This window comes from Streptomyces sp. NPDC111606 (assembly GCF_055656945.1).
Genome location: NZ_JBVKBY010000001.1, coordinates 845,455 through 903,125, shown reverse-complemented (window position 1 = coordinate 903,125; position 57,671 = coordinate 845,455). Strand labels below are relative to the sequence as shown.

The 57,671-nt window shown below is 72.0% G+C and carries 44 protein-coding genes, 3 tRNA genes and 1 pseudogene (2 of these 48 only partly in view); 16 read left to right on the top strand and 32 right to left on the bottom strand.

The window, feature by feature from the left end; genetic code table 11:
* The 3 genes from ACZ7M7_RS04165 to ACZ7M7_RS04155 all read right to left on the bottom strand — a co-directional run.
* Positions 1-1,306 carry the 5' portion of a molybdopterin oxidoreductase family protein gene (locus tag ACZ7M7_RS04165; protein WP_472112594.1) on the bottom strand. The gene continues 893 nt to the left of window position 1, outside the view, so the window shows 1,306 of its 2,199 coding nt (coding positions 1-1,306); the start codon lies at positions 1,304-1,306; its stop codon lies beyond the left edge, outside the window.
* 201 nt (positions 1,307-1,507) lie between these two features.
* The gene (locus tag ACZ7M7_RS04160) at positions 1,508-1,804 is read right to left on the bottom strand and encodes a hypothetical protein (protein ID WP_383595498.1); all 297 of its coding nucleotides are present in this window, start codon (positions 1,802-1,804) and stop codon (positions 1,508-1,510) included.
* Positions 1,805-1,979: 175 nt separating this feature from the next.
* Positions 1,980-2,666, bottom strand: coding sequence for a SanA/YdcF family protein (locus ACZ7M7_RS04155; protein WP_472112590.1), 687 nt, complete (start codon positions 2,664-2,666; stop codon positions 1,980-1,982).
* Between the two features lie 222 nt (positions 2,667-2,888).
* On the opposite strand from ACZ7M7_RS04155, the gene ACZ7M7_RS04150 reads away from it, so the two are divergent.
* From ACZ7M7_RS04150 to ACZ7M7_RS04130, 5 genes are all read left to right on the top strand, one after another.
* Complete coding sequence (locus tag ACZ7M7_RS04150; protein ID WP_472112587.1) at positions 2,889-3,761, top strand: sirohydrochlorin chelatase; 873 nt, start codon at positions 2,889-2,891, stop codon at positions 3,759-3,761.
* Between the two features lie 176 nt (positions 3,762-3,937).
* Complete coding sequence (locus ACZ7M7_RS04145; protein ID WP_472112584.1) at positions 3,938-5,191, top strand: deoxyguanosinetriphosphate triphosphohydrolase; 1,254 nt, start codon at positions 3,938-3,940, stop codon at positions 5,189-5,191.
* A gap of 171 nt (positions 5,192-5,362) precedes the next feature.
* Complete coding sequence (locus tag ACZ7M7_RS04140) at positions 5,363-6,628, top strand: NAD(P)/FAD-dependent oxidoreductase (protein WP_472112581.1); 1,266 nt, start codon at positions 5,363-5,365, stop codon at positions 6,626-6,628.
* Positions 6,629-6,735: 107 nt separating this feature from the next.
* Entirely contained in the window at positions 6,736-8,637 is a 1,902-nt protein-coding gene (gene dnaG / locus ACZ7M7_RS04135; protein ID WP_472112578.1) for a DNA primase, read from the top strand.
* 114 nt (positions 8,638-8,751) lie between these two features.
* Positions 8,752-10,065 carry an RNA polymerase sigma factor gene (locus ACZ7M7_RS04130; RefSeq protein ID WP_472112575.1) on the top strand — a complete coding sequence of 438 codons (1,314 nt, stop codon included), beginning with the start codon at positions 8,752-8,754 and terminating at the stop codon, positions 10,063-10,065.
* 154 nt (positions 10,066-10,219) lie between these two features.
* On the opposite strand, the gene ACZ7M7_RS04125 is transcribed toward ACZ7M7_RS04130, so the two are convergent.
* The 4 genes from ACZ7M7_RS04125 to ACZ7M7_RS04110 form a co-directional block, all read right to left on the bottom strand.
* The gene (locus tag ACZ7M7_RS04125) at positions 10,220-12,148 is read right to left on the bottom strand and encodes an ABC transporter ATP-binding protein (protein ID WP_383624464.1); all 1,929 of its coding nucleotides are present in this window, start codon (positions 12,146-12,148) and stop codon (positions 10,220-10,222) included.
* Entirely contained in the window at positions 12,148-13,881 is a 1,734-nt protein-coding gene (locus ACZ7M7_RS04120; protein WP_383595521.1) for an ABC transporter ATP-binding protein, read from the bottom strand. Before ACZ7M7_RS04120 ends, ACZ7M7_RS04125 begins: the two co-directional genes overlap by 1 nt.
* Before the next feature lie 171 nt (positions 13,882-14,052).
* Positions 14,053-15,507, bottom strand: a complete 1,455-nt coding sequence (locus ACZ7M7_RS04115; RefSeq protein WP_369270864.1) for a xylulokinase — start codon at positions 15,505-15,507, stop codon at positions 14,053-14,055.
* Between the two features lie 201 nt (positions 15,508-15,708).
* Positions 15,709-16,017, bottom strand: coding sequence for a YtxH domain-containing protein (locus ACZ7M7_RS04110; protein WP_328881859.1), 309 nt, complete (start codon positions 16,015-16,017; stop codon positions 15,709-15,711).
* A gap of 156 nt (positions 16,018-16,173) precedes the next feature.
* Between ACZ7M7_RS04110 and ACZ7M7_RS04105 the strand changes: the two genes are divergently transcribed.
* From ACZ7M7_RS04105 to ACZ7M7_RS04095, 3 genes are all read left to right on the top strand, one after another.
* A tRNA-Asn gene (locus tag ACZ7M7_RS04105) sits at positions 16,174-16,246 on the top strand.
* Between the two features lie 5 nt (positions 16,247-16,251).
* A tRNA-Asn gene (locus tag ACZ7M7_RS04100) sits at positions 16,252-16,324 on the top strand.
* A 178-nt stretch (positions 16,325-16,502) separates the two neighbouring features.
* A tRNA-Ile gene (locus tag ACZ7M7_RS04095) sits at positions 16,503-16,579 on the top strand.
* 46 nt (positions 16,580-16,625) lie between these two features.
* Here ACZ7M7_RS04095 and ACZ7M7_RS04090 read toward each other — a convergent pair.
* The 5 genes from ACZ7M7_RS04090 to ACZ7M7_RS04070 all read right to left on the bottom strand — a co-directional run bounded on the left by ACZ7M7_RS04090 (position 16,626) and on the right by ACZ7M7_RS04070 (position 22,431).
* Positions 16,626-18,365 carry a VanW family protein gene (locus ACZ7M7_RS04090; protein ID WP_472112571.1) on the bottom strand — a complete coding sequence of 580 codons (1,740 nt, stop codon included), beginning with the start codon at positions 18,363-18,365 and terminating at the stop codon, positions 16,626-16,628.
* A gap of 609 nt (positions 18,366-18,974) precedes the next feature.
* Positions 18,975-19,370 (bottom strand): universal stress protein, encoded by a 396-nt coding sequence (locus tag ACZ7M7_RS04085; protein WP_383595527.1) that lies wholly within the window; start codon positions 19,368-19,370, stop codon positions 18,975-18,977.
* Positions 19,371-19,419: 49 nt separating this feature from the next.
* On the bottom strand, positions 19,420-20,925 hold the full coding sequence (locus ACZ7M7_RS04080; RefSeq protein ID WP_383595530.1) for a tripartite tricarboxylate transporter permease: 1,506 nt from the start codon (positions 20,923-20,925) through the stop codon (positions 19,420-19,422).
* 7 nt (positions 20,926-20,932) lie between these two features.
* The gene (locus ACZ7M7_RS04075; protein WP_472112567.1) at positions 20,933-21,472 is read right to left on the bottom strand and encodes a tripartite tricarboxylate transporter TctB family protein; all 540 of its coding nucleotides are present in this window, start codon (positions 21,470-21,472) and stop codon (positions 20,933-20,935) included.
* On the bottom strand, positions 21,469-22,431 hold the full coding sequence (locus tag ACZ7M7_RS04070; protein ID WP_472113913.1) for a Bug family tripartite tricarboxylate transporter substrate binding protein: 963 nt from the start codon (positions 22,429-22,431) through the stop codon (positions 21,469-21,471). Before ACZ7M7_RS04070 ends, ACZ7M7_RS04075 begins: the two co-directional genes overlap by 4 nt.
* Before the next feature lie 145 nt (positions 22,432-22,576).
* Here ACZ7M7_RS04070 and ACZ7M7_RS04065 point away from each other — a divergent pair, with 145 nt between their 5' ends.
* A complete protein-coding gene (locus ACZ7M7_RS04065; RefSeq protein ID WP_383624456.1) occupies positions 22,577-24,268 on the top strand; it encodes a sensor histidine kinase in 1,692 nt (563 codons plus the stop codon).
* The gene (locus ACZ7M7_RS04060) at positions 24,265-24,969 is read left to right on the top strand and encodes a response regulator (protein ID WP_472112564.1); all 705 of its coding nucleotides are present in this window, start codon (positions 24,265-24,267) and stop codon (positions 24,967-24,969) included. The genes ACZ7M7_RS04065 and ACZ7M7_RS04060 overlap by 4 nt, the downstream gene beginning before the upstream one ends.
* Here ACZ7M7_RS04060 and ACZ7M7_RS04055 read toward each other — a convergent pair.
* From ACZ7M7_RS04055 to ACZ7M7_RS04020, 8 genes are all read right to left on the bottom strand, one after another.
* Positions 24,966-25,262: a DUF1876 domain-containing protein gene (locus ACZ7M7_RS04055; RefSeq protein ID WP_383595541.1), complete on the bottom strand. Its 297-nt coding sequence runs from the start codon at positions 25,260-25,262 to the stop codon at positions 24,966-24,968. The two genes, ACZ7M7_RS04060 and ACZ7M7_RS04055, sit on opposite strands and share 4 nt — an antisense overlap.
* A 356-nt stretch (positions 25,263-25,618) precedes the next feature.
* Positions 25,619-26,653 (bottom strand): rod shape-determining protein, encoded by a 1,035-nt coding sequence (mreB, locus tag ACZ7M7_RS04050; protein WP_383595544.1) that lies wholly within the window; start codon positions 26,651-26,653, stop codon positions 25,619-25,621.
* A gap of 170 nt (positions 26,654-26,823) precedes the next feature.
* Complete coding sequence (locus ACZ7M7_RS04045; protein WP_472112561.1) at positions 26,824-31,458, bottom strand: SAV_2336 N-terminal domain-related protein; 4,635 nt, start codon at positions 31,456-31,458, stop codon at positions 26,824-26,826.
* 100 nt (positions 31,459-31,558) lie between these two features.
* Positions 31,559-32,575 (bottom strand): AAA family ATPase, encoded by a 1,017-nt coding sequence (locus tag ACZ7M7_RS04040; RefSeq protein ID WP_472112558.1) that lies wholly within the window; start codon positions 32,573-32,575, stop codon positions 31,559-31,561.
* Between the two features lie 35 nt (positions 32,576-32,610).
* A complete protein-coding gene (locus tag ACZ7M7_RS04035) occupies positions 32,611-34,494 on the bottom strand; it encodes a VMAP-C domain-containing protein (protein ID WP_472112555.1) in 1,884 nt (627 codons plus the stop codon).
* A gap of 66 nt (positions 34,495-34,560) precedes the next feature.
* The gene (locus tag ACZ7M7_RS04030; RefSeq protein WP_472112553.1) at positions 34,561-35,901 is read right to left on the bottom strand and encodes a carboxyl transferase domain-containing protein; all 1,341 of its coding nucleotides are present in this window, start codon (positions 35,899-35,901) and stop codon (positions 34,561-34,563) included.
* On the bottom strand, positions 35,894-37,339 hold the full coding sequence (locus ACZ7M7_RS04025; RefSeq protein ID WP_472112550.1) for an acyl-CoA synthetase: 1,446 nt from the start codon (positions 37,337-37,339) through the stop codon (positions 35,894-35,896). The genes ACZ7M7_RS04030 and ACZ7M7_RS04025 overlap by 8 nt, the downstream gene beginning before the upstream one ends.
* Before the next feature lie 73 nt (positions 37,340-37,412).
* Positions 37,413-38,822, bottom strand: coding sequence for an SLC13 family permease (locus tag ACZ7M7_RS04020; protein WP_472112546.1), 1,410 nt, complete (start codon positions 38,820-38,822; stop codon positions 37,413-37,415).
* Between the two features lie 203 nt (positions 38,823-39,025).
* Here ACZ7M7_RS04020 and ACZ7M7_RS04015 point away from each other — a divergent pair, with 203 nt between their 5' ends.
* On the top strand, positions 39,026-39,736 hold the full coding sequence (locus tag ACZ7M7_RS04015; RefSeq protein ID WP_427841209.1) for a FadR/GntR family transcriptional regulator: 711 nt from the start codon (positions 39,026-39,028) through the stop codon (positions 39,734-39,736).
* A 10-nt stretch (positions 39,737-39,746) separates the two neighbouring features.
* On the opposite strand, the pseudogene ACZ7M7_RS04010 reads toward ACZ7M7_RS04015, so the two are convergent.
* A pseudogene (locus tag ACZ7M7_RS04010) lies at positions 39,747-40,809 on the bottom strand (MerR family transcriptional regulator).
* A gap of 180 nt (positions 40,810-40,989) precedes the next feature.
* On the opposite strand from ACZ7M7_RS04010, the gene ACZ7M7_RS04005 reads away from it, so the two are divergent.
* Positions 40,990-41,871 carry an ATP-grasp domain-containing protein gene (locus ACZ7M7_RS04005; protein WP_472113910.1) on the top strand — a complete coding sequence of 294 codons (882 nt, stop codon included), beginning with the start codon at positions 40,990-40,992 and terminating at the stop codon, positions 41,869-41,871.
* Here ACZ7M7_RS04005 and ACZ7M7_RS04000 read toward each other — a convergent pair.
* The 10 genes from ACZ7M7_RS04000 to pgfA form a co-directional block, all read right to left on the bottom strand.
* Positions 41,868-42,467 carry a hypothetical protein gene (locus ACZ7M7_RS04000; RefSeq protein ID WP_383595589.1) on the bottom strand — a complete coding sequence of 200 codons (600 nt, stop codon included), beginning with the start codon at positions 42,465-42,467 and terminating at the stop codon, positions 41,868-41,870. The two genes, ACZ7M7_RS04005 and ACZ7M7_RS04000, sit on opposite strands and share 4 nt — an antisense overlap.
* Positions 42,433-43,236: an FkbM family methyltransferase gene (locus ACZ7M7_RS03995; protein WP_383624423.1), complete on the bottom strand. Its 804-nt coding sequence runs from the start codon at positions 43,234-43,236 to the stop codon at positions 42,433-42,435. Before ACZ7M7_RS03995 ends, ACZ7M7_RS04000 begins: the two co-directional genes overlap by 35 nt.
* Positions 43,233-43,472, bottom strand: coding sequence for a Trm112 family protein (locus ACZ7M7_RS03990; RefSeq protein WP_472112543.1), 240 nt, complete (start codon positions 43,470-43,472; stop codon positions 43,233-43,235). Before ACZ7M7_RS03990 ends, ACZ7M7_RS03995 begins: the two co-directional genes overlap by 4 nt.
* Positions 43,469-44,395 (bottom strand): hypothetical protein, encoded by a 927-nt coding sequence (locus ACZ7M7_RS03985; RefSeq protein WP_383597581.1) that lies wholly within the window; start codon positions 44,393-44,395, stop codon positions 43,469-43,471. Before ACZ7M7_RS03985 ends, ACZ7M7_RS03990 begins: the two co-directional genes overlap by 4 nt.
* Before the next feature lie 25 nt (positions 44,396-44,420).
* Complete coding sequence (locus tag ACZ7M7_RS03980) at positions 44,421-45,176, bottom strand: class I SAM-dependent methyltransferase (protein ID WP_383595598.1); 756 nt, start codon at positions 45,174-45,176, stop codon at positions 44,421-44,423.
* Entirely contained in the window at positions 45,173-46,591 is a 1,419-nt protein-coding gene (locus ACZ7M7_RS03975; RefSeq protein ID WP_472112540.1) for a condensation protein, read from the bottom strand. Before ACZ7M7_RS03975 ends, ACZ7M7_RS03980 begins: the two co-directional genes overlap by 4 nt.
* A complete protein-coding gene (locus ACZ7M7_RS03970; RefSeq protein WP_472112537.1) occupies positions 46,588-51,063 on the bottom strand; it encodes an alpha-(1->3)-arabinofuranosyltransferase domain-containing protein in 4,476 nt (1,491 codons plus the stop codon). The genes ACZ7M7_RS03975 and ACZ7M7_RS03970 overlap by 4 nt, the downstream gene beginning before the upstream one ends.
* Positions 51,060-51,878 (bottom strand): class I SAM-dependent methyltransferase, encoded by an 819-nt coding sequence (locus ACZ7M7_RS03965; RefSeq protein ID WP_383597584.1) that lies wholly within the window; start codon positions 51,876-51,878, stop codon positions 51,060-51,062. Before ACZ7M7_RS03965 ends, ACZ7M7_RS03970 begins: the two co-directional genes overlap by 4 nt.
* 28 nt (positions 51,879-51,906) lie before the next feature.
* A complete protein-coding gene (locus ACZ7M7_RS03960) occupies positions 51,907-53,115 on the bottom strand; it encodes a glycosyltransferase family 4 protein (RefSeq protein ID WP_451166995.1) in 1,209 nt (402 codons plus the stop codon).
* Between the two features lie 217 nt (positions 53,116-53,332).
* Positions 53,333-54,319, bottom strand: coding sequence for a cell envelope lipid trafficking protein PgfA (gene pgfA, locus ACZ7M7_RS03955; RefSeq protein ID WP_472112533.1), 987 nt, complete (start codon positions 54,317-54,319; stop codon positions 53,333-53,335).
* A 201-nt stretch (positions 54,320-54,520) separates the two neighbouring features.
* Here pgfA and ACZ7M7_RS03950 point away from each other — a divergent pair, with 201 nt between their 5' ends.
* Both ACZ7M7_RS03950 and ACZ7M7_RS03945 read left to right on the top strand, forming a co-directional pair.
* Positions 54,521-54,673 carry a hypothetical protein gene (locus ACZ7M7_RS03950; RefSeq protein ID WP_167348315.1) on the top strand — a complete coding sequence of 51 codons (153 nt, stop codon included), beginning with the start codon at positions 54,521-54,523 and terminating at the stop codon, positions 54,671-54,673.
* 11 nt (positions 54,674-54,684) lie between these two features.
* Positions 54,685-55,959: a PucR-like N-terminal domain-containing protein gene (locus ACZ7M7_RS03945; protein ID WP_472113903.1), complete on the top strand. Its 1,275-nt coding sequence runs from the start codon at positions 54,685-54,687 to the stop codon at positions 55,957-55,959.
* A gap of 27 nt (positions 55,960-55,986) precedes the next feature.
* On the opposite strand, the gene ACZ7M7_RS03940 is transcribed toward ACZ7M7_RS03945, so the two are convergent.
* On the bottom strand, positions 55,987-56,547 hold the full coding sequence (locus tag ACZ7M7_RS03940) for a DUF2269 family protein (RefSeq protein ID WP_472112529.1): 561 nt from the start codon (positions 56,545-56,547) through the stop codon (positions 55,987-55,989).
* Positions 56,548-56,748: 201 nt separating this feature from the next.
* On the opposite strand from ACZ7M7_RS03940, the gene ACZ7M7_RS03935 reads away from it, so the two are divergent.
* Both ACZ7M7_RS03935 and ACZ7M7_RS03930 read left to right on the top strand, forming a co-directional pair.
* The gene (locus ACZ7M7_RS03935) at positions 56,749-57,231 is read left to right on the top strand and encodes a hypothetical protein (RefSeq protein ID WP_472112526.1); all 483 of its coding nucleotides are present in this window, start codon (positions 56,749-56,751) and stop codon (positions 57,229-57,231) included.
* A gap of 155 nt (positions 57,232-57,386) precedes the next feature.
* On the top strand, positions 57,387-57,671 hold the beginning of the coding sequence (locus ACZ7M7_RS03930; RefSeq protein ID WP_383595618.1) for an IclR family transcriptional regulator. 489 nt of this gene lie beyond the right edge of the window; 285 of the gene's 774 nt are visible here — the first part of the coding sequence; it begins with the start codon at positions 57,387-57,389; the stop codon falls past the right edge of the window.

Here is a 57,671-nt window from a genome sequence, read left to right as displayed (position 1 = left end):
CGAGGGCCGCCGTCTCCGACAGCACCACGTCGCACACCGCAAGGAAGTCAAGGGACTTGATCCGGTCCTCGACATGCGCGGCTCGCGGCGCCGACACCACCGGGTTGGAGCCCATCAGCAGCAGCGACCTGATGTCCGTGCCGAGCGCGTCCAACAGCTCGTACGCGCTGCGCCCCGGCCCGGGCAGGCTGTCCGGGTCGACGCCCCACACCTCGGCGACATGCCGCCGAGCCGCCGGGTCGTCCAGCTTGCGGTAGCCGGGCAACTGGTCGGCCTTCTGACCGTGCTCGCGCCCGCCCTGCCCGTTGCCCTGCCCGGTGAGACAGCCGTACCCGGACAGCGGCCTGCCCGCCCGTCCCGTCGCCAGGCACAGGTTGATCCACGCGCCCACGGTGTCCGTGCCCTTGGACTGCTGCTCGGGTCCGCGCGCGGTGAGCACCATCGCGTGCTCCGGCTCGCAGAACAGCCGTACGGCTTGCCGGAGTTCAGGAACGGACACCCCCGTGATCCGCTCCACGTACTCCGGCCAGTGCGCCATCGCCGCGGCCCGCGCGTCCTCCCAGCCGGCCGTGCGCTCCTGGACGTACTCCTCGTCCACCCGTCCCTCGGCGACGACCAGGTGCAGCAGCCCGAGGGCCAGCGCGAGGTCGGTGCCGGGGCGGGGTGCCAGGTGCAGGTCGGCCTGCTCGGCGGTCTTCGTGCGGCGCGGGTCGATGACGATGAGCGTGCCGCCGTTCTCGCGCAGCTCGTTGAAGAAGCGGAGCGAGGGCGGCATCGTCTCCGCGAGGTTGGAGCCGACGAGGATGACGCAGCCGGTGCGCGGGATGTCCTCCAGCGGGAACGGCAGCCCCCGGTCCAGGCCGAACGCCTTGATCCCGGCCGCGGCCGCCGACGACATGCAGAAGCGGCCGTTGTAGTCGATCTGCGAGGTGCCGAGCACGATCCGCGCGAACTTGCCGAGGCTGTAGGCCTTCTCGTTCGTCAGACCGCCGCCGCCGAAGACGCCGCACGCGTCCGGGCCATGTTCCGTACGCGTGCGGGCCAGGCCCTCCGCGACGCGGTCCAGCGCCTCGTCCCAGGTGGCCGGCACGAGCGTGCCGCCCGACCGCACCAGCGGCGAGGTCAGGCGGACGCTCGATTCCAGCACCGCGGGCGCCGTACGGCCCTTGCCGCACAGCGCCCCCTTGTTCACCGGGAAGTCCGGCCGCTCGACCACCGCGACACCCCCGCCCTGCAGAGGCGTGAGGTTCATACCGCACTGCAGGGCGCAGTACGGGCAGTGCGTGGGCGTCGCGGAGTTCGGCATGTCGTTCAGCGTGCTTCGGGCGTGTTACGTGCGGCACGGCTCCCTGTTACGCGCCCGGGACGGTGACCTCTTCGCCCGCGTCGGGGCGCCGTGAGGGGTGCCGTTCCTGCCGACACGGCCGCGCATGCCGAAGGGCGGGAGCAGGCATGGGCCCTGCTCCCGCCCGGTCAGGGACGGTCCTTGGTCAGAGGACGCCCTTGGTCAGCACTCGTAGGCGTAGTACGGAGTGTCGCCGGGCTCCAGACCGATCCTTGCGATCGCGCCCGGACCGATCTGGATGCACGGCGGGTCGAACCCGTCGACCTCGACGGTCGCGTAGATCGTGTACCCGCACTCGTTCCAGATGTCCGCCCAGCCGTAGCCGTAGTCGACGACGTGGGCGCAGCCCGGCTCCCTCGCGTCAGCGGCCTCGGCCGCGGTGGCGGTTCCCGCGGCGGTAGCCCCGGTGAGCAGTGCCACCACGGCAGCCGTGGCGAACAGCGAGCGAAGACGAGTCATCACGTGTCCTTTCCCCCAGGTCGCGGCGGGCGGTCCGATCCGCCCCCGCACTGCTATGGAAACTATGGGTAGTTGACCGACTACGGATAGCTTCCGCCTGGCTCTTCACGCGGTTGGCTGGCGTGCGCGCGTCAAAACCTGCGCGTAAGAGCGTGCGCCGCCCCGCCCGGGCGCCTCACCGCTCCGCCGCCAACGCGTTCGCCACCCCCGCCTCCCGCCGCCCGAGGAACCGGGGGTCCGGCTCGAACACGGCGTCCAGGGCCGCCTTGCCGGCCGCGAAGATCTCCCGCGAGCCGCCGTAGTACCAGGTGGCATCGTGCTTGGCGTCGACCCCGACGCCGTACGACGTCACCCCCGCCTCCTGGCACAGCGCGACCGCCCGCCGGATGTGGAAGCCCTGGCTGATCAGCACCGCCTCGTCGACGCCGAAGATCTTCTTCGCGCGGACGCAGGAGTCCCAGGTGTCGAAGCCGGCGTAGTCGCTGACGATGCGGGAGCCGGGCACGCCGTGCCGGGTCAGATACGTCCGCATGGCGTCGGGTTCGTCGTAGTCCTTGCGGCTGTTGTCGCCGGTGACGAGGACGACCTCGACGCGCCCGTCGCGGTACAGCTCGGCCGCCGCGTCGAGCCGGTGCGCGAGGTAGGGGGACGGCTCGCCCTCCCACAGGCCGGCGCCGAAGACGACGGCGACATCGGTGCGCGGCACGTCGGCCGTGGTGTGCAGCCGGTCGCCGGTCACGACGTACATCCAGGTGGCCGGAAGCAGCCCCAGCACGCACGCCGACATCACGGCCTGCACCAGCCGCCGCTGCCCGGCGCGGGTGCGCGGCAGACGTGGTCCTCGCAGCTTCGGTCGGCGCATGTGATGGTCCCTCCCCGGTCGGCGAACCGCCTGTCCTCGACACTCAGGGACGTCCTGTCAGCCCCCGCGGTTCACTCCGGGCGACGTGACCAGCTTCACTCCGGCTGCGAAACCGCAGGTCACCCCACCTCACACACCCCGTACCCCCCGCGGTGAACCCGGTGTAAAAACCCGTCATTCCCGCGCAACGGGGAGGCAACGTCCCGCCGCCACCATCGGTTCATGACGGCGTCGAACCCGCTTCACGACGAGTCCACGACGGTCCACCTCGACAGTACGGCGCACATCATGAACCGGATCAGCAGCCAGCTCGCCAGCCAGCTCAGCCTCGTCTCGCTCGACGGCAGACGGCGCCCCGAACCGCCAGCGCTCGTCGTCGTGGCCCACGGCAGCCGCGACCCGCGCGCCCTGAGCACCGTACGCGCGCTTCTCGACAAGGTCCGTGCCCTGCGCCCCGGCCTGCCGGTCCACCTCGGCCACATCGAGCTGAACGAGCCGCTGCTCCCCGACACCCTCGCCGCCCTCGGCACCCGCGAGGCGATCCTCGTCCCCCTTCTCCTCAGCCGCGGCTACCACGTCAAGCGGGACATCCCCGAGATGGCCGCCGAAGCCGACGTCCACGCGCGCGTGGCCCCCGCACTGGGCCCGCACCCCCTGCTGGTCGAGGCCCTGTACGCCCGCCTCGTCGAGGCCGGCTGGCGCAACCGCATGGACGAGCCGACCCGCCGCGCGAGCGCGGTCGTGCTGGCCGCGGCAGGCTCCCGCGACCCCGAGTCCAAGGTCGACACGGCCCGCACGGCCCACCTCCTGGCCAACCGCCTGGGCGTCCCGGTGATCCCGGCCTACGCGACGACGGCGACACCGACCGTCCCGGAGGCCATCACCGCCCTGGCGGCCCGGGGCCGCACGAGAGTGGCGGTGGCCTCGTACTTCACAGCCCCCGGCCGCTTCGCGACAGAGTGCGCCCAGGCGGCCCCATGGATCGCCTCGGCCCCCTTGGGCACCCACCCGGCGATGGCCCGTCTCCTCCTCCACCGCTACGACAGCACTGCCGCAACGCCGCTGACGACAACACCGGAACTGGCGTCGGCTTAGAGCGCAGGGCCGGGCGACGCCTTGCCTTTAAGGGGCGCGGGGCGTATCGATATGCGGCTCCGCCGCGTGGGCGCGACAAGCCCCCACAACCCGCACTCGCAAACGAACCGAACCCGGCAGACGAGTAGGCGCAACACTGCCCTCCGTTTGTCAGTGTCTGCCCGTACTGTCGGTGCATGTACTACGACGAGTCGGCAGTCGAACGCTGGGCAGCCGAGCCCGACAAACGACCGGGCCGCACGGCCTTCCAACGCGACCGTGCCCGAGTACTCCACTCCGCGGCCCTGAGAAGACTCGCCGGCAAGACACAGGTAGTCACCCCAGGAACCCACAGCCAGGCCTGGGACCCCAGCCCCCGCACCCGCCTGACCCACTCCCTTGAGTGCGCCCAGGTCGGCCGAGAGCTCGGCGCAGCGCTCGGCTGCGACCCCGACCTCGTGGAAGCGGCCTGCCTCTCCCACGACCTCGGCCACCCCCCTTTCGGCCACAACGGCGAAGTGGCACTGAACGAATTCGCCGAGGACTGCGGCGGTTTCGAGGGCAACGCCCAGTCCCTGAGGCTCCTCACCCGCATCGAACCCAAGCGGTTCACGCCGGAGGGCTCCGTGGGCCTCAACCTCACCCGCGCCACCCTCGACGCCGCCACCAAGTACCCCTGGCCGCGCGGCGCCCACCCGACCGACCCGAAGTCCTCGAAGTTCGGCGTCTACGAGGACGACCGCCCCGTCTTCGACTGGGTCCGCAAGGACGCCCCCGGCACCCGCATCACCTTCGAGGCCCAGGTCATGGACTGGTCCGACGACGTGGCGTACTCGGTGCACGACGTCGAGGACGGCCTGCACGCCGGCCACATCGACCCCAACTGCCTGCACGCCGAGCCGGAGCGGCAGGCGATCTTCGAGGTCGCCATCGGGCGGTACGTCCCCGAGGCCACCGACCCGGCCGAGCTGGCCGCCGCCCTCGACCGGCTCCAGGAAGAACCGTGGTGGCCGCACGGCTACGACGGTTCGGCCGTCGCCCAGGCCCGCCTGAAGGACGCCACCAGCCAGCTCATCGGCCGGTTCTGCCTGGCCGCCGAGAGCGCCACGCGCACCGCGTACGGCGCCGGCCGGCTCTCCCGCTACGCCGCCGAACTCGTCGTACCGCACGAGACCCGCCTGGAGTGCGCGGTCCTCAAGGCCGTCGCCGACCGGTACGTCATGCAGCGCGCCGAGCAGGAGCGGCTGCGCGCCCACCAGCGCATCGTCGTCGCGGAACTGGCCGAGGCGCTCACCGCCCGCGCGCCCGACGGGCTGGACCCGCAGTTCCGGGCCCTGTTCGACGAAGCCGAGGACGACCGCGCCCGCAAGCGCGTGATCGTCGACCAGATCGCCTCCCTGACGGACGCGTCGGCCCGCACCCTGCACACACGGCTCACGCAGCGGGCCTGAAGGGGCCCGGGACACAGGGCGGTGCGCTCACCCGAGCGGTGCGGGTGAGGCACCTGTGGCGAACGGGCACTCGAAAGTGACCCTGCGTGGCCTGATCGGGTCACCCCCTCTTCCCGCATCACGCTGCGTGCGGGACGCTCATGTGGCGGCACCCTTACGAGGAGGCATCAAGTGGTCGACGCGGATCAGACATTCGTCATCGTCGGAGGCGGACTCGCCGGCGCGAAGGCGGCCGAGACGCTCCGAGCGGAGGGCTTCACCGGGCGGGTGATACTGATCTGCGACGAGCGCGACCACCCGTACGAGCGGCCGCCGCTGTCCAAGGGCTACCTCCTAGGCAAGGAGGAGCGCGACAGCGTCTTCGTGCACGAACCCGCCTGGTACGCGCGCAACGACATCGAGCTGCACCTCGGCCAGACCGTCGACGCGATCGACCGTACGGCGAAGACGGTGCGGTTCGGCGAGGACGGCACCGTCGTCCACTACGACAAGCTCCTGCTGGCCACCGGCGCCGAGCCGCGCCGCCTGGACATTCCGGGCACGGACCTGACCGGCGTCCACCACCTGCGCCGGCTCGCGCACGCCGAGCGCCTCAAGGGCGTCCTGATTTCCCTCGGCCGGGACAACGGGCACATCGTGATCGCCGGCGCCGGGTGGATCGGCCTGGAGGTCGCGGCGGCGGCCCGCGAGTACGGCGCCGAGGTCACCGTGATCGAGCCGGAGCCGACGCCGCTGCACGGGGTGCTCGGCCCCGAGCTGGGCGGGCTCTTCGGCGAGCTGCACCGTGAGCGCGGGGTGCGCTTCCACTTCGGGCGGCGGCTGACGGAGATCGTCGGGCAGGACGGCATGGTGCTGGCCGTCCGCACGGACGACGGCGAGGAGCACCCCGCGCACGACGTCCTGGCGGCCATCGGCGCCGCCCCGCGCACCTCGCTGGCGGAGTCGGCCGGACTGGAGATCGCCCACCGTGCCTACGGCCGCGGCGTCGTGGTCGACGAGCGGCTGCGCACCTCCGACCCGGACGTCTACGCGGCCGGCGACGTCGCCTCCTTCCCGCACGCCCTCTTCGACACCCGGCTGCGCGTGGAGCACTGGGCCAACGCGCTCAACGGCGGCCCGGCGGCGGCGCGCGCGATGCTCGGCCGCGACGTCACCTACGACCGCGTGCCCTACTTCTTCTCCGACCAGTACGACTTGGGGATGGAGTACAGCGGATGGGCGCCGCCGGGGTCGTACGACGAGGTGGTGATCCGCGGGGACGCCGGGAAGCGGGAGTTCATCGCGTTCTGGGTGAAGGACGGCCGGGTGCTGGCCGGGATGAACGTGAACGTGTGGGACGTCACAGACCCCATTCAGCAGCTGATCCGCTCGAAGGCACAGGTGAACACGGACGCCCTGGCGGACCCGCACATTCCACTCGACAGCCTCGCACCGTAGGTGTCAGTCCACCACCGTGCTGCAATTCCCGGGGGCCAACCCCCGGACCCCCGGCCGGAGACCCGACTCGCCCGAGGAGTGTCAGTTCTGCCCCGTAGAATCACCCTGTGGCAGGACGGATCAATGACGAGGACGTGAAGGCGGTACGGGACGCGGTCCCGATCGACGCCGTGGTGTCCGAGTACCTCCAGCTGCGCAACGCCGGGGGCGGGAACCTCAAGGGGCTGTGCCCCTTCCATGACGAGAAGTCGCCGTCCTTCCAGGTCAGCCCGAGCAAGGGGTTCTTCCACTGCTTCGGCTGCCAGGAGGGCGGCGACACCATCACGTTCGTGATGAAGGTCGACCACCTCTCCTTCTCCGAGGCGGTCGAGCGGCTCGCCGGCCAGGCCGGCATCACCCTGCGCTACGAGGAGGGCGGGTACAACCCGTCGCACCAGCGCGGTGAGCGGATCCGCCTGGTCGAGGCCCACAAGGTCGCCGCCGACTGGTATGCCGAGCAGCTGGCGAGCGGCCCCGAGGCCGACACCGGCCGGATCTTCCTCGCCGAGCGCGGCTTCGACCAGGCCGCCGCCGTCCACTTCGGCGTCGGCTACAGCCCCCAGGGCTGGGACCACCTGACCCGCTATCTGCGCGGCAAGGGCTTCACCGACAAGGAACTGCTCCTGTCCGGGCTGTCGCAGGAGGGCCGCCGCGGCCCCATCGACCGCTTCCGGGGCCGCCTGATGTGGCCGATCCGCGACATCGGCGGCGACGTGGTCGGCTTCGGCGCCCGCAAGCTGTACGAGGCGGACAACGGACCCAAGTACCTCAACACCCCCGACACGGCGATCTACAAGAAGTCCAACGTCCTCTACGGCATCGACCTCGCCAAGAAGGACATCGCGAAGTCGAGCCGCGCGGTCGTCGTCGAGGGCTACACGGACGTCATGGCCTGCCACCTCGCCGGCGTCACCACCGCCATCGCCACCTGCGGTACGGCCTTCGGCGGCGACCACATCAAGATCCTGCGCCGACTGCTCATGGACAACGGCTCGGCCCGCGTCATCTTCACCTTCGACGGCGACGCGGCCGGCCAGAAGGCGGCCCTGCGCGCCTTCGAGGACGACCAGAAGTTCGCGGCGGAGACGTACATCGCCATCGCGCCGGACGGCATGGACCCCTGCGAACTGCGCCTGGCGAAGGGCGACGACGCGGTCGCCGACCTGGCCGAACCGCGCACCCCGCTCTTCGAGTTCGCGCTGCGCCAGATCGTCCTGCGCTACGACCTCGACACCCCGGCGGGCCGAGCCGCCGCGCTGGACGAGGCGGCCCCGATCGTCGCCCGCATCAAGAACAGCGGCGCCCAGCACGAGGTGGCCGTCCAGCTCGCCGGCCTGCTCGGCATCCTGGACACCCAGTTCGTCGTCAAGCGGGTGGCACAGCTGGCGCGTTGGGCACGCGACCGGGGCGGCCGCGGCCCGGCCCCGCAGTCCCGCGACTCCCGTCAGTACGACGCCGCCCCCGGCCCTCGCAGCTCCGGGCCGGCCCTCACCCTGCGCAACCCGGTCTACGCCACCGAGCGCGAGCTGCTCAAACTCGCCCTCCAGCGCCCCGAGTTGGCCTCCCCGGCCTTCGACGCGTACGGCGTCGACGAGTTCACCGCCGCGCCCTACGCCGCCGTACGCCAGACGATCATGGACGCGGGCGGCGCGGAGTACGGCATCCAGGACCCGCAGGAGTACCTGGTCCGCGTCCGCGAGGCGGCTCCCGACGACCAGGTCCGCGCGATGGTCACGGAGTTGGCGGTCGAGCCGATCATGCGCCGCACCGTGGACGAGGTGTACGCGGGCACGGTGCTGGTCCAGGTCCGCCGCCGCGCGGTGGAGCGCCGGATCCGCGACATCCAGTCCCAGATGACCCGCCTGTCGACGGGCGGCGACCCCGCCCAACTCGCCGCCGTGCAGAACGAACTGTGGGTGCTGCAGCAGTACGACCAGGCATTGCAGGGGCAGGGCGCCGCGGCGCTCTGACCGATCCGCGGGCTTCCGCGAACGGCAGGGTAACCACGCGGTCACGGACCGGACGCAAAAAGTCACCGCACGCCCCTCGTGGCGGCGATGTGTCGTACTCCACACTGGGTTCCGGTGCCTGAGTCCTCGGAGCGCGGCCGACCCGTTCCCCACGGGTCCCACACCCCCGCGGTTCCGCTCATCGCGTACGGGACGGACAGCGGCGAGGCCGCCGACTCCGCCCTCGAAGCAGCGCTGCCGTATGCATCGGCAGCGATCATCCTGGAGGTCGCCCCCGTGCAGACCCAGACCCTGATCGAGACCGACAAGAGTACGGACGGCACGGAGCCGGACGCGGAGACCGACGTTCTCGTCGCGGTCCCGCCGCAGAGCCGTGTCGCGCACCACCCCGAGTCGGAGCCGGGGGCCACGCCCGAGCCCGCGGAGCCGCCCGTCGGGGCGCTGGACGGCGGCACCGACGCCGCCCAGCCGGTGGAAGCACCGCTGCCGGCCCGCTCTCGCGCCGCCGACAACAGCGGACCCTCCTCCGACCTGTTCCGCCAGTACCTGCGGGAGATCGGCCGCATTCCCCTGCTCACCGCGGCCGAGGAGGTCGAGCTCGCCCGCCGCGTCGAGGCGGGCCTGTTCGCCGAGGAGAAGCTGAGCACCACCCCCGACCTGGAGAGCCGCCTCGCCCTCGACCTGGACCGCCTGGTCGTCATGGGCCGGATGGCCAAGCGCCGTCTGATCGAGGCGAACCTGCGCCTCGTCGTGTCCGTGGCGAAGAGGTACGTCGGCCGCGGGCTGACCATGCTCGACCTCGTCCAGGAGGGGAACCTCGGCCTGATCCGGGCCGTCGAGAAGTTCGACTACGCCCGTGGCTACAAGTTCTCGACGTACGCCACCTGGTGGATCCGGCAGGCCATGTCCCGCGCCCTCGCCGACCAGGCCCGCACCATCCGAGTGCCGGTCCACGTCGTCGAGTTGATCAACCGGGTCGTCCGCGTCCAGCGGCGCATGCTCCAGGAACGCGGCTACGAACCGACGCCGGACGAGGTGGCCGCCCACCTCGACCTGCCGCCCGAGCGGGTCAGCGAGGTGCTGCGGCTGGCCCAGGAACCGGTGTCGCTGCACGCGCCGGTGGGCGAGGAGGACGACGTGGCGCTCGGCGACCTCATCGAGGACGGCGACGCGGCGTCGCCGGTGGAGTCGGCGGCGTTTCTGTTGCTCAGGGAGCACCTGGAGGCGGTGCTGTCGACTCTGGGCGAGCGCGAGCGCAAGGTCGTTCAGCTGCGGTACGGCCTCGCGGACGGGCGCCCGCGCACGCTGGAGGAGATCGGCCGCATCTTCGGCGTGACGCGGGAACGCATCCGCCAGATCGAGTCGAAGACCCTCAACAAGCTCAGGGATCACGCATTTGCGGATCAGCTGAGGGGCTACCTGGACTGATGCCGTCTGCGGGCCGGTGGGGGTTGGTCGCGCAGTTCCCCGCGGCCCTCAGGTGCGTGCAGTCAGCGCCCTTCAGGGGCGCGGGGAACTGCGCGACCAGCCACAACGGACCCGCAGCCGCCCCGCGACACCACGTGACACCCCCGAACGCGACTCAGTCCACCTCCGCCACCGCCTGCGCGAACTGCGCCTTGTACAACCGCGCGTACGCCCCGTCGGCCGCCAACAGCTCCCCGTGCGCGCCCTGTTCCACGATCGAACCGTTCTCCATGACGAGGATCGTGTCCGCGTCCCGGATGGTCGACAACCGGTGTGCGATCACGAACGACGTGCGCCCGTGCGCCAGCTTCGCCATGGCCTTCTGGATCAGGACTTCCGTACGGGTGTCGACAGACGACGTCGCCTCGTCGAGGACCAGGATCACCGGATCCGACAGGAACGCCCGAGCGATGGTGATCAGCTGCTTCTCACCGGCGCTGACCCCGCTGCCCTCGTCGTCGATCACCGTGTCGTACCCGTCGGGCAGCGTACGGATGAACCGATCGGCGTGGGCGGCACGGGCCGCCTCCTCGATCTCGCCCCGGGTGACCTCCCGAGAGGCGCCGTACGCGATGTTCTCCGCGATCGTGCCGCCGAACAGCCACGTGTCCTGCAGCACCATCCCGATACCGGCCCGCAGTTCGTCCCGGGACATCCGGGCGATGTCGACCCCGTCGAGGGTGATCCGCCCGGACGAGACGTCGTAGAAGCGCATCAGCAGGTTCACCAGGGTCGTCTTGCCGGCACCCGTGGGCCCGACGATCGCGACCGTGTGCCCGGGCTCCACCGCCAGCGACAGGTCCTCGATCAGCGGCTTCTCCGGGTCGTACCGGAAGGACACGCCCTCCAGCGCCACCCGCCCCCGCAGCTCCTCCGGCCGCACACCCGGCACGGGATCCGCGTCCTGCTCCTCGGCGTCCAGCAGCTCGAAGATCCGCTCCGCCGACGCGACACCCGACTGCACGAGGTTCGCCATCGACGCGACCTGCGTCAGCGGCATCGAGAACTGCCGCGAGTACTGGATGAAGGCCTGCACATCTCCGATGGACAGCGAGCCGGACGCCACCCGCAGACCGCCGACCACCGCGACCAGGACGTAGTTGATGTTCGACACGAACAGCATCAGCGGCTGCATGACCCCGCTGTTGAACTGCGCCTTGAACCCGGCCTCGTACAACGCCTCGTTCTGCTCGGCGAACTGCTGCGCCGACTCCTCCTGCCGCCCGAAAACCTTCACCAGGGTGTGCCCGGTGTACATCTCCTCGACGTGCGCGTTGAGCTTGCCGGTCGTGCGCCACTGCTGCACGAAGTGCGGCTGCGACCGCTTGCCGACGCGCGTGGCGACCACGAACGACAGCGGTACGGTCACCAGCGCGACCAGCGCCAGCAGCCATGACACCCAGAACATCATCGCCAGCACACCGATGATGGTGAGCACGGAGTTGATCAGCTGGCCCATCGACTGCTGGAGGGTCTGCCCGATGTTGTCGATGTCGTTGGTCGCCCGGGACAGCACCTCACCGCGCCGGCTCTTGTCGAAGTACGACAGCGGCAGCCGCGACATCTTCGTCTGGACGTCCTCACGCATCCGGTACATCGTCCGGTTCACGGCCCGGTTCACCAGCCGCGTCGCCACCGCCATCAGCAGACCGGCGACGAGGAACACGGCGAGCGCGAAGAGCAGTACGTTCCCCACCGCGTCGAAGTCGATGCCCTGGCCGGGCGTGAAGTCGGTGCTGCGCAGCATGTCGGCGATCTGGTTGTCGCCGCGCTCCCGCATGGCCGCGAGGACCTGCTCCTTGCTCATCCCGGACTCGAACTGCCGCCCGACGATGCCCGCGAAGACCAGGTCGGTGGCGGTACCGAGGATCTTCGGCCCGGCGACCGACAGGCCCACGCTCACGACCACGCAGACCAGCAGCGCGTAGATGGTGACCCGTTCGGGCTTGAACTGCGCGACCAGCCGCCTGCCCGAGACCTTGAAGTCCAGCGAGCGCTGATCGGGGCCGCCGCCGGCCATCATCCGCCCCATCGGCCCGGCCATCAGGCAGCCTCCGCTTCCGTCAGCTGGGAGAGCACGATCTCCCGGTAGGTCTCGTTGTCCGCCATCAGCTCGTGGTGCCGGCCCGTGCCGACGACCTGCCCCTCGTCGAGCACGACGATCCGGTCCGCGTCCCGGATGGTCGCCACCCGCTGGGCGACGATGACGACGGTCGCCTCGGCGGTCTCGCGCCCGAGCGCCGCACGCAGGGCGGCGTCGGTGGCGTAGTCGAGGGCGGAGAAGGAGTCGTCGAAGAGATAGATCTCCGGACGCTGGACCAGCGTCCGCGCGATCGCCAGCCGCTGCCGCTGACCACCGGAGACATTGGTCCCGCCCTGCGAGATCGGCGCGTTCAGGCCGCCCTCCAGCCGCTCGACGAACTCCTTGGCCTGCGCCACCTCGAGCGCCTGCCACAGCTCCTCGTCCGTCGCGTCCGGATTGCCGTAGCGCAGGTTGGTCGCCACGGTCCCGGCGAACAGATACGGCTTCTGCGGCACCAGTCCGACGGTCCTGGCGAGCACCTGGGGATCGATGGCCGCCACGTCCTCCCCGTCCACGAGCACCCGCCCGTCGGTCGCGTCGAACAGCCGCGGGACGAGCCCCAGCAGGGTCGACTTCCCGCTGCCCGTCGAACCGATGACGGCGGTCGTCTCGCCCGGCAGCGCGACCAGGTCGATCGACTTCAGCACCGGCTCCTCGGCACCCGGGTAGCGGAACCCGGCACCCCGGATCTCCAGATGACCGTGCCGGCGCAGCTCCCGCACCGGCGCGACCGGCGGCACCACGCTCGACGACGTGTCCAGGACCTCCTGGACGCGCTCGGCGCAGACCTCCGCGCGCGGCACCATCATGAACATGAAGGTGGCCATCATCACGGACATCACGATCTGCATGAGATAGGCGAGGAACGCCGTCAGGTCACCGATCTGCATCCCGCCGCTGTCGATGCGATGGGCGCCGAACCACACCACTGCGATCGAGGACAGGTTCACCACCGTCATGACGATCGGGAACATCAGCGCGAGCAGCTTGCCCGTCCCCATCGCCATGTCGGTGAGCTCGACGTTGGCCTTGCGGAAGCGGTGCTGCTCGTACTCGTCGCGCACGAAGGCGCGGATCACACGGTTGCCGGTGATCTGCTCGCGCAGCACCCGGTTCACCGTGTCGAGGCGCACCTGCATGGCCCGGAACAGCGGCCGCAGCCGGCGAACGATCAAGGTCACGCTGATGCCGAGGACCGGCACCACGGCCACCAGCACCGCGGACAGCGGCACGTCCAGGCCGAGGGCGAGCACGATGCCGCCCACGCACATGATCGGCGCCGACACCATCAGCGTGAACGTCATCAGCGCCAGCATCTGCACCTGCTGGACGTCATTGGTCGTACGGGTGATCAGCGAGGGCGCGCCGAAGTGGCCCACCTCACGTGCCGAGAACGACTGCACCCGGTCGAAGACGGCGGCCCGCACATCCCGGCCGAGCGCCGCCGCGGTGCGGGCGCCGTAGTACACGGCACCGATGTTGCACACCACCTGCGCCAGCGAGATGCCGATCATCAGGGCGCCGTAGGACAGGATGTAACCGGTGTCGCCGGTGACGACGCCCTTGTCGATGATGTCCGCGTTCAGCGTGGGCAGGTAGAGCGTGGCGCAGGTCTGCAGGAACTGCAGCAGCACCAGCCAGGCGATGGGTTTTCTGTAGGGCCTGAGGTAGGTCCGCAGAAGTCGTATGAGCACGCTGCTTCTCTCGGAGTCGACGACGGGGCGATTGGTTGCCCCTGGCCCCTATCGTCGAACACTCCGGCCGCGTTACCTCAACCGATTAATCCGTCAGAGCCGCTTCATACGGCCTTCCGGGTGCGAACTCCTACCGGTCTCTTACGTTCCACCGGGCCGCGCGCCGCGGCACTACGGCCGGAACGCCCCCGGATGCGTCTGCTCCCGCACCGACACGAACTGCTGCCGCACCGCCTGCCCCACCGCCAGCTCCTCACCCGGCTCCAGGACCTGCGCGGATGCGCCCTGCCAGACCGGCGGGGTCCGCGGGTCGAGCGTGCCCTGCGACACGCCCAGCGCCCAGGCGGCCTGCCGGGCCGCGCCGATCGCCGCGTAGTCCGCGGGCTGCGGTACGACGACCTGCGCACCGAAGAGCATGGGCGCCGCCGCCTGCACCGCCGACAGCTCGGCCGCCGCACCCAGCAGGAAGATCCGCCGCACCTCGACACCCCGCCCGCGCAGCACGTCCAGCGCGTCCGCGAGCCCGCACAGCATGCCCTCGAACGCCGCCCGCGCCAGATGCTCCGGCTTCATCGACTCCCGCCGCAGCCCCGCCAGCATGCCCGCCGTGTGCGGCAGATGCGGCGTCCGCTCACCCTCCAGATAGGGCAGCAGCACGAGGCCGTGCGAGCCCGGCGTCGACTTCATCGCCAGGTCGGACAGACCCTCCAGATCGGCCACGCCGAGGAGTTCGGCGGCGCCACGCAGGGTGCGTACGGCGTTGAGGGTGGTGACGACCGGGAGGTGCATGCCCGTCGCATCGGCCAGCGAGGTGATCATCCCGCTGCTGTCGACGAGTGCCTCGGGGTGCACCGCCATCACGGACCCGGAGGCGCCGAGCGACACCACGGCGTCGCCGAGCCCGATGCCGAGCCCGAAGGCGGCGGCCATGGTCTCGCCGGTCCCCGCCGAGATCAGCAGCCCCTCCGGCGTCGTACCGGCCGCTTCGGCGGGCCCGATCACCTCGGGCAGCATCGCCTGGTGGCCGAGCGCCAGCTCGACGAGATCGCTGCGGTAGGCGCCGGTCGCCGCCGACCAGTACCCGGTGCCGGAGGCGCCGCCGCGGTCCGTGGTCCTTCTCACAGGCCGGCCGAGCAGCTGCCACACCAGCCAGTCGTGCGCCTGCAGGAGAACGGCGGCGCGTACGGCGTTCTCCGGCTCGGTCTTGGCGAGCCAGCGCAGCTTCGTCACCGGCTGAGCGGCCTGCGGCACACACCCCACGGCCTGTGCCCACGCCTCGCGTCCCCCCAGCGCGTCGATCAGATCGGCCGCCGCGACCTGCGCCCGCTTGTCGCCGCCGACCATCGCGGGGCGCACGGTGTTGCCCTGCGCGTCGAGCGGCACCACCGCGTTCTGCTGCGCCGACACGCCGATGGCCTGCACACCTTCGAGCAGCCCGCCGCCCGCCGCCTCACCGAGGGAGAGCAGCCAGGCCTGCGGATCCACGTCGGAGGGGCGCGCGGTTCCGTCCGGCGACTCCACCGGGTGCGGGGCATACCCCTGCCTGAGCACGGCGCCTGTGTCCGCGTCGCAGACGACGATGCGAGTGAAATCGGGCGAACTGTCCAACCCGGCGACTATCCCCATGGCCCAAATTGTGCCGTAGCGCTGCGCTTGCTTGGGCCGTGGGCGTCGTAGGGGGTGCGTGCAGGATTTCGGGTGCGGGTTGTGTGGGGCTGGTCGCGCCACGCGGCGGAGCCGCAAATCGACCCAGCCCCGCGCCCCTGGCGGCGTCGCAGGGACCGGCGCCCAAGAGGTACTGATACCCCAAGCATCCGACAGGTCCTGTTACGTGTTGCTGGTGCCCCAGTCGTCCTCTGCGCCTCCGTTGTGGGCGCTGCGTTCGCGCAGGGAGCGGACTCGTTGGGCGACGGACTCGGGGACTCGGTCGCCCACCTTGTCGCTCACCGTGTGGTAGGCCTTGCCGGCGAAGACGCGGCCCTGTTGTGCCGCCGTCTCCGCGGTGTTGCGGACGGCGGGGTTCTGCGCGACCTGGCGCGCGGACTTCTTGAGCTGCTCGTAGCGCTCGCGTCCGGCGCGTGTGCCGAGGACGTAACCGACGGCGAGTCCGATGACGAACGTGAGTCGGTAGCGCATGGCGGCCACCCTTCCCTTGCGTAGGTCCCTGGTGCGTCGGCGCCGGGGGGAACCGATTGGCGGAGCACCCCCCTGCTTGCGCTAATGTATGTGTCGCAGCGAGCGCACGCCCCCTGGCGAATACCCAGGTAGGTGCGTTCGATGCAAACGAGGCATTCCTCCGTAGCTCAATTGGCAGAGCAGCCGGCTGTTAACCGGCAGGTTACTGGTTCGAGTCCAGTCGGGGGAGCTCGGTCCTCCGTAGCTCAATTGGCAGAGCAGCCGGCTGTTAACCGGCAGGTTACTGGTTCGAGTCCAGTCGGGGGAGCATGCTGAAGAGGACCCCGATGGGGTCCTTTTTCATGTGTGATCACCTGTCGTGGGAACCGTGCAGGTCGTGGGGGAGTCCTTGAGGGCAGGCGAAGTCGACCATACGAAGCAGGAGATCGTATGAGCGGCTATGCTGCGGCAGACGGCGCGCACACATGTACGCGACACGCCGCTATGGGGCGGTAGCTCAGCCGGTTAGAGCAGCGGACTCATAATCCGTCGGCCGTGGGTTCGAGTCCCACCCGCCCCACCACGCACCATCCGTGCAGAAACGATGCGACCAGCCCGTTGCCGGGAGTTCACTCGCAGACGATCTCGTCACGCGGCTTGTAGTGGGTGCGGAACGGCTCTCGTTTCAGCTCTCGGCCGTCGGCGACGAACACCCGTTGCACGGCGACGTCGAATCCCTCCAACGGAGTCTGCGGCACGCACTGTTTGTCGGTGCTGACCTTCTTCGCCGGCTCCTTCACGTTGGTGCGCGGTCCCGTGATCGAGCCGATCTCGTCGTACTTCCTGGTGCCGAGGAAGGTGATGGTGACGGACGTGTCGGTGGACTCGGCCTGGATGTAGATGGCGTTGCCGGAGTCGTTGTTGAACTTGAGGTCGAGGCTGCCCCAGGCGACCGTCGCCTCGCGGCCCTCCGGGTAGCGCTCGATGTAGAACGAGTGGGCGCCGTACTCCACGGGGTCGACCCCCGCGAAGAACATCGCGTTGAACATGGTCGTCGCCACGGCGGAGACGCCGCCGCCGGGGGCCTTGTGGAACTCGTCGTTGAGGATCATGACGCCGTCGACGAAGCCGTTGGCCTCGGTGCGCTCGCCGACGGTGCGGTTGAAGCTCCAGGTCTTGTTCGGCATGACGAGGGAGCCGTTGATGAGTTCCACCGCGCGGCCGATGTTCCGCGAGCGGTACGGCGCCGGCTCGAAGTTGACGGTGAAGGACGACATCCGCTCGCGCAGCCCGAGTCGTTCGACGTTGTCGCGGGTCACCTGAGGCTCGCTCACGTGCGTGGCGATCTCGCCGCTGCGGGCGGCGCCCGTCCGCCTGAGCAGCGGCATGACGGCCTTGCTCAGCGCCTTGTCGGTGATCACGTGGCCGGCCCGGCCGTCCTCGGCCACCGCGACCCTGTTGCCGACGAGGCGCAGATCGGCGTTCCGGGCGGTGCTGGGCAGTACGGACAGCGGACGGTCCACCTCGGGGTCGGCGCGCAGGCCCTTGGCGTCCAGCCTCGGGGTGAGCCGGCCGCCGTCGTCCGGGCGCATCGTCAGGTACTCGCCGAGGAGGGGCTGGTCGATCGTGAAGCGATGGCCGGCGGCGTCGAGGGTGACCGGCGCCGACATGGCCGGGCGCGCGAACTCGCGTACGGCTCGCTGCATCTCCCGGTCGGTGACCTTGGGCTTGGTCTCGCGGGTGGGCAGGGTGGTGACGGCGTCGGCCTTGCCGTTCCGGAAGGCCGTGCGCAGCGGGTCGACCGCGGCGTCCTTGTCCAGCGCGTGGCCGCTGTGCGGGGCGATCTCGTGGACCTCGCCATCCGTGAAGGTGACGGCGCCGTCGCGGACCCTCTGGTCCAGGGACTTCGCCAGCTTTCCGAGGGCGGCGTGGGCCTTGTCCTCGTCGACGTCCACGACCGGCTCGACGGGGCCGCCCGAGCGGAAGAGGCCGCCGATCACGGTGAACGGATCGGCGTCGTGGGTGCGCGCCGCCCGGTCGACGGTCTCCCCGAAGTCGAGGGTGATGCCCGCCTGCCGTGGATCGACCGTGCCCTTGCGGTCACCGACCGTCACGGCCAGCTCCCGCGAGCCGGTCGGGCCCAGCCGCTGCTCCAGCTTCTCGATGGCTGCCGCACGGCTCAGGCCCCCGATGTCCACACCGCGCACCGTCGTCCCGGCATCTATGTCGCCGCCCGCGAGCAGCAGCCCGGCGAGATACAGCCCACCGACACCCAGGGTCAGGGCGCCGCCGGCCAGGGCAAGGGGCGGAATGGCGGCGATGCGGGATGGTGAGGCGTTCGGAGGTTCGGAGGGGGCGCGCAGGCGCATGGGTCTCCCGGGCGGACGATCGACAGGACGGCGACGCGTCGGATGACGCGCCGCTGTGCGCGAGGCAAACGCATCCAGCTAGCCACAATCGGGCGAAAACGTATATGTCCCAGGCCACGTATGTTTCGGATCACGCGCCGTGTCTCACCGACGGGCCATACGGACGCCGCCGACTGGGCGCCCTCGGGGGCGGCTGAACGCGTCGCGCGTGGCCGTGTGCCCGGTGCCGCTCGGGCGGAGGGTGTGCGGGATCACACAGGGGTCGGACCGTGCCGGTGGTTGATGTGTTGCGCCGGAGCGTGCGGGGTGGGCCGGGCAGGTCCGGGGGGCCCAGGGTCCTGGTCCGGCGTGGGCTGCTCCGGCCTTGGCGCCGCGGATGCGGTCTTGGTTGCCCGGGGTGGGCGCGTGGGCGGGTGGCGGTGCCGCAGGGCGGAGGGTGTGCGACCGGGCCGGTCGTTTGGGCCTACCGGGCTCGACGGGTCCCGCACGCGCATCTGCCGCGGTGCCGACGCTTCGCGCTCGCCGCCCTTGTCGCTCCCTGCACCGGACCCCGCTCGGGTCGGCTGAAGAAGCAGTACCTCCCAGCGGACCCGAGCCGAACGACGGGCCCTAGCCCTCCGCCTTCACGGCGAGGACCGGGCAGTCCACCCCCAGTAGGATCTGCTGGGCCGCCGAGCCCATGATCAGCTTGCCGACCGCGCTGCGGCGGCGGAGGCCGATCACCACCAGCGACGCGTCCATCGTGGCCGCCATGTCGATGATCTCCGCGGCGGCGTCGCGGGCGCCGAGGACCTGGCGGATGTCGAAGTCGACGCCCAGCGCCGCGAGGTCCTCACGCACGTGCGAGAGGTCGGGTTCCTGGGCGAAGCGCGGGTCCACGTACGCGTCGCCCCGGGTCGTGTTCACCACCAGCAGCTTCTCGCCGCGCCGCCGGGCCTCGTCGATCCCCGCGCGCAAGGCCGCCTCACCCTCGGGGGAGGGGACGTAGCCGACCAGGATGGTCATCTCGGTCTCCAGCTGTCTCGGATGTCTCGGGTCTGGGTGTCTGGATGTGTCACGCGGTGCTGCCCCGCGTGCGCAGGGGACGTACGACGAACCTGCCTATCAGCGGCCACGCCAGGACCAGCACGATCGCCGCGTAGACCGTGTACGACACCGGGCCGCCCAGCAGCCCCGACAACTCGCCGCCGGAGAGCTGGAGGGAACGGCGGCCCTGCAACTCCGCGCGCGGTCCCAGGATCACGCCCACGATCAGCGGCAGGACCGGCAGTCCGAAGCGGCGCATCGCGAAGCCCAGGAGGCCCAGGGTGAGGAGGATGAACAGGTCCAGGGGCTGGGCGTTGACCGCGTACGCGCCCATCGAGGCGAAGAAGAGGATGCCCGCGTACAGGTACGGCCTCGGGATCTGCAGCAGCTTCGCCCAGGCCGGGGCCAGCGGGAGGTTCAGGAGAAGAAGCAGCAGGTTGCCGACGAACAGGCTCGCGATCAGGACCCAGACCAGGCTCGCCTCGCGCTCGAAGAGCAGGGGGCCGGGCTGGATGCCGTACGACTGGAAGGCGGCCAGCATCACGGCCGCCGTGGCGTTGGTCGGGAGGCCGATCGCCAGCATGGGGACCAGCGTGCCCGCCGCCGACGCGTTGTTCGCGGCCTCCGGGCCCGCCACGCCCTCGATCGCGCCCTTGCCGAACTCCTCGGGGTGTTTGGTGAGCCGCTTCTCCGTGGCGTACGACAGGAAGGTCGGGATCTCCGCGCCGCCGGCCGGCAGAGCGCCGAACGGGAAGCCGTACGCCGTGCCGCGCAGCCACGGCTTCCACGAGCGCTTCCAGTCGTCCCGGCCCATCCACGGGCGGCCGACCGGGATCACCTCGGTCGGCTTGCGGCGCAGGTGTGCGGCCACCCACAGGGCCTCGCCGACCGCGAAGATGCCGACCGCGACCACGACGACGTCGATGCCGTCGGCCAACTGCGGTATGCCGAGCGTGAGTCGTTGCTGCCCGGAGACCGAGTCGATGCCGACCAGGCCGATCGTCAGGCCCAGGAGCAGGGAGATGAAGCCCCGGATGCGGGACGAGCCCAGCACCGACGTCACCGCAATGAACGCCAGCAGCATCAGCGCGAAGTAGTCGGGCGCACCGAGGCTGACCGCGAAGTCGACCACGAACGGGGTGATCAGGACCAGCAGCAGGGTGCCGATCATGCCCGCCACGAAGGAGCCGATCGCCGCCGTGGCGAGGGCCTGGGCCGCGCGGCCCGCCTTCGCCATCCTGTTGCCCTCGATGGCGGTGACCACGGACGACGACTCGCCGGGGGTGTTGAGGAGGATCGAGGTCGTCGAGCCGCCGTACATGCCGCCGTAGAAGATGCCGGCGAACATGATGAACGCCTGCACCGGCTCCATGCCGTAGGTGACCGGCAGGAGCAGGGCCACCGTCATCGCCGGGCCGATGCCCGGCAGGACGCCTACCGCTGTGCCGATGATCACGCCGACCAGGGCGAGCAGCAGGTTCAGCGGGGCCATGACGTCCGCGAAGCCCTGCATGAGGTTGTTCAGGTTGTCCATCGCGGCCTCACAGGATTCCTTGCAGGACACCGGCGGGGAGGTTCACGCCGAGGCCGATCGCGAACGCGTAGAAGGTCGTGAGGGAGAGCGTCACCGCTATCAGCAGGTTGCGGACGTAGTGGCGGTTGCCGAGGGCGAACGCCGTCCCCCAGAAGAGCAGGGCGCCGCTGATCACCCAGCCGAGCCGCTCGATGAGCAGCGCGTTCGCGACGAACACCGCGACCAGCAGGAGTACGGTGCGCCAGTCGCTGCCGCCCGACAGGTCGACGTCCTCGCCGGCCTCCGGCTCACCGTGGCCGCCCCGGGCCACGTCGACGGCGTACAGCACGGCGAGCAGCACGAGCAGCGCGCCCAGGATCAGCGGGACCGCGCGCGGGCCGACCGGGTCGGTGCCGCTGGTGATGTGCGGGATGCCTAGGGCGTCCACGATCACCGCGGTGCCCAGCAGGGCGAGGAACGCGCACACACCGTACTGTGCGCGGTCCCCGCCCTCCCGGGGCGGAGGGGAGTCCTCCACGGTCCGTTCGTCCTTCACCTCGGAGCTCATGCCAGCCCGAGCTCTGCCAGCAGGTCGGCGACCGCCTTGTCCTGCTCGGTGAGGAAGGTGCCGAATTCGTCACCGGTGGCGAAGGCGTCGACCCAGCCGTTCTTCTTCAGCTGCGCCTTCCACTCCTCGGAGTCGTGCATCTTGGTCATCGAGTCGACCCAGGTCTGCTGCTGCTCGTCGGTGATGCCGGGAGGGGCCACGATGCCACGCCAGTTGGTGAAGACCAGGTCGATTCCGGAGTCCTTGAGGGTGGGGGCGTCCTTGAGCGCGTCGATGGGCTTCTCGCTGGTCACCGCGAGGACCCGCACCTGCCCGGCCTCGATCTGGTCGAGGAACTCACCGAACCCGCTGGCCCCGAACGCGATCTTGTTGCCGAGGATGGCCGGAAGCAGCTCGCCGCCGCCGTCGTACGAGATGTAGTTGACGTCCTTCGGCTTGATGCCGACGGCCTTCGCCAACTGCATCGGCAGGAGGTGGTCGGGGCCGCCCGGCGACGAACCGCCGCCCACGGCGAGCTTCTTGGGATCCTTCTTCCAGGCGGTGACGAGGTCGTCCATCGTCTTGTACGGGGAGTCCTTCGGCACGACGATCGCGCCGGCCTCCTCGATCAGCTTGGCGACCGGGGTGGTGTCGGTCAGCGTCGCCTTCGACTTGGAGGTGTACGAGGCTCCGACGACACCGAGGCCCATCTGCATGGCCATCTTGCCGTTGCCCTTCTCGTTCACCAGGCGCTGCAGGCCCACGGTGCCGCTGGCGCCGGGCAGGTTGAACACCTGGATGCCGGAGGCGACCTTGGTGTCCTGCATGACCTGGGAGACGGTGCGGGCGGTGAGGTCGTAACCGCTGCCCGGGGTGTTGGGGACCATGAGCCTCAGGCCGGTCACGGGCTTGCCGGACCCGCTCCCGCTTCCGGACTCCTCCTTGTCGGCGGTGGCGCCACAGGCGCTGACCGCGACCATCGATACCGCGGCCAGTGCTCCGACAAGTGCGGCTCGTCGAGTTCTCATGGCTCATCTCTTTCGCTCGGCCCGTTCCGGCGCCATGATTGTGCGGTTCCTGAGACACCCCGTCTCGGTTGTGTGACCATTGAAGGTTGAGTTCATAGTGGTCATAACGTCACGGTCGCCGTCCCGAAAACAGCGGCGTCAGACTCTCGCCGGCGAGCTGCTCGTATGGCAGCTCGCCATTGTCGTGATCGTGCTGGCCGCCGTGGCCGCGGTGTCGCTGGCGCAGTCGAAGGCGACCTTCGACCGGGTCGAGGGACGCCGGGTGACCGCGCTCGCCGAGGAGATGGCGGGCAACCCCCTCGTGCGCACCCAGCTCGTGCGGCCCGCCCCGGCCGAGATGCTCGCCCCCCTCCTGCAGTCCACGCTGACCAGGTCCGGCGTCACCTCCGCCGCGGTCGCCGACGCCGACGGCGAGATCGTCGCCGCCACCAACCCCACGCTGGTCGGCACACGGATGCCGTCGGACGGCCCGCAGGTCGCCGGGGGCCGCGGCTGGTCCGGCGAGCTGCCGGTGAACGGCGTCACCCAGCTGGTCGCGCAGGCGCCGGTGCTCGGCGCGGACCTCGACAAGGCCGGGGACCACCTCGGCACGGTGATGATCGGGCGGGCGTCGCCGTCGGTCTGGCAGCGGCTGGTGGGCGCCTCGTCGTATCTGCTGGTCTACCTCGGCGTCGCCAGCGTCCTCGGGGTGGCCGGCTCCTGGCTGCTGGCCCGGCGGATCAAACGGCAGACCTTCGGCATGGAGCCGCGCGAGATCGCCGGGCTCGCCGAACACCGGGAGGCGATGCTGTTCGGGATCGCCGAGGGCGTGGTGGCGCTCGACCCGCAGCAGCGGCTCACGCTGGTCAACTCGGTCGGCCGCAGACTCCTGGACCTGCCCGAGGCCTGCGTCGGGATGAGCCTGGCCGACCTCGGGATCGAGGGGCGGCTGTACGACGTCCTGGCCGGGACCGCACCCGAGGGGGAGAGCGCCGATCCCGCACGGCGCGACGAGGTGGTCGTACGCCGGGGCCGCGTGCTGGTGATGAACCGGATGGACGTCACCAAGGACGGCCGCCGCCTGGGCTCGGTGACCACCCTGCGAGACCGCACCGAACTGGCCCAGCTGGAACGGGAGTTGGGCTCCTTCCGCAGTACCACCGAACTGCTGCGCGCCCAGGCCCACGAATTCTCCAACCAGCTGCACACCATCTCCGGGCTCATCCAGATCGGCGAGCACGACGAAGTCGTACGGTACGTCCGAGCCCTGCGCAAGCACCGCGAGTCGCTCGACCTGAACCTCACCAGCCGGGTCCGCGACCGGGCCGTCGCCGCGCTGCTGATGGCCAAGTCGGCGCTCGCCGCGGAGCGCAAGGTGCGGTTGAAGATCTCCGAGCGCACGGCACTGGACCGGCTGGAGCCGACGGACTCCGCGGATGTGGCGACCGTACTCGGCAACCTCGTCGACAACGCGGTCGACGCCGCCGCGAGCGGTTCCCGAGCGGGGGACGACGACCACGAGGCCTGGGTCGAGGTGGAACTGCGCCAGGACGCCTCCAGCGTGGAGATCGTCGTACGGGACTCGGGGCCGGGCGTGGCTCCGGAGCTCGCGCAGGAGGTGTTCTCGCACGGGTTCACCACCAAGGCCGCGCAGGGCGGCGACCGGGGGATCGGCCTGGCGCTCACCCGGCTGGTGTGCAAACGCCGGGGCGGCGAGGTGTCGGTGACCAACACTCGGGCAGGCGCCATGTTCACCGCCCGGATGTCCGTCGGCCGCCCGGCCGAACGAGTGACGGAGGCAGTCCGATGATCGACGTACGGGACACACGGCACGTACTGGACGTGCTGATCGTGGAGGACGACTTCATGGTGGCGCGGATCCACCGCGGATTCGTCAACGACGTCGACGGGTTCCGGGTGATCGGCACGGCGAACTGCGGCGAGCAGGCGCTCACCGCGGTGGCCGAGCTGCAGCCCGACCTGGTCCTGCTCGACCTCTACCTCCCCGACATGTTCGGGCTGGAGATCATCCCGCGGCTGCGGAGCGCCGGGCACGACTGCGACGTCATGGTGATCAGCGCGGCACGTGAGTCCGAAGCGGTCCGGGACGCCGTACGCCAGGGCGTCGTCGACTACCTGCTCAAGCCGTTCGACGCGGAGGACCTGAGGGCGCGGCTCGAGCAGTACGCCGCGCGACGGAGCAACCTGTACGCGGCCGTGGTCAGCGGGCAGTCCGACGTCGACCGGGCGCTGGCGCGGGGCGCGGCGCCGACCGCCGCGGCCACCCTGCCGAAGGGCATGAGCGTGGAGACCGCCGAACTGATCGAACGCGAGCTGCGCACGGCCGACGGCAGCCTCTCCGCCGCCGAGTGCGCGGCCCGCCTCGGGGTCTCACGGGTCAGCGCCCGACGCTACCTGGAGCACTTCAGCGTCACGGGGCAGGCGGAGGTGTCCCTGCGGTACGGGCATGCGGGGCGGCCGGAGCGGCGGTACAGCTGGCTGGACGGTTAGGGCCTCTCCCACGCCAGGCTGCCGTCCTGATCGACCGCGCCGGCCAGCTGGACGATGTCGTCGGAGGCGACGTCGTGCAGCCTGGCCGCCAGGTCCTGCAGAGCGCGGCTCGCGGCGAGCTCGTCGCCGATCTCGGGGACGGACCGGTCGACCGGGTTGCGGTGGGCCGTGCCCCGGCCGGTGACGGCCTGCCTGTCCTCGGTCGTGTCCTGCGTGGTCAGTACGGCTTCGGCGCGGGTGTCGTCGCCGTCCTCGGTGATGTGGATCCGAACGGTCCAGTGCTTGTCTTCCATCGAGATCACTTCCGTACGGGTTGGGAACCCCACTGACGAGAGTGCGCCCGTTTTGCCGGGCAGGCACCGGCGCCGGCGCGAGAAGCCGAGTCCCCCAGGGGTGCCCTCCTCCCCCGGAAGTAGCCCGGCGCGCACCCGCTCCTGCCGCGGAGGCATGACAAGTGCCTCCGTGGGCACGATGTGCCGAAAGGTTGCGGAGAGCAGGCTGGTCGCAACGGACCCGGGATACGAGGAGGGCGCCATGAACCGCCAGACCCACGTTCGCGTTCGTGTCACCCGCCGGCCTGCCGCTCCCCGTGACACGAGGGGCGAGATCGACCGGCGCACTCCTTCGGGGCGGATCCTGCCGTACTGACTCAGGTGACCGGGTCGAGCTCCAGAGGCTCGACCTTGCCCTCCAGCATGGTGCCGAGGCCCTGTACGGCGCAGACGTCCGGCCGCTCGGCGATGTGGACCGGCATGCTCGTGGCCTGCCGCAGCATCTCGTCGAACCCGGGCAGCAGCGCACTGCCGCCGACCATCATGATCCCGCGATCGGCGAGGTCGGCGACCAGGTCCGGTGGGCAGTCCCGCAGCACCTTGCCGATGCTGTCGAGGACGGCGGTGAGGGGGGTCTGGATGGCGTCCCGTACGGCGGCGGTGTCGACCTGGACGGAGCGGGCGAGGCCGGTGCAGACGTCCCGGCCGTGGATCTCGGTGGAGGCCGGGCCCTGAGGGGTGAGCCCGTTGCCGGACAGGGCGAGCTGCAGGGGCCGTACGTTCTGGCTGGGCAGCATCAGCTCGTGCTGGTGGCGCAGGTGCTGCACGATCGCGTGGTCCACGGCCTCGCCGCCGACGCGGATGCGTTCCGCGGTGACGATGTTGCCGAGCGAGAGCACGGCGACCTCGGTCGCGGCGGCTCCGCACACCATGATCATGCTGGCCTCGGGCTGCTCCACGGGCAGACCGCACCCGACCGCGGCGGCGATGAGGGTGTCGACGAGCTCGACGCGCCGGGCCCCGAGTCCGACCAGGGTCTCTATCGCGGCGCGCTGGGCGAGCGGGTCGGGGTCGTGCGGCGTGCACACGGCGGCGCGCAGGAAGGGCTTGCGGCGCAGGGCGCGGCGCATCTTGTCGCCGAGGAGGTGCCGCAGCATGCGCTGCGCCATCTCGATGTCGACGACGGTGCCGCCGGAGACGGGCCGTACGACGCGGATGTAGTCCGGGGTGCGGCCGGTCATCTTCTCCGCGAGCTCGCCGACCGCGATGAGGGCGCCGGTGCGGGTGTTGACGGCGGCGGCGGAGGGCTGGTCGACGACGAGTCCGGCGCCCTTCACGTAGACGCGGGTCCTGGCAGCCCCCAGGTCGACGGCGAAATGGCAGCGGCGCAGCTGCTCCAGTGTGGCGGTCATGGGGGTCCTCCCGAGAGCGCAGACCGTGGGTCCGCCGGGTTGGGTGGCGGGCCTCCGTGACATCGATCGTGCGGGCGGCGGGGAGGGGGGCGCCTTCTGGAGGGGGCCGGGTGGGGTGCCGCTGAATGGGGGGTTTTGTATCTGATGGGGGGTCAGGTCGGTGTGTCGGGTCACAGGGAGCGGACTGCGTCGAGTATGGGCCGCAGGGAGTCGACGATCACGTCGCAGCCGGCCTTGCGCAGGCGGCGGTCGGCGGCGGGGGAGTCGGCGTAGCCGATGACGGGGAGGTCGAGGTGCCGGGCGGCGGTGACCTCGGCGGCCGTGGAGGAGATCACCAGGCCGCCGGCTGAGCGGCCGAAATGGTTCAGCGCGAGGCGGAGGCACTCCGGATGGGGCATCAGCAGCGGACCGCGTCCGTAGGCCGCCGTCAGGGGCACACTCCGGAAGTCCACATGGCGATGGACGGCCTGCTCGCAGAAGTCCGTGACGACGGCCACCCGGCGACCGGAGTTGTGCAGGCTGCGGACGAGGTCGGCGGCCTGCGGGGTCGGGCGGGTGCTGGACACGGCCCGCAGTTCGAGTGTGTCGAGGCGGTCACGCAGGACGGGCGCGAAGCTGCTGTCCGCGAAGGCACGCAGAACGTCCAGGGGGTGTACGAACTCCTCCTGGAGCGGGACGGGACCACTGCTGTCACCCATGAGCGGACGGCCGGCCAGCGCGTCCTCCGGGTCGCGGTGATCGACGACGAGGGAGAGCAGGTCGAGAGCGGCGCTGCGGGCGGCCTGCGTGGAGAACGGCCTGGCCAGGGGCCCCTCGAAGCCGAGCAGCACGTATTCGGCGCGGAGCAGGAGGTCGGTCAGGGGCGGGGGCGTGCCGAACGACCGCGGCGGCGTGGCAGGTGCCGGCCGTTCCTCGGCTGTCAGCCGCACCGAGCATGTCGCGGAGAGCCCCGGCACCGGCCACGACCTGCGCAGCCCGGTCTCCACGGCCTGCTGCGCGGCGCCCGCCCGGCGCAGCGGGTAGCGACGGGTGATGCGCGACGCCTGGCGGAGGAAGTGGTCGAGCAGGTCGTTCGCCACGTGCGTGACCTCGCCGCGGACGAAGGCGACCGGGGAGGCCACATGCCAGGAGATCTCGACCGACGCGGCGAAGGTGCCGCCGGAACTCGGGAGGGCCACATGGTGGTTCGCACGGTGGGTGGTGAGGTCGACCTCGTAGTACGTCACGGTGCGGGGGCGGCGTACGCCCCAGGGGCGGGCAGGGTCGAGGACGGTGAGGGGCCCGTCGGGCTGGGTGTGGACGATGGCCATGCGGCCGGGGTCCGAGGACAGCAGCGCCAGGTCGGGGGTGGTGAAGGGGCCGCGTACCAGGTCGCGGGGTGAGGTCTCCTGCGCTGCTGCCCGCAGGGACAAGGGGCAGTACCAGGCGATGGGCGGGGACCCTGTAGTACTGCGGTGCAGTGGCAGGAACGCCGATGTGCTGGAGAGCTCCGCGTGCAGCTCCGGCGAGACGACGACCGTGATGTCCGCGGTGATGGACTCCAGGGCGGTCCGCACATCGACGGGGATGGCGGACTCGTCGGCGCCTGCGATCCACGGCGTGTGCCAGAACGTCACCCGGAATCCCGGTGGGTCGTCCAACTCGGCGAGTGCGACCGGAAGCTGGAGCAGCGCGGTGCTCACGACCGGCAGGACGGTGGCGTCGGGCTCGGTGAGGACGACGTAGCCGTTGTCGCGGGCCAGCACTTCGTACTGGTCCTGCGGCAGTGCGGCGGACAGCATGCGGTCCGCGGCTCGGCCGAGGACACGGTGGGCCTCAGGATGCTCGCTCAGACCCTCGGCCTCGAGGACGATCGTCGGGCGCGGGGCGGCACGCAGCTCGTGGTACAGCTCCTGCAGGGCCGGTTCGATGGGTTCGCCGTACTGCCGTTGCCGGTACTCCTCGTAGGACTCGTACGCCTCGATGGCCTCGGCGATGCGCCCCGACCGTTTCAGCGCCACGATGTGCAGCCGACGGAAGTCCTCGCGGTCCGGGTGGTCCCGGACGAGGGTGGTGAGATCGGTTGCCGCCCGTCCGAAGAGGCCCAGTTCCAGGTCGATTTCGGCGCGCGTGGCGTACAGGCTGAGGCGCAGGCCGCGCAGTCGGGCACGGGCGGCCTTGGCGGCGGGGCCGGGAATGCCGAGCAGCGGATCGCCGTAGAACAGGCTCAAGGCATCCTGAATCAGGGAGCGTTGGGCATCCAGGGCCATGTCGTCGGTGCGGTCGGCGATCAGCTCCTCGACGTGCTGTACGTCGATGTAGTCGCCCGGCAGATGGAGCGCGTAGCCGTCGGGGAGTTCGGCGAGGGTGCCGGGGCCGAGGCATTGGCGCAGGCCCGAGGCCATCCCGCGAAAGCGGCGTACCGCCTCCGTGGCCGACGGAGGCTGCTCCCACAGTCCTTCGGTCAGTTTGTCGAGGCCGACGCGGCGACCGTGCTGGAAGAGGAGCATGCACAGCAGGGCCTGGGCCTCCGGGGACGGGAGGGTGAGGAAGCGGCCGACGCGTCGGATGTTGAGCGGGCCGAGCATGGTGACGCGCAGCCGGTCGGCCTCCGTCTCACCCGTCGCCCAGGCGAAGGCGGTCGAGTTCGGCAGCCGCCGTACGGTGTCGACCAGGTCATTGCCCCGCGTCAGTTCCGCCATGATCCGCTGGAAGCGCAGGCTGACCGGGCTGTGCGAGGCCAGGTCCCTGAGCAGCGACCGGAACAAGAGGAAGTCCGACTTCCGGTCGTGTGCCTCCGCCTGCTCCCCCAGCGCGAATCTGCTGATCACCACTGATCCGTCCGGCCGCAGCAGCAGGCCGTCCCAGCCCTCCTGCCCGCGCAGCAGGCCGCGCTCGTGCAGGGCCTCCAGCGCCGGCACGACATCCGCGACCAACTGGGCGAACACCCGGAAGGAGACCCCCGGCCCGCTGCCCAGCTGCAGTTCGGCCAGTGTGACGCCGTCCGTGAACTCGGCGACCAGATAGGGCGTTTCGCCCTCGACGCCGTAGTCGAGTACGCGGACGACGTTCGGATGCCGCAGCCCAGCCAGCGCCCGCGCCTCCCGCAGGAACCGTTCCTGAGGGGCGTCCTGGGGCGGATAGCGGTGCACGACCACGGGCGCGTCGGTCCACGCGTCGACGGCCGCCCACATGCGCCGGCTCGGCCCCCGCCGCCCCAGTAGCCGATACCGCCCGGCGAAGAGGCCCGCCGTCGCACCGTCGCCGAGCCGCCGCACCGTCTCCGCACTGACCGTCGCGAACGCCGGCCCCGACCCACCGTCTCCGTCCGCCCCCCGTCCCCGCCGGACCTCCGCCCGGAACTCACCCGCCGCGACCCCCGCCCGCTCGTCGATCAGCCCGCCCACCCGGGCCAGGAACTCCCGCGTGCGCGTCCGAGCCGTGCGTGGCAATGACCGCAGCAGCAACTCCCGTACGCCCGGACGGAACGCGTACGACCCCGGCGGCCCGCCGGTCGCCGTCAGCATGCCGCTCAGGATGATCTCGGCCAGGTGCTGGGGGCGGGGGCTGCGGTCCAGGGCGCGTTGGACGAGGCGCATCACCGGCAGGGAGGGGTCGGCCAGGGCGAGATGGCCCGCGATGCGGAACGCCTCCGGGGACGCGGTCGCCCGGAAGCGCAGCACCAGGTCCTGCGCCGGCAACGACGCGACGTCGGGGGCCGGTTCGGCGGGCGGTAAGGGCGCTGGTGGCAGCCAGGCGAGGGAGCCGGGTGCGTGGCCGCCGCCCGGCGCGGCGATCAGGGCGGCCCAGTTGGCGAGCCAGGCCGGGGACGGTTCCAGGACGGGGAGGGGGACGGCCCGGTCGTACGCGTCGTGCGGGTCGTACGGCGTGAACGTGAGCGTGGTGGACGGTGCCGCCGAGGCCGGCGTGGTGAGCAGGCCGGGGGCGGCGGGCAGGGCCGTGGTGTGCCACAGGTGTTCGGGCAGTGGCTGTACGACGGCCAGGGGCATGCGGGACGCCCAGCGGCGCAGGGTGCGGTACCAGCGGTCGCCCGCCGGGCCGGGGCGCCATTGCGGGCCCATGCAGTCGCTGACGATCAGGGTGACGGTGCGGCCGTCGGCGAGCGCGGGGACGTGCGGGGCGCGACCGTCGGGGCCGGCGCGGTGCACGGTGACCGTGCGGAAGATGCCCGACTGGGCGAGCACGGTGTGCAGTTCGCGCACGAGGGGACGCCAGACGGGCATCGTCGGGCCCGCGTCGTGGACCAGATTGAGGCGCAGCCAGCGGTCGGGGGCCGGGCGCAGGACCGGCAGCCAGACGTCCGGGTGCGCGCCCAGCCGCGCGATCCGGTCGGCGGTGGCGTGCTCGTCGAGGAGCCGGGCACGGGGCGCGGGCACCTTTCGCTTGAGGGGACGCAGGGCGCGTTGCAGGGCCAGGGGGTGGGTCAGCATCGGGGGCGCGGGGGCGAGCAACGGGGTACCGCCGCGCGGGCGCTGCGGGTCGGGGTGGGGGGACTCGGACTCCGGGAGGTGGAGGGGGATGCGGTCGTCGCGGGGTGGGGTGGGGGGCTGGGGGTGTTCGGGGGGTGATGGGGCGGGGTGTGCCGGTAAGGCGGTGGGGGTGCGGGGCGTATCGGCGGGCGCCGTGGGGTGGGTACGGCTGTCGGGCGCCGCCGCCCGACCGGGACCGCTGCCCTTCCCTGCGCTCAACTGCCGGGCGAACCACAGCAGTTCGGCGATCTCGCGGGACGTGGGCCCGGCCTCCGGGGAGGCGTCCGCAGGCGCGCCGGCGGCCAGGACGGCGGCCAGCCGGGCAAGGGCAGGCAACTCGCGCCCGTCAGCGTCCCGCCCGCCGGCGTCCCTCCCGTCCGGCCCCCGCTCCTCAGGACCCGGTGCCTCGGCCCCCAGCCCTTCAGGACCTCGCCCCTCAGACCCCATCGCCCTCAGCCGCCGCGCTCAGATACGGCATCAGCTGTTCGGCCAGCTTCTCGCGGGAGTCCGCTTCGAGGCCTGCGACGCCCGTGAGGTAGATGGCGTTGAGGAGCTGGTCCGTGGCCAGTTCGCCGGTGCCGGCACGGGTCAGGAAGTCGGTGATCAGGGTCTGTGCCTGTGCGTCGGGTTCGCCGAGGTGGGCGCGGACGATGTCGGTGAGCTGGGTGTGGTCGGGGCGGCGCAGCCGCAGGCGGACGCAGCGGCGGAGGAAGGCGGGCGGGAACTCGCGTTCGCCGTTGCTGGTCAGGACGACGAAGGGGAAGGCACGGCAGCGGACCCGGCCGCGCAGGACCGGCGCGGGCGTGTCCGTGCCGTCGGCCAGGACCTGGGCACTGCTGTCGGGGGAGTGGCGGGCCGCGCGTACCAGTTCGGGGATCTCGTACTGGCCCTCCTCCAGGATGTTCAGCAGGTCGTTCGGCAGGTCGAGGTCGCTCTTGTCGATCTCGTCGACGAGGAGGGCGCGGGGGCGGTCGTAGGGGAGGAGGGCCGTGCCGAGCGGACCCAGCCGCAGGTGGTCCTCGACGCCGTCGGGGGCCGGGCCGTGGCCGCCGTCCCGCCGCGCCGCGTACAGGCGGGACAGCGGATCGTACTGGTAGAGCCCGTCGGCGAGGGTGCTGCGGCTGGTGATGTTCCAGCGCAGGACGGGGCCGAGGCGCAGCTCGCGGGCGACGGCGTAGGCGAGGGACGACTTGCCCGTGCCGGGCGGGCCGGTGACCAGCAGCGGGCGGCGCAGACACAGCGCGGCGTTGACCAGCTGGATGCTCTCCGGTGTCGGCACGTACGTCCGTGCCCGGTGTGCGCGGTCCGGCGAGACGGCCGACTCGTCGTCGGTGTCGGCGGGTGGCGGCAGCGCGGGGCCGCCGTCGAAGGCCCGCCAGGGCGGCGGGACGGGCAGCTCGGCGATGCCGTCGTGCGGCTCGTTGGTGCCGGTGTAGACGGACCAGTGCGGCATGGTGCGCTCTCTCCGGGGGCGGGGTGCGGGGTGGGTCAGGCGACGGGTGACCGGGTGTGTACGGCCGTGGCGTGCGGGTCGGTGAAGCGGCGTGGGTCGTCCCACAGAAGCTGGATGTCACGCGCCCAGTGGTCGTCCTCCGCGTCGGCCCGCTGACGCAGACTCAGGACGCGGCGCGGGAGCTGGGCGGGCGGCACCCGGGAGACGAGTCCGTCGAGGGCGTCCAGGAACGCCGTACCGGGGCAGTCGGCGCTGCCCGCGCAGTCCGCCTCCTGAGGGTCGCAGCCCCGCCGCGTCCACACGATCACCGGCGCCGGCGCGGTCACCGACGTCTCGAAGTGCGGGCGGGTGCGGGCCGCGCGGGGCGTCGCGCCGAAGCCCGCCAGACAGATCTCGGACTGCAGCAGGGCCAGCCGGAGCTTCCTGGGGTCCTCGGCGCCGCCGCAGGACACGCGGTGCACGCTGGCGCCCGCGCGGGAGTCCAGGCGTTGCCAGGCGCTGGTGAGGACGTGCCGGGTGCTGGTTCTGCGCCGGGCGTGGTCGGTGACGACCACCGGGTGGACGCAGCCCAGCGGGGTGTCGTCGTCGGGACCCTTCTCCCAGCGGTCGACCGGCCAGTCCAGCCAGTCGCGGGGCAGCGCGAAGGCGATCAACTCGTCGGCGCCGGGTGTCAGATGACAGAACGCGTCCTCGATACGGTCCTGGACACATGCCCGCAGCCGGGCCTTCGGGACGGTCTCCGCGGGGACCGGGTGGCGGCGCCCCGCGCTGTACGCCGACACCTCGACCCGCACCAGGTCGTCACCGGCGCCGCTGTGGCCGAGCTCGACCAGGATGGCGCCGGTCTCGGCCCGCGGCGGGGCGGTGAGCAGGGCGTCGAGCCGGTCCGCGAACCGCGTCACGGTGGCCGGGTCGTCCACCTCGCACAGCGCGAACCATGCCGCCGCCCACAGCGACCCGAACCCCTCGGCCGGCGGCAACGGATCGAACGGCCCGGCCGCGCCGGCGTACAGCCGCACGGGATCGCAGTCGAGACCGGCACGGGCGGCCTTCTCGACGAGGGCGCGCAGCCGGGGGCCGTCGGGATGGCCGGCGACCGCGGCGGGCGCTCCGGGCGGGCGCGCGGGACCGGGGGCGGGCGTCCAGCGGGAGTGCACCGGAGGTGGAGCGGGCGGCCCGGGCACGTCATGGGCGTGTCCGGTGCCCGGTAACGGCGCGCCCCGGACGTACCCCGGCCCCGGCGTCCCCCACGGGCGTGCGGATCCCGGCACCGGTACGAGCGCGCTCAGGTCGGGCCAGTAGCGGGCCAGGACATGTGTGGGCATCATCCGGCCGGTGCGCACGTCGTGCGGGCGGGCCGCTGCTGTGACCATGCCGATGACCTCACCGGTGTCGACCAGGGCGACCGCGGCGCCGCTGAAGCCGACGGCGAGCGGCTGGCCGTGGCCGCTCCAGGCCTCCAGCTGGATCCACTCCCCGCTGATCAGCCATTCGGTCACGCCGCGGAACTCGGCGATCGAGCCGTCGTTGTCGTGCCCGGCCGGGAACCCGTAGGCGACGAGCTTGCGGTCGCCGAGCGCGACGTCGGCGGGCGCGAGCGGGGCCGGCGTGATCGGCACCTCGCGGTCCAGCTCCAGAACCGCCAGATCGCCCAGTTCGCAGGCGCGGCCGTCCCAGCCGCCGTGCACGACGACCCGCGCGGCCACGGGAGCGTCCTCCGGATGCTGCGGGAAGGTCACCGTCACCGGGTCGAGGTCGCTGTTCTCGACGACATGCGCGCAGGTCAGCACCTTGTCGCGGGCCACCAGGAAGCCCGCGCCGGACACCCGGCCGCCGCACTCGATCCGGGCGTGCCACTCGGCACCCTTCAGGCCTGTCATGACGCCCCCGTCATCCCGCTGCTCGTCGTCGTTCGTCAAGCATGCCCATTGTTCTGGACGGCAGTTGGGGTTGTCCCGGTTTCCCACCCCTCCCTGCGACACCGCCTACCTTTCGACGACTCCGCGGATCACCCCCAGCTCCACCAGATCCTGCGGTCGAATCCGAAGCTGATCCGCCGTCGCCTCCACCTCCTCCACCCCTCGCTTCAGAATCGCCGCAGCCAACTCCGGCGCGATCACCGAGAAGTAACTGTCGGGCGTCGCCCAGGTGTTGCCCGGTGCCGCCAGTGCCAGCGCGCCGCCCGAGCCGCCCTCGCCGATGAGCAGCGTGGTGATCGGGACGCGGGCGCCGGCCACCGCGGCGAACAGGTCCGCGATCGCCGCGCCGACCCCCTGCCGCTCCGCCTCCGCGTCGTTGGCGGCGCCCGGCGTGTCCACCAGGGTGAGTACCGGGATGCCGAGCCGGTCCGCGAGGCGGATCAGGCGGGTGGCGGTGCGGTAGCCGGCGGGGCGGGTGGCGGTGCCGGTCTGGGCGGCGTAGGCGACCGTACGGCCGTCGTGGGTGCCGAAGCCGCAGCGGATGCCCGCGTGGTCGGTGCCGCCGCAGCGATCGCCGCTGATCGTGACGCGGGCGGTGAAGCAGGCGTCCAAATAGGCCTCGGCGTGCGGGCGTTGCGGGGCACGGGCCCGCCGGACCGCCTCCCAGCCGGTGGCCGGCAGATCGGGCGTGCCCAGAGCGGGGGGTACCGGCGCCTCCTGCGCGGGCGGTCCCGCCAGCAGCCGCAGCCACCGCCCCAGCTCCGCCCGCAGCTCCTCCGGCCGGACCACCGCGTCCACCGCGCCCGCCGCCAGCTGCGCCTGCGCCGTGTACGCCGCCGGATCGGCGTCGGGCGGGCGGACCCGGGAGCCCGCGAAGCCGACCTGGGCGCCGGACAGGGCGAGGGTCACGTCCGCGCCCGCGCCGAGGGTGGCCCAGCCGCCGCCGGTCGTCGGGTCCCGCAGGACCGCGATCTGCGCCAGGCCCGCCTCCCGGGTGAGCGTCGACTGCCGTGCCACGCGCTGGAGTTGGGTCAGCGCCAACATGCCCTCCTGCATCCGGCTGCCACCCGTGGCGACCAGCGGGACGACCGGGAGGCGGTGGGCGCGGGCATGGGTGTACGCGGCCTTCAGGCGGTCCCCGGTGCGCCGGCCGAGTGAGCCGCCCAGGAAGCCGAACTCGAAGGCCAGCAGCACGACCCGGGTGCCCGCCACGCTCGCCGTGCCGCAGACGACCGACTCCTCCTCGCCGGTGCGCTCGCCGGCACGCGCGCGTGAGGCGTCGTAACCCTGCCAGCCGAGCGGGCCGTCCGGCCCGGAGTCCCTTGCCGGGTAAGGGAGTTCGGTGAAGGTCGAGTCGTCGGCGACCAGCGCGATCGTCTCGCGTGCCGACGGGCGCCGCTCAGTCATGGGCCAGGGCCCGCTTCATGATCTTCCCCATGTCGTTGCGGGGGAGGGCGTCGAGGTAGTGGACCCGGCGCGGCCGTTTGTGCGGGGCCAGGCGGGCGGCGACATGGTCCGCCAGCTCATCGGCTCCCGGCGGCGATTGGGGATCCGCCGGGACGATCCACGCCACGATCCGCTCGCCCAGGTCGGCGTCCGGTTCGCCGGTGACGGCCGCCTCCCGCACGCCCGGGTGCTCGAGGAGCGCGTTCTCGATCTCGCCCGCCCCGATCTTGTAACCCCCGCTCTTGATCAGGTCGGTGGCCTTGCGGCCGACGATCCGGACGTACCCGTCGGGGTCGCGCACCGCCATGTCGCCGGTGCGGAACCAGCCGTCCTCGGTGAACGCGGCCGCCGTCGCGTCGGGCCGGTTGAGGTACTCGGTGAACAGGTTCGGGCCGCGCACCTGGATCTCGCCCACGGTCTCGGCGTCGTACGACGTGATCGGCGTCCCGTCCTCCTCCACCAGCCGCAGCTCCACGCCCGGCAGCGGCACGCCCACCGCACCGGGCCGTGGCTCGCCGTCCGCGCGGACGCTGGTGTTCATCAGCGTCTCCGTCATGCCGTACCGCTCGATGACCCGCTGTCCGGTCGCGGCCGTGATCCGCTCGTGGTCGTGCACGGGGAGCGCGGCGGAGCCCGAGACCAGCAGGCGGGCCTTGCCGAGTGCCTGCGCCAGCCCCGGGTCCCCGGGGAGCACCTGGGCGATGCGGTGGTACATCGTCGGCACGCCGAACAGCATGGTCGCGCCGTCGTTCAGCTCGCGTGCGACGCCGTCCGTGTCGAACCGGCCCAGGTGGCGCACGGATCCGCCGCGGCGCAGCGGGCCCAGGATGCCGAGGACCAGGCCGTGCACATGGAACAGGGGCAGGCCGTGCACGAGGGTGTCGTCGGCGGTCCACTGCCAGGCGTCGGCGAGCGCGTCCAGGGTGGCGGTGATCGCCCGGCGGGGGATGACCGCGCCCTTGGGCGGGCCGGTGGTGCCGGAGGTGTAGACGACGAGGGCCGGGTCGCTCTCGTCGGCCTGCTCGGCCGGGCGGGGGGCGGCGGCCCGTACGTCCACGTCCACCCGCGCCAACTCACCGACAGGTGAGGGCAGTTCATCGCCGGGCGCGGCGAGTACGAGACTCGGCGTGCTGTCGGACAGGATGTGCCCCAGCTCCTTCTCGCCCGACTTCGGGTTGAGCGGTACGGCGGCGATTCCGGCCTCCAGCGCCGCCACCACGGCGACGGCGGTCTCCAGGGTCGGCGTCGCCCACACGGCGACCCGTGCCTCGCCCGCGATCCGGCCCGCGAGGGCACCGGTCGCGGCGGAGAGCTCCGCGTACGTCAGGGCCCGGTCACCGAACCGCAGGGCGACTCGCCCCGCCGGACCGGCCGTCAGGGCCGGGAAGAGAGAGGACACGCGTCGTACTCCTTAGCTGTCTCTGCCTGTTGTCGCCTGGTCGCCCGTCGTGTCGTGCACGTAGGTCTACGACCTACCCCCAGCCCGGCACGACCAGCACCAGCCACACCACCGCGGGCACCGCCGCCACCACGATCCCTCCGTACACCATCAGCTGCCGGAAGAAACGCTCACGGTCGACGTCCGGTGCCGCGGCGAGGACCAGTGCGCCGTTCGTCGAGAACGGGCTCACGTCCACGACGGTCGCCGACACCGCGAGTGCCGCCACCATGCCGACCGCCCCGATCTCGCCCTGCGCCAGGAACGGCACGGCGAGCGGGATGAGCGCGCCCATGATGCCGACGGACGAGGCGAACGCCGACACGAGCGCGCCGATGTAGCAGAGCAGGACGGCGGCCAGCAGCGGTACGCCGATGCCGCTGACGCCCTCGCCCGCCCAGGTGATGGTGCCCATCTCGTCCAGCACGCCGACGTAGGTCAGCACACCGCAGATCAGTAGCACCGTGGGCCAGGCGATCTCGCCGACCGCCGTACGGCTGTCCGCCGGCCAGGCCGTGCTCAGGACTACGGCGAGGGTGATCGCGGTCAGGCCGGCGTCCAGGTCGAAGGCGAGGACGGCGACGACGAGGGCGACCAGGGAGAGGAGGGTGGCGGTACGGGCGGGGGTGAGGTGGGCGGCGGTGGGCGCCTCGGGGCGGACGGCGACGGCGGTGGCGGTACCGGTGGCCGTCGTACCGGCGGGTGAGGTTCCGCCACCGGTGGCGGAACCCGGCGGGTTCTTCGCCGGGTCCGCCTGCACGGCACGCCCGCCGCCGGCGGTTCCGTCCTCCTCCGTCACCGTCACCGTCACCGTCACCGTCACCGTCACCGCCCCCTGCGCCCACAGCTTCAGCCCGCCGAAGAGGACGAACACGACCGCCGCGATGACGAGATTGACGACCAGCGACGCCAGGAACAGCGCGATCTCGTTGCCCGGCAGCTTCTCGCGTTCGACGATGCCGTTGACGATCGAGCCGTAGATGCTGATCGGCGAGAAGCCGCCGGCCTGGGCGCCGTGCACGACCATCGCGCCCATCAGCAGCGGGCTGATCCCGTAGCGGGCGGCGAAGCTCAGGGCGATCGGCGCGACGATCGCGACCGCGGCCGGGCTCACGGCACCGATGGCGGTGAGCGCGCCGGTGAGGGCGAACATCACCCAGGGGATGAGCGCCACCCGGCCCCGGACGAGCCGGATCGAGGCGTGCACCAGCCAGTCGGTGGTGCCGTTGGCGCGGGCGATCGCGAAGAGGTACGTGACGCCGACGAGGACGACGAAGAGGTCCCCGGGGAAGCCGGCGAAGATGCCGTCCGCGTCGAGGTCGGCAACGAGGGTGCCGACGGCGAAGGCGGCGGCGAAGGCGAGCGCGCCCATGTTGATCGAGCGGGTGGTGGCGATGACGAACACCACGGCGAGGACGAGGATCGAGATGAGTTCGGGGGACATGCGGGCTCCCGTCTTTGGGTCCCGAGCGAAGGAAAGCGAAGGAAAGTGAGGGAATGAGTGGACGAGTGGCTGAGCCAATCGAGGCGCCTGGCTGGTTAGCGTGGGTGTGCTCGGCGGGCGCGTCAAGGGGTCGCGCGCAAATTGGCTGAGCCACTCTTCCACTCGGGGTCCCGGTGTTACGCTCCCGACGAGAGGGGGAGCCTGTGACCGACGCCCTGCGCCCCATGGCCAAACAGCGCCTGTACGAGCAGGTGCTCGACCGGCTTCGGCAGTACGTCACCGAGGGCGGCCTGCGTGCCGGTGACCGTCTGCCGCCCGAACGGGACCTGGCACAGCGGCTGGGTGTCAGCCGGGCCTCGGTTAAGCAGGCCATCGTGGTCCTGGAGGTCCAGGGCCTGGTGGAGGCGCGGCACGGCGGCGGCACGTACCTGGTCCGCGACAGCCTCGACGTGGAGCCGGTCGAGAAGCTGGTCGAGCGCCGCAGGCGCCTCCCCGACGTACTGGAGGCCCGCGAGGCGCTGGAGACGAAACTCGCCGAACTCGCCGCGGAGCGCCGTACGGACGACGACCTCGCGGCGATGCGGGCGGCCCTCGCGCACATGGCCGGGGAGATCGAGGGCGACGGTCACGGCGTGGAGGGCGACCGCCTCTTCCACGCCGCGGTCACCGCCGCCGCCCACAGCAGCATCCTCGCCGAGTTCATGCGCTCCATCGCCGACCAGATCGCCGAGAGCCGCACGGAGTCGCTCCGCCAGCCGCACCGCCCCGCCCGCTCCCTCGCCCAGCACCAGGCCATCCTGGACGCGATCGCCGACCGGCGGCCCGGTCGGGCGGCAGCGGCGATGCGCCGCCATGTCCGCACGGTGGCGAAGGTGCGGTTGCTGGACTGGCAGCCGGAGGAAGAGGACCGGTAGAGAGCGTCGGTCAGGCCTCCGCCTCCACCACGTCCGCCACCACACAACTCACGTTGTCCGGGCCGCCCGCCTCGTTCGCCGCGTCGATCAGGGCGTGTACGGCGGTGTCGGGGGGCCGGGGCGGTGGTGAGCAGATGGCGGATACGGGCGTCGGGGACGACCGTGGACAGGCCGTCGGAGCAGAGGAGATAGCGGTCGCCGGGCTCGGCGTCCCGGAGGCGCAGGTCCGGGGGAGTGGCCGGGGAGAGGGTCTTCAGCAGCAGGGAGCGCTGGGGGTGGGTCGTGGCCTCCTCCGGTGTCAGCCGGCCCTCGTCGATCAGCGACTGGACCAGCGTGTGGTCCTCGGTGACGCGGAACAGGGCACCGTCGCGCAGGAGGTAGGCGCGGCAGTCTCCGATGTGGACCAGGGCGAGGCGGGATCCCGTCCACAGCAGTGCCGTCAGAGTCGTACCGGCGTCATCGGCACCGTCCACCGCGTCCCGGACCGCCTCAGTGGCACCCCGCACCGCCTCCTCCAGCAGGTTCAGGACGTCGCCCGCCGGGAGTTCGGCCGTGTCCAGGAAGCGCAGCGCCTCCACCGCCGCGCTGCTCGCGGGGACGCCCGCGGGGCCGAAGCCGTCGGCCACCGCGAGCAGCCGGGTGCCGGCGTAGGCGGTGTCCTGGTTGGCGGGGCGGGTCCGGCCCCGGTCGGAGTGGGCGGCGTAGCGGAGTTCCAGCATGGTGGTGTCCTTCCTCGGTGCTGCGACGAGTTGGTCGACGAGGAACGCGGCGAGATCCCGCCGTACGGCCGTCTCCACCTCGACCTGCGCCCAGTAGGCACGGATCGCGTGGGCGGCGTCGGCCGGCGGCAGCGCGCACACCTGACGGATCCGGGCCAGCGGCATGCCCAGCCGTCGCAGCCACGCCACCAGGCGGGCACGCTCCAGCTGGTCGACGGCGTAGTACCGGTACCCGGTGTCCGGGTCGACCCGGCGGGGCTCGAGCAGCTCCAGCTCGTCGTACAGCCGCAGTGCCTTCGGCGACAGCCGGCACGCCTTCGAGAAGGCCCCGATCGTCAGCATGTTCTCGCGCATCCCGATCCCTCCGGTTCCTCGGCACCGATGCTGTGGCTTCACCGAAGGTGAAGGTCAAGCGGCCCGCCACGGTTCCGGGAGCGCTGCCCGGGAAGCGCTTGTTAGCCTGCGGATCGCACAGCCGTGCTACCTGCCGTGCTGCCTGCCGTCCTGTCTGCGTCCGACCTGGAGGAACCCACTGTGGCCCGCATCGCCCTCGTCACCTGCCGTCCCGGCCCCGAGGTCGCCGTCGACCGCGACCTTCCGGTGCTGGTGCGGGCGCTGCGGGAGGCCGGGGCCGAGGCGGAGACCGTGTACTGGGACGACGAGCAGGTCGACTGGGGCGGGTACGACCTCGCCGTGATCCGCTCCACCTGGGACTACAGCTGGCGCGCGGCCGAGTTCCTGGCCTGGGCGGAGCGCTGCGGCAAGGCCACCCGGCTGGCGAACCCGGCCGAGGTGGTCCGCTGGAACGCCGACAAGCGCTACCTCGGCGACCTCGCCGAGGCCGGGGTGCCCGTGGTGCCCACCCGCTACTTCGCCACCGGCGACACCCCCGACCTCCCCCTCGACCACGAGTACGTCATCAAGCCCACCTCCGGCGCCGGAGCCCGCTTCGCCGCCCGGTACACACCCGACGGGCACGACACGGCCGTACGGCACCTCGCGCGCATGCACGCCGAGGGGCTCACGGCGATGGTGCAGCCGTATGTGCAGGGCATCGACGTCAGCGGGGAGCGGGCCCTGCAGTTCTACGGTGGCCGCCTGCTGCACGCCAGCCGCAAGGGTGCCGTCCTTACCCCCGGCACGCCGTACGACGAGCACAAGGTCGCCCACCCCGGCCTCGAACCCTGGACCCCCACCCCGGCCGAACTCACCGTCGCCGAACGCGCCCTGGCCGCCGTACCGCACACCGCCGAGCTGCTGTACGCGCGCGTGGACCTCGTCGACGGTGAGGACGGGCCGGGCGGGCAGCCGCGGGTGATGGAGCTGGAGCTCGTCGAGCCGAATCTGTTTCTGTCGCTGCATGCGGGGTCGGTGCCGGGGGTTGTGGAGGCGATCCTCGCGGCGGCCGTCGGCTAGCCGCGAACCGCCACCCGCTGCAACAACCCCCACGTGAACTCCGCAACCACCTCCCGCCGCACGCCCTCCCCGTCCGGCGCGGCGAACGCCAGACCCCAGCGTGTCGGGGCCGTTCCCTCCAGGGGCCGGGCGGGGGCGAAGGCGCGGGCTGCCTCGTCGACCGTGCAGGACCAGGGGGTGAGGTCGGCGAGGGTGTGCAGGGGCGGGGCCGCGGAAGCCGGGGCGCGGACGAGCCATTCGTTCCAGACCGCGCCGTTGGGGGCGAGCAGCACCTCGAAGCGGAGGTCGGGCCAGAGCGGGACCGGCCACAGCCAGGCCTCGCAGTCCAGGTCGCCGACCTTGCGGGTGATGACCGACTCGGGTGCGCCCAGCACGGAGCGGTAGCGGGAGGCGGCCCCGCGTGCTCGCGGGGAGCGGACCATCGCCTGCCAGCGCTTGTTGGCCTCGCGCATGTCGGCGATCGAGACGCCCAGTTCGTGGCGGGCGCCGTCCACCAGGTCCGGGTTGTGGTCGGCCATGCGGCGCAGCAGCACCAGCTGGAAGTCGAGCGGGGTGAAGGGGCTAGCGGGGTGCTTTCCGGAGGGCATGCGATCCATCGTCGCCCACGGGGCGGCGGCCGTCGGGGAGAAAAAGGACCGAATTGACGTACCGGGGGCCGCGGAACGGCAGCACCCTGCGCAGCAGTCCGTGGCTGACGACATGGGCGGCCTCGGCCTGGTGGGCCTCCAGCGGGAAGGTGGACAGGGGGATCCAGTCGCGGCCCGGCAGGACCCAGCCGTCGTAGCCGAGCAGGGAGAGATACGTCAGCACCGGGGCGATCGGCTGGATGCGGGACTCCAGCTCGATGAACAGGGCGGGCCGGTCGCGCGCGAGGAGGCCGGTCGCGCCGCGCAGCACAGCGAGCTCGCTGCCGTCCACGTCGACCTTGACGAAACCGACGTCCTTGAGGCCGAGTTCGTCGAGGGTGACGCAGCTGACCGGAAGTGCCGTGGCGTGGATGTTCCGGCGGACCAGGGAGGACACCCCCCGGTCGCCCGCGTCGTGCGGCGGCAGCCAGAGCCGGGCCGCGCCGGGGCGCTCGGCCGCCGCGGCCTGCACGACCCGGACGTTGGGCGGGGCGGTCGCGGCGAGGAGCCGCGCGAGGTGCGGGACCGGTTCCACGGTCACCACCCGGCGGGCCCTTCTCGACAGCCGCCGCGTCCACGGGCCGTACCATCCGCCGACGTCCACGGCCGTCCCGCACCCTGCGGGGCACAGCTCCGCCAGCCGGGCCAGCTCGGGCTCGAAGCGCGGGTACACGGCCCGGGCGACGGCGGCGACCAGGCGGGTGGGCAGCAGGGGGGCGATGCTCGCGGCCAGGGTCATGGGGCCATCCGTTTGAGTAGTTCCTCGTGTTCGTCGTCGGAGACCTGCTCCCCCGAGGCCGGCAGCAGCTGGGGGATGCCGTCCACGATCGGGTAACGGCGGTGCAGGCGCGGGTTGTAGAGCGCCTCGGCCGCCTCCTCCTCCGCCGCACCCGGCCCGTCCGGCACGACGAGGTGCAACGGCCCCTTGTCGAGCGGACACGCCAGGATCTGGAGCAACGGGTCGTCGGGCTTCATGGTGGGGTCAACTCCTTGGCGCCGATGGGGGGTTGGGGAGACGGTGCGGCCGGTGGATCGTGCCTCGGCATCGACAGCAGTACGACGACGGCGAGCGCCGTACCCGCGACCCGCAGCGCCAGCCGCAGCGGTTCCTCGGGCAGCGCCTCGCCGAACGACAGCGTGCCGAGTACGGCCGTGTACAGGCAGGTCACCGTCGTGCACACCGGCACGATCAGCGAGGCCCGGCAGCGTTGCAGCGCCGCCTGCGACATGACCAGCCCGAACGCGCCGGTGAACAGCAGGAGGTACGGGTACGGCGAGCGCAGCAGGTCCAGCACGGCGCCGCCGATTCCGCTCGTCGTCAGGTAGCTCGACACCCCCTTGATGGCCAGCGAGCTGACCCCGTACAGCAGTCCCACCGCCACCCCGTACTCGACGCCGGTCGTCGGCAGCCGGTGCCGGTGCCGGGCCCTGCGCTCGGCGGAGTTGTACAGCCACACGCCCGCCGCCAGCGAGGGCACGCACACCAGCAGGATCAGCGGATACGGGGCGGCCCGGCCGACGGCTTCGCCGCCGCCCGGTCCCTCCCGCAGGGACAGCACGACCATCAGCAGCGCGGCGAGGATCGCACCGAGGGCGTACCGCTCCCGCCCGCTGGTCTCCTCGCCCAGCAGCCGTGCCGAGAGCAGCACGAGGAGCACGAGACCGGAGACGAAGATGCCCTGCGCGGCGGCGATGGGCAGCGTGCGGTAGACGACGAGCTGCGCGCCGAAACCGGCGGCGAGGGCGAGCGAGCCGCCGATCCACAGCGGGCTGCCGAGCACCAGCCGCAGCAGCCGGGCGGGTTGCCGGATGCTCACCTGCGGAAGTGAGGTGAGCGCCCGTTTCTCCAGGACGAAACCGAGGCTGTACAGGGTGTTCGCCATCAGGGCCGCGGCCACTCCCCACCACATGGTGTACGCCCCCCTAGGTCCGTCGTGCGTGCAGCAGCAGGATCGACGCGAGCGGCGGTCTGGCGCAGGCCAGCCGGTCCAGGGGGCGCAGCGGGCGCGGTACGCCGTGGAAGGGGGCGCCCGCGAGGCGTACGACCTCGAAGCCGGACGCGGCCACGAACTCCCGCAGCGCGCGGGCGGTGTAGAGCCGCAGATGCCCCACGACCTCCCGCCCCGGCCGGCCGTGGATGCCCCGCAGACTGACCTCGGAGAACACCGGCTGCACCCCGGCCAGCAGCAGGGCGCGGTTGTACCAGGCGGCCAGGTTCGGGGTGGAGAGCATCAGGTGGCCGCCGGGGCGCAGCACGCGGTGGATCTCGTCCAGGGCGGCGTCGGGGTCGACGAGGTGCTCGATCACCTCGCTGAACAGCACGGCGTCGGCGGAGCCGGTGCGGAACGGCAGCCCGCCGTCGGTGAGTTCACCGCGGACGGCGTACGGGATCCGGGTGCGGGCCCGGCGCAGGGCGTCCTGGGACCAGTCGATGCCCACGATGCGGTGGCCGGGGAGGTAGGGGGCGGCGGTGGCCGCGGCGGTGCCGTCGCCGCAGCCGATGTCGAGGATCGTGCGGGTACGGCCGGCTGCCCCCGCCTCCGCTTCCGGCCCGGACGCCAGGGCCTCGGCGAGCATGCGGGCCTGGCGGCGGCTGCGGGGGGTGCCGGAGGCGACGGGGACGTCGGGGTTCTCGTAGAAGTCACGCAGTTCGGGGGGTTTCACGGGGGAGGTCGTCACGCGGTCACCTCCGTGCGGTGCAGGTAGTGCTCGAAGAGGTCCCGCAGGTGGGCGCCGTCGCCGTGGCTGAGCAGGGCGCGCGACCAGCGCAGGGCCAGGTGGAGACGGCCCGCGGTGGAGGCGGTGGTGACGGTCAGGCCGCGGGGCATCCGGGCGGGCGCCGAGAACCACACGGCGTGCGCGCGGCCGGCCTCCTCGCCGAAGTCCAGGGGGTACGGGATACGGCCGATGTTGCTGAGCAGCGTGGTCGAGGTCCAGGGCGCGGCGGCTCTGCGCAGGCCGCGGGTGAGGGCGGCGCGGACGCCGACCGGCGCCCAGGGCGCGGTGAGGAGGGAGGCGCCGTGGCCGAGTTGGGGGCGGGGCAGGGACTTGAGGGCCCGGGTGCGGGTGGCCGTGCGGTGCAGCAGGGCGGGCATGTCGTCCGGGCCGTGTGCGTCCAACTCCACCGTGCTGAAGGGGACTTCCACGAGCCGGGTGCCGTTCCCAATGGGCATGGTGGTGTCACGGGGGCGGTCGTCCACGGGCATGGTGATGCGCAGGGGGCGGGGGCCGGCGCCGTGCTCGCGGTTCCAGTGGGCGAGGGTCAGCGCGGTGGTGACCATCAGCTGGTCGTTGACCGTGTAGGGCGAGCCCTTGGGCCGGTGGGGGAGCGGGAGTTCGGTGACGAGCATGCCGTTGCCGGGCGAGGGCTCGGGGGTGCCGGGGGCCACTCGGGCGGGAGGTGACCAGTTGGAGGGCGTCTCCTCGGTGAGGGGCTGGGTCTCGGTCGTTCGGGTGGGCGGGGCTGCGGGGGAGTTGTCCCTGCCTCCGTACAGCTCCGCGGCGGTGGCGACGACCCGGAGGCAGGCGGGGCCGTCCAACGCCGTGTGGTTGATGGTCAGGAACAGCACGGTCCCGTGCGACCCGCCCTGCCCGCCGGCCGCCATGCCGCTCGGTGCGGCACGGGTGGGCGCACCTGCCGCGCGTACGTCACCCACGGCATCCGTGGCCTCGCTCCCTTCGACCGGCCCCGGCCCCTCCACCACCTCCAGCCGGATCGGCGGCGACAGCGACAGCGGCGGCGCCTGGGTCAGGGCCCGCGTCCGTGCGTCCCGCAGCGCATCCCGTCCAGGCGCCGGGAAGGTCACCACCTCCACGTCCGGTTCCGCCGTCAGCTCCCACTCGTAGCGGCGCCGGTACCACTGCCCCGGCGCCTCCCGCATGAGGATCCGCGGATGCCGGCGCAGCGCCTCCCCGAACGCCGTACGCAGTCGCCCCGCGTCCAGCGGCCCCGGCAGGTGGACCTCGATGTGCACCGTCTCCGGCTCCTCCTCCTGGAGGCAGTGCCGGGCGACCTCGTCCACGACGGGGAACGGGACACGTACCGGCGGCCGCAGCGGACCTTCGGCGCGTGCGGGCTGCTGCAGTGCGGTCATGTGGCGTCGCCCTTCCCGGTCTTCCCGGCCTCGTCCGACTCCGGCGGGCTCTCGGGGCCGGTCGCCCGGAGGCGCGGTCTGCGGGGCGCGATCCGCGCGGTCGGCTGATCCGGAACCGGCGCGCCGGGACCGCGCGCGGAGACGGTCGGCCCCGAGTCGGTACGGGGATCCGTCGGGCCCGGAGGCTCGGTTCCCAGGGGACTGCGGCCCCGCTCGCGCTGCGGCAAGGGGTGCGTCGGCCGCTCCGGGGAGGCCGAGCCGGAAGCACCGCCACCTCCCGCAACCGGCGGCAGCACAGCCGTGGAGCCGGGCAGGCCCGATCGATGGTCGGGGCCGCCCGCGGATCCGACCGCCCCCGCCGACTCCCGAACTCCCACCACACCGGCGAACAACCCGATCAGTGCCAGCAGTTGAGCCGCGGGTCCGAACGCGCCCTCCGCCGCGCCCACCGGCTCCCCGGCGCCGACCGCCGCCGCGACCCCCGCCCCCGCAAGCGCCACGAGCGCGATCGGCACCAGCAGCGCATGCCTGCGCCACGCCACCAGCGCCAGGGCCGGTACCAGCAGGGCGAACCAGCCGGCGATGAGTACGCCCACCACCGTCACGGCCACCGTGCCGAGCCACAGGCCGGGCAGCGGCGGGGCGGGCTGCGGCTCGTCGGGGTTCGGTGCGCGGCGGCGCCACAGGGCCAGCCCGGCCAGCAGCGCGATCGCGACCGCGCTGCCGATCAGCCCGCCCTCGTACATCACCGCCGGCTCGTACGACAGCTCGACCGTGCCGCCGGCGCCCGCCGGGATCCGCCAGCCCTGCTGCCAGCCGTCCAGCCGCACCGGCGTCAGTTCCTTGCCGTTCAGCGTGGCGTGCCAGCCGTCGTTGAAGTTCTCGTACGTCGTGAGGTAGCTCGCCGCGCCCGACCCGACGGTCACCGCGCGCCGGTCGCCGAGCCAGTCCCGGATGCCCAGCTGACGCCCGGCGGTCGAGGCCTCGGAGACCGTGCCGCGCGTGAGCGTCACCGCGGTCAGCGCGAGCGGCCCCGCGTCCCCGCCCTCCACACGGTGTTCACCCGCCGGCAGCCGCAGCTCGGTGTCGTCACGCCCCTGCTGACAGAGCGTCACATCGACCTGCCGGCGCTCCATCAGGTCCCGTACCGTTCCGCGCACACTCGTCCGGTACAGCTCCCCGTCCACGGCGACCACCGGCCCCTTCCCGCACGGCAGCGAGAACGGCCGGGACTCCCTCGGCTGCGGGGTCCGGTACTGGTCGAGGGCCGGGACGTAGGCCTCCGTCAGGCCCACCGGCAGCTGCAGGTCCTCGTCCACCATCGGGTTGTAGAGGGTGAGCGGGGCGGTCTCGGTGATGGTGATGTCCAGCCGGTCGGTCGTGATCGGTGGGAAGCGGACCCAGCCGTTCTCGTCGACCCCGGCGATCACCGCACCGTCCGGCGAGCTGATGTGCACCTCGGTCGGACGCGTGGCCAGACCGCCCGCCGGCGCCAGCACGATCTCCCCCACCGCCTGCTTTCCGGGCCAGCGGAGGTGGATCGTGGGCCGGTCGCCCGCGATCCACGCCGTGGTCAGGTCGCCGTCGGTGAGGTTGCGCGGCGACAGGCCCGCCCCCAGCCGGGCGGTGGAGTCGGCGGTGGCGACGATCCGGTTCCGCTGCTCCGGCGCCACCTCGTACAGCAGCCGGTCCAGCTCCTCGCCCGCCACCGGCACCGCACTCGCCCGCACTTCGTACGTCCCCGCCGTGGACGTCGTGAAGCGCCTGTGCAGACCGGCCTCCGTGCCCGTCGGCGAGAGGCCCGTGGGGTCGGCCGTGCGGGACAGGGAGACGATCTCGGCGGCGGCCCCCGGCTTCCCGGCGTCGGTGGGCAGCCGCAGCAGCCGGGTCACCTGTACGTCCGGCAGGTCGATCTCGGAGAAGCCCGCCCCGGTCAGTCCGGCCCGCCGGGAGACGGAGTCCGTGATCGTCAGCTTCATCCAACTCGTCTCACCCGCGGGCACCTTGACCGTCTGCGTCGTCCCGTCGGGCCGCAGGACCGAGCTCGCCGCCCCCTTCTCCGTCTCCACCCGCACCCGCGTCGCCGCCCCCCGCACACCCTCCTGCGGCAGCGGCCTGACCTTGACCGACGACGGCATGTCGTACGAGCCGCCCGCGAACGCGATCCGCAGCCACTCCCCGACCGGCGACCCCTCCGAGCCCTCGGTCCACGCGGTGTCCGGGTTGCCGTCGAAGGCGTTCACCGGGTCGAACTGCGGAAGATGGAAGAGCCAGCTGCCGTAGGACGAGGCCGTCACCGACCGTGCGCCGCGCAGCTCGGCCACCGTCTGGTGGCCGGGGCCGGTCGTCGGCAGGATCTGGTGCGGCTTCTCGCCCGCGTCCTGCGCGGCGTCGGGCGCGTTGCGCTCGTCGCGCGTGTACGTGTACGACGTGTTGGCGTTGACCAGCCCGAACCGGGTGTCCGCCCGCCGCAGCCCGTCGCCGATCACCTGTACCGGAGGCGAGCCGAGCCCGGGGTGGTTGTCGCCGGTCAACACGCTCGCCCTGCCCCGCAGTTCGGAGGCCAGCGGCAGCAGCGCCTCCGGACCGCCGGAGACGACGGCCGTGTCGGCCACCGGTTGCAGCCCGGCCTGGTGCGGACGCGGCACGTCGGCGCCGGCCGGCTTGTAGATCTCCACCGCGCGCTGTCGCGGATACAGCCCCTCCACCTGCAGCGGAGTGCCCGGGGCGATCGTCCCGCCGGTCGTGACCGGCCCGAGGCCCGTCACCCGCTCGTACCCGGACTGCTCCAGGGTCCGCTTCACCGTCGTCGTCGGCACATGGCCGATCTGGTCGGGGTCGAGGTCGTTGCGGACGACGACGTAGTGGATGCCGGCGCGGCTCAAGTAGTCGGCAAGGCCCGGCACTTGGCCGCCGCTGACCAGCGCCTGCTCCACCGCGTCCATCGCTCGCCGGTTGCCGGGGGTGCCGAAGGGGACGTAGTCCCGCTGCGCCCAGCGCGAGTCGGCCAGGACGTCCAGCGGCTGGTCGATGGTCGAGCCCCAGCTGTAGATGCCGTGCGCGGTGGCCGGCACGACGAGAGCGCGGGCGTCCGGGGAGTACTTCTCCAGCCAGTCGGCCGTGCCCTGCCAGTACTTGGGGATCTCCTTGAAGGACCCGGGGTTGAGGATGGAGCCGTTGAGGTACGGCCACATCAGCCCCGGCAGCACCAGCACGCCCGCGATCAGCGGCGCGAACCGCCGCCCCCGCACCGGCCGTGCCCCGCGCGCCTGGGCCGCCACGCCCGCCAGATGGGCGAGGCCCAGCACCAGCGCCAGGGCGAGCCCCGTCTGGAACTTGTAGATGTTGCGGAAGGGGACGAGCGCGCCGTCCAGCCAGTCCTGCACGACCCCGTGGAAGGGTGCCCCGAACGTCCCGCCGTACCCGGCGAGCAGGATCAGCGCGACCGTCACCACGGTCAGCACCAGCCAGCGCCGCTCCGGCATGTCCCGCCGGGCCAGTCCCGCAAGCCCCAGTCCGGCCGCGAGCGCCGAGCAGGCGATCACGACGACGGACGCGGCGACGGTCCAGCCGGCCGGCAGCCAGGCCTCACCGAAGTGCAGATAGGCGACCCAGTTGCCGCTGCCGCGCAGCGCCTCCGTCGCCGCCATCGTCTCGGTCGTGGTCTGCGAACTCTCCACGTAGGGAAGGAAGTTCTCGCCGTATGTGCCGAGCAGCAGGAGCGGGATCACCCACCAGGCGGTCGCCAGAATGACCCCCGGCACCCACCACGCGATCAGCTTCCGCTGCCGTGGCCCGGGCGGCCGGGAGAGCAGATAGAGCCCGACGGGAAGCAGCGAGGCCAGTGTGGAGGCGGCATTGACGCCCCCCATGAACGGGATGATCAGCGCCGACCGCAGCGCGGCGACCCGCGCGGCGTACCGCTCGTCGGTCAGCGGCAGCAGCACCCACGGCAGCAGGGCACCGGGCAGCGCGGCAGCGGACGTGGATCCGACGACGACGGTGAAGACGGGCCACAGCGCATACGCCACGGCCGCCACCAGCCGCGACGCCCCGCTCCCCACCCGCAGCCGCTCGGCCAGCCGCAGCGCACCCCAGAAGGCCACCGACACGATCAGCGACAGCCACAGCCGCTCCGCCAGCCACACCGGCAGCCGTACGACATCGGCCAGCCAGTAGAACGGCAGCATCGGCCACAGATAGCCCGAGTACTGATTCTGGATCCCGCCGAAACTGCCCTCGTCCTGCCACAGCTGCCCGAGATCGGCGAGGAACTGCCCCGGATCGACGGTCACACCCAGCTTGGTGTCGAAGGTCTGCCGCCCCGGCTGCACCGCCAGCAACAGCACGAACACCACGGCCCAGAACCCCAGCAGCCAGCGCCGTGAGCGCGGCCCCTCCGGCGGCCCCGAGGAGGGCGCGGAGGTGGGCACGGCTGCCGGGGGAGGAGCCTGGACCGTGGTCGTCGTCATGGTGGGCACCGCCTGAGGATGAGGAGGAGGTTCCAGGTGGCGAACTCGCGTATGCCGGGCGCCTTGACGACGGCCTCCGCGAGGAACGGCCAGTAGCGGGAGCGCGCCGAGACGACCTCTACGTCGTCACGGGCGCGGACCTGACGCAACGTGGCGCCGATGTGCACGGCGAAGAGGTTCTCGCCGAGGGTGTGCTTGGCGGCCCGCCCGGTACGGCGCCGGTAGCGGGCGCGGGCCCGCTCGGCACCGAAGTAGTGCCAGGGGGCCCACTCATGACCGCCCCACGGGGACAGCCAGTTCGTGAACGACACGTAGATCAGCCCACCGGGCCGGGTCACCCGGGCCAGCTCACTGAGGAACGTCTGCGGATCGGCCACATGCTCCAGCACATTGGAGGAGAAGGTGACGTCGGCGACGCCGTCGCGCAGGGGGAGCAAGTACCCGTCGGCGACGACGGCCCCTTCCGGGGGCTTCGCACCGAGTTCCGCCACGTCCGGCTCGAAGAGATAGGCGTACGCACCTCGCCGCCGGAACTCGTCGGTGAAATACCCGCCGCCACCACCGACGTCGACGACGGTACGGCCGGCAACGGGCCTGTCGTAGGCCTCGACTTGGTCGACGGCATCACGGGCGAGCAGCGAATAGCAGGCTTCCGGGTCGTCCTGTTCATGGAGGAACGCCCGGAAGAGAGCAAGGGACCGCCGAAAGGAGGGGTCCTTCGCAACTGGGGGTGGTGAAGCGCCCCGATAGGGGCGCGGGGCTGTGACATTTGCGGCTCCGCCGCGCGGGCGCGACCAGCCACGACGCACCGTCACCCGCGAGACGGCCTCACCGAACCGGCGTCTAGGCGTCACGACACCCCGCCCCGTCGCCCCGCCGCACGGCCTCCGAGGCAACCGCAAGGAACTGCCGCACAGTCCGGTCCCAGCGATACCGCGCCGCGCGATCCCGCGCAGCCTTGCCCATCAACTCCCGCCGATGCCCGGACAACGCGAGCGTGCACCAGGCAGCGGCGAAGGACGATTCCCCGGCGGCCAGCACCCCCGTCTCCCCGTCCACGACGGAATCCCGCAGCCCAGGCACATCGAAGGCAATGGTCGGCGTCTCCCGGGTCGCGGCCTCGGTGACGACGAGCCCCCACCCCTCCACGGCCGAGGGATGAAGCAGCAGCCACGCCGCACACAGCAGCCGGTGCTTCTCCGCCTCCGACACATGACCGACGAACTCGACGCCGGGCCCGGCAAGCTGCTCGAGAGAAGCCCGCTCCGGACCGTCCCCGACGATGACGAGCCGCCCCCCGGTCACGGGCCGCACCCGCTCCCACAACCGCAGCAGCAGATCGATCCGCTTGTACTCGACGAGCCGTCCGACGGCCACGAACAGCGGCTCCGGCGAGCGGTCATCCAGGGGGCCGGGCTCCTCCACCCCGTTGTGCACGACACGGATACGTTCCCGGTCGACGCCGATCCCGCGGAGCGCCTGCGCGGTCGACGGAGACACGGCAACCATCAGACTCCGCTGCTGCGCACCGGTCAGCGCCCAGTGCTCCAGTCTTCGCCCGAGGCGCGCGGCAGGCGCCAGCGCCCCGCCGAACCGCATCTTCCACAGATCGGTGTGGACATGGTTGACCAGGCACAACGTCGGCCCGCGATGCCAGAGGGGGGCGAAGTACGGCATCCCGTTGCAGACCTCGACCAGCAGATCGCAGTCACCGACCTGACGGGCGAAGGCGGACCGGGCACGCAGGTAGTGGCCGTAGGAACCGCCGGCGGACACGACCCGGTAGTCGCGGTAGGCCGCGGGGCCCCCGCACAGGAGGGTGACCTGGTGGCCGAGGTGGGTCAGGCCGTCGGCGAGGCGGTCGACCAGCAGCTCGGAGCCGCCGGCGGATCGGTTGCCCAGGTCGCGGTGGGCGAGAAAAACGATTCGGCGCGGCTGTGGGGGAAGCGCCGGAGGGTGCTGCTGCGACGCCCAGGGGAGAGTGGCGCGATGGGGGTCCCCCCGCTCGAGCGAATTCGAGAACGGGGGAGGGGAGGGCACGTGCTGGGGCATGCGTGCTCCAACTCGTCTCAGGGTGCGGAACTCAGCGTGGGGGAGGGAGGGTTTGGGTTCCTGTGGGGAGTATCAAAGGTCCTGGACTGCTTACGGTCGTTGTGCGTGGGGTGTGGACAGGCTGTGTCCGGGTGGGGTTGGACAGTTTTCGCCCAGCAGTTCCCCACGGCTACTCACCGACGTGACAATTTCCGGCTTTATTAGAGCTGACGTCACGTCACATTGTGAGCGACGGCTGGGGCATCTCGACCGTACCGGTGGATTCAGGGCGCTTCCGTCCCCGTATCACCAAAACGCCACCTACCACCACAAGCGCGAATCCCGCCCCAGCAGTCCCGATCGGCAGCGTCTCGCCCACCGTGCGCAGCAGACCGCTGTCCCGCTTCGCCTGCCGTACGGCCTCCTTCTGCGTGGCCGTGGTGAACGCGATCTTCTCGCTGTCCAGCAGCACCGCCGCGTCCTTCTCGCCGCCGGGCGCCCGCAGGGTGCGGCGCGGGCCGGTCTGCGCGTAGATCACACGGCCGGTGGCCTGATCCACGACCAGCCTGAACCCGTGGTTGGAGTACCACTCCTCGGCCAGCACCTGCGGCCGGTCCGGCTCGTCGACGAGGGTGCCGGGGACGAGCCGGGTGCCGACCTTGCGGGGCGCGACCGTCCCGGTGAACCGGTATCCCGTGTAGCCCTGGATCTTCTCGGTGCCGTCGTAGCGCAGGGTGATGGTGGTCCCGCCGGTGTTGTCCCACCACTGGTAGGAGCGTTTCTCCACGTCGAACGGGAACTTCAGATACGCCTCGCCCTCGATGTACGGCGTCTCCTCGCAGCAGTGCACCGGCTTCGTCGTGGTGCGGTCCATCACCCAGCGGTGCGGGGTGAAGTCCAGTGCGTCGTGCGGGTCGTCGGCCGGCAGTGACTTGTCGGTGTCGACGGTGGTGATGACGTCCCAGACGGCGTTGCCGCTGCGCTCACTTTCCGCCACATTGCCGCGTACGCGCTGGGTGACGGTGATGTTCTGGTCCGGCACGGTCTCGACCTTGTCGGTGTCGAAGACGCTGCCGGTGCCTTTGTAGACGGCGGTGGTGTCGATGTCGATGGGGTTCACGGCGGCACGAGGGGCCACGTACCAGGCGAGCATGGGCGCCAGTACCAGCAAAAACGTGCCGAGGCCCAGCAGGATCAACGAGAGAGGTGAGGCTGTACGGCGCATCCGGCACTCCTGTGGGGTTGACGCGGGGTCGATGCCTGGCCGTTCTTGGGCCGGGAACCGTAGGGGTTCCCATCACGAAGTGTCAATGTCTTGACGGGATGTCCCGGCTTGTCGAGACTGAAGCCGACAGGCAGGGGTCGGGTACAGGCTGGCACCACCGGGGTGGGGACGACCTCCGGATGCAGAGAGGCTGACCCTGCTATGTCCAGACTGCTCGCCGCCGCACTGACCGTCGCGCTCGCCGCCGTACTCGCGGTGGGTGCCGCGCTCGGCGTCGTCGCCCTGCTGGAAGCGACACCTGACCAGCCGAACACGCCCTTGATCACGTACGAGCAAGCGGGCCAGGGGAGTTGACCGTGGCCGCGATCCGCACCCCGGCAGCCACGGCATCCTCTGCCGCCCCGGCTGCCCCCGACACCCCGGCGGCCCCCACCCGCTCGGCCTGGCGTGACGTACCCCGCTTCCAGGTCCGCCGGTTCGCGGAGCTGGTCATGGCGGACGCCCCGGCCCTCGCCGAGCAGATCCTGCGCGAGATCCAGCGCGAGTACCCCCAACTGCCCGTCGTTCTCGACGAGTCGGGCGAGCCGATGGCCCTGGTCGGCATCCGCCGCGCGATAGAGGTTTTCGTCGAGCACCTGGAGAAGTCGGAGGGCCGCCCGACCGTACCGCCGGGCGTCTTCCAGGACTTCGGCCGCGGCGAGGGCTACAACGGCCGCTCCCTGGACTCGCTCCAGGCGATCTACCGGTTGGGCGTACGGCTGGCCTGGCGCCGTTTCGCCGAGATCGGCCAGATCGTCGACATTCCGCCGCCCGCGATGTACGAGCTGGTGGACGCGGGCTACGAGTACCTGGACGGCCTGGTCGACCAGTCGGTGCGCGGCTACGCCGAGGCGGCGGCACGGCAGGCTGGCGAGCGGCTGCGTCTGCAACGCCGCCTGATGGAATTGCTGCTGGCCGAACACCACCGGGGCGATCCGGCGGACGCCCTGACGGAGCGGGCGGCCCGGATCGGCTGGCCGCTGCCCGAGAAGGTCGCCGTGGGCGTGTTGCTGCGCCCGGCACGGGAGGCGGTGGCGCCGGCCGTGGGGCAGGGGGTGCTGCTCGACATGGAGTACGAGCAGCCGCGCATGGTCGTCCCCGAGCCGGACGCCGGCGGCCGCCCCGAACTGCTGCACCGGGCCCTGACCGGCTGGGCGGGCGCGATCGGCCCCCCGGTGCCCCTCGCCGACGCGGCGAAGTCGCTGCGCTGGGCCGAGGCGGCCGTACGCCTGATGGAACGGGGGCTGCTGCCGGCCGGCGACGTCCTGTACTGCACCGAGCACACGGAAGCTCTCGTGCTGTTGCAGCCCGAGGAGTTGATCGACGACCTCGCGGTGCGGTGCCTGGCACCGCTGCAGCACTGCGGGCCCACGCACGGGCGGCGGCTGGCGGAGACGCTACTGGCGTGGCTGGAGACCAGGGGCGGGGCGCCGGAGGTGGCGGCCCGTCTGGGGGTCCACCCCCAGACGGTTCGGTACCGCCTCCGTCAGATCCGGGAGCTGTGGGGCGACGAGATGGACGACCCGGATCGACGGTTCGAGCTGGAGTTGGTGCTGCGGGCCCAGCGGTTGAGGGGGGCGCTGGGGGAGGCGCCGAGGTAGCAGGTGCGGGGTGCTCGGTACCTGCTGTCAGGTGGTCTGGCGGGCGGGCTCCGTGCGGCGGGAGGGGGTGCGGGCGGCCGCGGCGCGCAGGCGTCGGCCTCGGCGCGTGAGCCCCCAGGGCTTGAGGATCGAGATCACCGTCATGAAGACGTACGCCGACAGCGACACGATCGGCCCGAACAGCACGTCCCCGGCGTCGGGCAGCGGCCCGCCGGCGGCGACGGCCTCGACGGCGGAGGTCACGCCGGGGCGCAGGGCGAAGACGGTGGCGACGGTCGTGCCGAGGGTCACCCAGAACTTGACGTAGACCCAGTGGTGCCGCGCCAGCCCCCACTGCGTGCCCAGCGACAGCACGAGCCCGCTGAGCAGGGTGAGAAAGGCGACCGGCAGCAGGAGCCAGTCCGCGAACAGCTTCATGGCCCGCACGGACGCCTCCACGGTCACCGCGGACCCGGTGGTGGCCGCGGTGATCCCGAGCGCGAGCAGCCCGAACGTGAGCCCGAGCCAGCCGGCGGAGGCGATGACATGGACGACGAGGGCGGCCCGGCGGGCGGGCCGGCTCAGTTTCCTGGACGACGTGGAGGACATGGACACCACCGTGCCGGGCCACGCCGTCGAGGACGTCTGACGGCGGGAGTAACCCCGCGTACTGACGTCGGCGTACCCGGCGCCGCCCGCCCTGCTCCGTTCGCCACGCGGGGCCGATGATTCCGGCCGCCGGACCAGGTCATCACCGGAGCAGCGGGGATACGAGGAGAAGCGCCCCGCTTCCGAGCAGAGGAGACCCTGATGCGCCAACCGTCACCCCACCCCGCCCTGCGACAGCTCGACGCCTTCGTGGGCGAATGGGACCTGTGGGCCCTCGGCCGCAGCGTCGGCCCGTTCAGGACGGAGTTCGCCTGGCTGGAGGGCGGCGCCTTCCTGGTCCAGCGCTCGGACGTCGTCCCGGAGACCTCCCTCCCGGGCGAGTGGGGCCCGAACGCCCCGTTCCCCACCGTCTCCCTGATCGGCTACGACGACACGGCCGACGAATTCACCGCCCTCTACGCCGACGGCCGAGCCGTCGCCCGCACCTACCGAGCCACCATGACCGCCCGCACCTGGCACCAGTGGCGCTCGGCCCCCGGCTTCCACCAACGCCTCACCGCCACCATCAGCCCCGACGGCAACATGATCGAGGGCCAGTGGGAGCAGTCCCCTGACGGTGAGCGGTGGACTACGGACTTCGACGTGACGTACGTGCGGACGGGGGCGGGAAAGCCGCAGGGCTGAGAGGGCCGGACTGAAGGGACCGACGGGGCAGGAATCGAGTCGTTCCGCGCAAGGCCATTGCCGGGGGAAACGCACTTTGAGTAGCCTGTGTTCGTTATTCCGATCGGCTGTTGAAATCTCGAACGCAGCCTCGCATGCAAGGGAGGGGGCCGCACGTGGGACGCCTCGTACCAGCCGTGACCCGGGCTCTCGACATTCTCGAGCTCTTCCTCGACGGGGACGGGACGCTCTCCGCCCCCGACATCGTGCGCAAGCTTCAGTTGCCGAGGACCACCGTGCACGAGCTGGTGACCACTCTGGCGGCTCGGTCGTACATCGTCCAGGTCCCGGGTCAGCCGGGACGGTACCGCCTGGGTGTACGGCCGTACCAGCTCGGCAGCCGGTATGCGGAGCAGCTCGACCTCGCGGCCGAGGGACAGCAGGTCGCCCGGTCCGTCGCG

Coding starts and splice junctions, on each gene's coding strand:
- ACZ7M7_RS03960 (WP_451166995.1), bottom strand. CDS start 53,115: ATGCCCCAGCACGTGCCCTCCCCTCCCCCGTTCTCGAATTCGCTCGAG.
- ACZ7M7_RS04060 (WP_472112564.1), top strand. CDS start 24,265: ATGATCGACGTACGGGACACACGGCACGTACTGGACGTGCTGATCGTG.
- ACZ7M7_RS03995 (WP_383624423.1), bottom strand. CDS start 43,236: ATGACCCTGGCCGCGAGCATCGCCCCCCTGCTGCCCACCCGCCTGGTC.
- ACZ7M7_RS04125 (WP_383624464.1), bottom strand. CDS start 12,148: ATGGCCGGGCCGATGGGGCGGATGATGGCCGGCGGCGGCCCCGATCAG.
- ACZ7M7_RS03990 (WP_472112543.1), bottom strand. CDS start 43,472: ATGAAGCCCGACGACCCGTTGCTCCAGATCCTGGCGTGTCCGCTCGAC.
- ACZ7M7_RS03975 (WP_472112540.1), bottom strand. CDS start 46,591: ATGACCGCACTGCAGCAGCCCGCACGCGCCGAAGGTCCGCTGCGGCCG.
- ACZ7M7_RS04020 (WP_472112546.1), bottom strand. CDS start 38,822: ATGTCCCCCGAACTCATCTCGATCCTCGTCCTCGCCGTGGTGTTCGTC.
- ACZ7M7_RS04040 (WP_472112558.1), bottom strand. CDS start 32,575: ATGCCGCACTGGTCCGTCTACACCGGCACCAACGAGCCGCACGACGGC.
- ACZ7M7_RS04075 (WP_472112567.1), bottom strand. CDS start 21,472: ATGAGCTCCGAGGTGAAGGACGAACGGACCGTGGAGGACTCCCCTCCG.
- ACZ7M7_RS03935 (WP_472112526.1), top strand. CDS start 56,749: ATGCGCCAACCGTCACCCCACCCCGCCCTGCGACAGCTCGACGCCTTC.
- ACZ7M7_RS04000 (WP_383595589.1), bottom strand. CDS start 42,467: ATGGATCGCATGCCCTCCGGAAAGCACCCCGCTAGCCCCTTCACCCCG.
- ACZ7M7_RS04085 (WP_383595527.1), bottom strand. CDS start 19,370: ATGACCATCCTGGTCGGCTACGTCCCCTCCCCCGAGGGTGAGGCGGCC.
- ACZ7M7_RS03970 (WP_472112537.1), bottom strand. CDS start 51,063: ATGACGACGACCACGGTCCAGGCTCCTCCCCCGGCAGCCGTGCCCACC.
- ACZ7M7_RS04030 (WP_472112553.1), bottom strand. CDS start 35,901: ATGACTGAGCGGCGCCCGTCGGCACGCGAGACGATCGCGCTGGTCGCC.
- ACZ7M7_RS03940 (WP_472112529.1), bottom strand. CDS start 56,547: ATGTCCTCCACGTCGTCCAGGAAACTGAGCCGGCCCGCCCGCCGGGCC.
- ACZ7M7_RS04080 (WP_383595530.1), bottom strand. CDS start 20,925: ATGGACAACCTGAACAACCTCATGCAGGGCTTCGCGGACGTCATGGCC.
- ACZ7M7_RS04055 (WP_383595541.1), bottom strand. CDS start 25,262: ATGGAAGACAAGCACTGGACCGTTCGGATCCACATCACCGAGGACGGC.
- ACZ7M7_RS04110 (WP_328881859.1), bottom strand. CDS start 16,017: ATGCGCTACCGACTCACGTTCGTCATCGGACTCGCCGTCGGTTACGTC.
- ACZ7M7_RS04070 (WP_472113913.1), bottom strand. CDS start 22,431: ATGGTCGCGGTCAGCGCCTGTGGCGCCACCGCCGACAAGGAGGAGTCC.
- ACZ7M7_RS04090 (WP_472112571.1), bottom strand. CDS start 18,365: ATGCGCCTGCGCGCCCCCTCCGAACCTCCGAACGCCTCACCATCCCGC.
- ACZ7M7_RS04155 (WP_472112590.1), bottom strand. CDS start 2,666: ATGCGCCGACCGAAGCTGCGAGGACCACGTCTGCCGCGCACCCGCGCC.
- ACZ7M7_RS04160 (WP_383595498.1), bottom strand. CDS start 1,804: ATGACTCGTCTTCGCTCGCTGTTCGCCACGGCTGCCGTGGTGGCACTG.
- ACZ7M7_RS03950 (WP_167348315.1), top strand. CDS start 54,521: ATGTCCAGACTGCTCGCCGCCGCACTGACCGTCGCGCTCGCCGCCGTA.
- ACZ7M7_RS04115 (WP_369270864.1), bottom strand. CDS start 15,507: ATGGGGATAGTCGCCGGGTTGGACAGTTCGCCCGATTTCACTCGCATC.
- ACZ7M7_RS04145 (WP_472112584.1), top strand. CDS start 3,938: ATGTACTACGACGAGTCGGCAGTCGAACGCTGGGCAGCCGAGCCCGAC.
- ACZ7M7_RS04150 (WP_472112587.1), top strand. CDS start 2,889: ATGACGGCGTCGAACCCGCTTCACGACGAGTCCACGACGGTCCACCTC.
- mreB (WP_383595544.1), bottom strand. CDS start 26,653: ATGACCGCCACACTGGAGCAGCTGCGCCGCTGCCATTTCGCCGTCGAC.
- pgfA (WP_472112533.1), bottom strand. CDS start 54,319: ATGCGCCGTACAGCCTCACCTCTCTCGTTGATCCTGCTGGGCCTCGGC.